The 57,671-nt window shown below is 33.3% G+C and carries 56 protein-coding genes, 4 pseudogenes and 1 other annotated feature (2 of these 61 only partly in view); of the genes and pseudogenes, 27 read left to right on the top strand and 33 right to left on the bottom strand.

The genetic code is table 11. The annotated features are described in order from the left end of the window. The 8 genes from NSS74_RS10890 to NSS74_RS10855 form a co-directional block, all read left to right on the top strand. On the top strand, window positions 1-2,209 hold the 3' portion of the coding sequence (locus NSS74_RS10890; protein WP_061690171.1) for an ABC transporter ATP-binding protein. 38 nt of this gene lie to the left of the window's left edge; only the last 2,209 of its 2,247 coding nucleotides appear in the window; its start codon lies off the left edge, out of view; it ends in the stop codon at window positions 2,207-2,209. Continuing rightward, window positions 2,206-4,080 carry an ABC transporter ATP-binding protein gene (locus NSS74_RS10885; RefSeq protein WP_149190553.1) on the top strand — a complete coding sequence of 625 codons (1,875 nt, stop codon included), beginning with the start codon at window positions 2,206-2,208 and terminating at the stop codon, window positions 4,078-4,080. The genes NSS74_RS10890 and NSS74_RS10885 overlap by 4 nt, the downstream gene beginning before the upstream one ends. A 489-nt stretch (window positions 4,081-4,569) precedes the next feature. Then, a complete protein-coding gene (locus NSS74_RS10880) occupies window positions 4,570-4,764 on the top strand; it encodes a hypothetical protein (RefSeq protein WP_002099904.1) in 195 nt (64 codons plus the stop codon). A 744-nt stretch (window positions 4,765-5,508) separates the two neighbouring features. Continuing rightward, window positions 5,509-7,227 (top strand): alpha-keto acid decarboxylase family protein, encoded by a 1,719-nt coding sequence (locus tag NSS74_RS10875; RefSeq protein ID WP_149190554.1) that lies wholly within the window; start codon window positions 5,509-5,511, stop codon window positions 7,225-7,227. A gap of 91 nt (window positions 7,228-7,318) precedes the next feature. Further along, window positions 7,319-8,749 carry a PQQ-dependent sugar dehydrogenase gene (locus NSS74_RS10870; protein WP_149190555.1) on the top strand — a complete coding sequence of 477 codons (1,431 nt, stop codon included), beginning with the start codon at window positions 7,319-7,321 and terminating at the stop codon, window positions 8,747-8,749. A 197-nt stretch (window positions 8,750-8,946) separates the two neighbouring features. Continuing rightward, window positions 8,947-9,519 carry a hypothetical protein gene (locus NSS74_RS10865; RefSeq protein ID WP_149190556.1) on the top strand — a complete coding sequence of 191 codons (573 nt, stop codon included), beginning with the start codon at window positions 8,947-8,949 and terminating at the stop codon, window positions 9,517-9,519. Window positions 9,520-9,587: 68 nt separating this feature from the next. Then, window positions 9,588-10,151, top strand: coding sequence for a GNAT family N-acetyltransferase (locus NSS74_RS10860; protein ID WP_149190557.1), 564 nt, complete (start codon window positions 9,588-9,590; stop codon window positions 10,149-10,151). A 77-nt stretch (window positions 10,152-10,228) separates the two neighbouring features. Beyond that, complete coding sequence (locus NSS74_RS10855; protein WP_002013261.1) at window positions 10,229-10,609, top strand: nucleotide excision repair endonuclease; 381 nt, start codon at window positions 10,229-10,231, stop codon at window positions 10,607-10,609. Window positions 10,610-10,656: 47 nt separating this feature from the next. Here NSS74_RS10855 and NSS74_RS10850 read toward each other — a convergent pair whose 3' ends face one another. After that, window positions 10,657-10,863 carry a hypothetical protein gene (locus NSS74_RS10850; RefSeq protein ID WP_002141925.1) on the bottom strand — a complete coding sequence of 69 codons (207 nt, stop codon included), beginning with the start codon at window positions 10,861-10,863 and terminating at the stop codon, window positions 10,657-10,659. Between the two features lie 132 nt (window positions 10,864-10,995). Here NSS74_RS10850 and NSS74_RS10845 point away from each other — a divergent pair, with 132 nt between their 5' ends. From NSS74_RS10845 to NSS74_RS10825, 5 genes are all read left to right on the top strand, one after another. Next, window positions 10,996-11,775 carry an undecaprenyl-diphosphate phosphatase gene (locus NSS74_RS10845; protein WP_002085334.1) on the top strand — a complete coding sequence of 260 codons (780 nt, stop codon included), beginning with the start codon at window positions 10,996-10,998 and terminating at the stop codon, window positions 11,773-11,775. A gap of 71 nt (window positions 11,776-11,846) precedes the next feature. Next, entirely contained in the window at window positions 11,847-13,169 is a 1,323-nt protein-coding gene (locus NSS74_RS10840; RefSeq protein WP_061690164.1) for a hypothetical protein, read from the top strand. Window positions 13,170-13,232: 63 nt separating this feature from the next. After that, on the top strand, window positions 13,233-13,754 hold the full coding sequence (locus tag NSS74_RS10835; protein WP_061690163.1) for a GNAT family N-acetyltransferase: 522 nt from the start codon (window positions 13,233-13,235) through the stop codon (window positions 13,752-13,754). A 23-nt stretch (window positions 13,755-13,777) separates the two neighbouring features. Then, window positions 13,778-14,299 carry a YfiT family bacillithiol transferase gene (locus NSS74_RS10830; protein ID WP_002085329.1) on the top strand — a complete coding sequence of 174 codons (522 nt, stop codon included), beginning with the start codon at window positions 13,778-13,780 and terminating at the stop codon, window positions 14,297-14,299. Next, window positions 14,239-14,763: a GNAT family N-acetyltransferase gene (locus tag NSS74_RS10825; protein WP_149190558.1), complete on the top strand. Its 525-nt coding sequence runs from the start codon at window positions 14,239-14,241 to the stop codon at window positions 14,761-14,763. The genes NSS74_RS10830 and NSS74_RS10825 overlap by 61 nt, the downstream gene beginning before the upstream one ends. A 121-nt stretch (window positions 14,764-14,884) precedes the next feature. Here NSS74_RS10825 and NSS74_RS10820 read toward each other — a convergent pair whose 3' ends face one another. Next, on the bottom strand, window positions 14,885-15,262 hold the full coding sequence (locus NSS74_RS10820; RefSeq protein ID WP_002032364.1) for a PH domain-containing protein: 378 nt from the start codon (window positions 15,260-15,262) through the stop codon (window positions 14,885-14,887). A gap of 179 nt (window positions 15,263-15,441) precedes the next feature. On the opposite strand from NSS74_RS10820, the gene NSS74_RS10815 reads away from it, so the two are divergent. The 6 genes from NSS74_RS10815 (at window position 15,442) to NSS74_RS10790 (ending at window position 19,917) form a co-directional block, all read left to right on the top strand. After that, complete coding sequence (locus NSS74_RS10815) at window positions 15,442-16,293, top strand: patatin-like phospholipase family protein (RefSeq protein WP_002013252.1); 852 nt, start codon at window positions 15,442-15,444, stop codon at window positions 16,291-16,293. 12 nt (window positions 16,294-16,305) lie between these two features. Beyond that, a complete protein-coding gene (locus NSS74_RS10810; RefSeq protein ID WP_002127599.1) occupies window positions 16,306-16,677 on the top strand; it encodes a YxiJ-like family protein in 372 nt (123 codons plus the stop codon). Between the two features lie 270 nt (window positions 16,678-16,947). Continuing rightward, complete coding sequence (locus NSS74_RS10805) at window positions 16,948-17,310, top strand: hypothetical protein (protein ID WP_002127600.1); 363 nt, start codon at window positions 16,948-16,950, stop codon at window positions 17,308-17,310. Window positions 17,311-17,397: 87 nt separating this feature from the next. Next, on the top strand, window positions 17,398-18,594 hold the full coding sequence (locus tag NSS74_RS10800) for an alpha/beta hydrolase-fold protein (RefSeq protein WP_078214374.1): 1,197 nt from the start codon (window positions 17,398-17,400) through the stop codon (window positions 18,592-18,594). 21 nt (window positions 18,595-18,615) lie between these two features. Continuing rightward, entirely contained in the window at window positions 18,616-19,023 is a 408-nt protein-coding gene (locus NSS74_RS10795) for a DnaJ family domain-containing protein (RefSeq protein WP_149190559.1), read from the top strand. 78 nt (window positions 19,024-19,101) lie between these two features. After that, window positions 19,102-19,917: a YwqG family protein gene (locus NSS74_RS10790; RefSeq protein ID WP_002032372.1), complete on the top strand. Its 816-nt coding sequence runs from the start codon at window positions 19,102-19,104 to the stop codon at window positions 19,915-19,917. Between the two features lie 710 nt (window positions 19,918-20,627). On the opposite strand, the gene NSS74_RS10785 is transcribed toward NSS74_RS10790, so the two are convergent. Beyond that, entirely contained in the window at window positions 20,628-21,023 is a 396-nt protein-coding gene (locus NSS74_RS10785) for a RidA family protein (RefSeq protein ID WP_002013241.1), read from the bottom strand. 140 nt (window positions 21,024-21,163) lie between these two features. Next, window positions 21,164-22,036 carry a hypothetical protein gene (locus tag NSS74_RS10780; RefSeq protein WP_002013239.1) on the bottom strand — a complete coding sequence of 291 codons (873 nt, stop codon included), beginning with the start codon at window positions 22,034-22,036 and terminating at the stop codon, window positions 21,164-21,166. Between the two features lie 501 nt (window positions 22,037-22,537). Here NSS74_RS10780 and NSS74_RS10775 point away from each other — a divergent pair. After that, window positions 22,538-23,412: pseudogene (locus NSS74_RS10775) on the top strand (MBL fold metallo-hydrolase). 59 nt (window positions 23,413-23,471) lie between these two features. Here NSS74_RS10775 and NSS74_RS10770 read toward each other — a convergent pair. The 14 genes and pseudogenes from NSS74_RS10770 to NSS74_RS10705 all read right to left on the bottom strand — a co-directional run bounded on the left by NSS74_RS10770 (window position 23,472) and on the right by NSS74_RS10705 (window position 34,242). Beyond that, complete coding sequence (locus NSS74_RS10770; protein WP_002141949.1) at window positions 23,472-23,717, bottom strand: hypothetical protein; 246 nt, start codon at window positions 23,715-23,717, stop codon at window positions 23,472-23,474. A gap of 39 nt (window positions 23,718-23,756) precedes the next feature. Then, a pseudogene (locus NSS74_RS10765) lies at window positions 23,757-24,254 on the bottom strand (NUDIX hydrolase). A gap of 22 nt (window positions 24,255-24,276) precedes the next feature. Continuing rightward, window positions 24,277-25,407, bottom strand: coding sequence for a DNA polymerase III subunit beta (gene dnaN / locus NSS74_RS10760; RefSeq protein WP_340813533.1), 1,131 nt, complete (start codon window positions 25,405-25,407; stop codon window positions 24,277-24,279). A 30-nt stretch (window positions 25,408-25,437) separates the two neighbouring features. Further along, window positions 25,438-25,881 carry an NUDIX hydrolase gene (locus NSS74_RS10755; RefSeq protein ID WP_159146723.1) on the bottom strand — a complete coding sequence of 148 codons (444 nt, stop codon included), beginning with the start codon at window positions 25,879-25,881 and terminating at the stop codon, window positions 25,438-25,440. A gap of 184 nt (window positions 25,882-26,065) precedes the next feature. Continuing rightward, a complete protein-coding gene (locus NSS74_RS10750) occupies window positions 26,066-26,467 on the bottom strand; it encodes a GNAT family N-acetyltransferase (protein ID WP_159146724.1) in 402 nt (133 codons plus the stop codon). A gap of 179 nt (window positions 26,468-26,646) precedes the next feature. Continuing rightward, window positions 26,647-27,855, bottom strand: coding sequence for an L-lactate MFS transporter (locus NSS74_RS10745; protein WP_002013226.1), 1,209 nt, complete (start codon window positions 27,853-27,855; stop codon window positions 26,647-26,649). A 278-nt stretch (window positions 27,856-28,133) separates the two neighbouring features. Continuing rightward, the gene (locus tag NSS74_RS10740) at window positions 28,134-28,277 is read right to left on the bottom strand and encodes a hypothetical protein (protein ID WP_002013225.1); all 144 of its coding nucleotides are present in this window, start codon (window positions 28,275-28,277) and stop codon (window positions 28,134-28,136) included. Window positions 28,278-28,308: 31 nt separating this feature from the next. Further along, window positions 28,309-29,337: a serine hydrolase domain-containing protein gene (locus NSS74_RS10735; protein ID WP_340813532.1), complete on the bottom strand. Its 1,029-nt coding sequence runs from the start codon at window positions 29,335-29,337 to the stop codon at window positions 28,309-28,311. Between the two features lie 113 nt (window positions 29,338-29,450). Continuing rightward, the gene (locus tag NSS74_RS10730) at window positions 29,451-29,732 is read right to left on the bottom strand and encodes a heterocycloanthracin/sonorensin family bacteriocin (protein WP_002065695.1); all 282 of its coding nucleotides are present in this window, start codon (window positions 29,730-29,732) and stop codon (window positions 29,451-29,453) included. A gap of 199 nt (window positions 29,733-29,931) precedes the next feature. After that, window positions 29,932-30,378: an NUDIX domain-containing protein gene (locus NSS74_RS10725; protein WP_002013219.1), complete on the bottom strand. Its 447-nt coding sequence runs from the start codon at window positions 30,376-30,378 to the stop codon at window positions 29,932-29,934. 372 nt (window positions 30,379-30,750) lie between these two features. Continuing rightward, entirely contained in the window at window positions 30,751-31,320 is a 570-nt protein-coding gene (locus NSS74_RS10720) for a DUF4256 domain-containing protein (RefSeq protein ID WP_002013217.1), read from the bottom strand. Between the two features lie 261 nt (window positions 31,321-31,581). Beyond that, on the bottom strand, window positions 31,582-32,046 hold the full coding sequence (locus NSS74_RS10715) for a GNAT family N-acetyltransferase (RefSeq protein ID WP_002141956.1): 465 nt from the start codon (window positions 32,044-32,046) through the stop codon (window positions 31,582-31,584). A 77-nt stretch (window positions 32,047-32,123) separates the two neighbouring features. Further along, on the bottom strand, window positions 32,124-33,047 hold the full coding sequence (locus NSS74_RS10710; RefSeq protein WP_002141957.1) for a nucleoside hydrolase: 924 nt from the start codon (window positions 33,045-33,047) through the stop codon (window positions 32,124-32,126). A 283-nt stretch (window positions 33,048-33,330) separates the two neighbouring features. Beyond that, window positions 33,331-34,242 (bottom strand): DMT family transporter, encoded by a 912-nt coding sequence (locus tag NSS74_RS10705; RefSeq protein WP_340813528.1) that lies wholly within the window; start codon window positions 34,240-34,242, stop codon window positions 33,331-33,333. A gap of 152 nt (window positions 34,243-34,394) precedes the next feature. Here NSS74_RS10705 and pdxR point away from each other — a divergent pair, with 152 nt between their 5' ends. Next, window positions 34,395-35,828 (top strand): MocR-like pyridoxine biosynthesis transcription factor PdxR, encoded by a 1,434-nt coding sequence (gene pdxR / locus NSS74_RS10700; protein ID WP_340813527.1) that lies wholly within the window; start codon window positions 34,395-34,397, stop codon window positions 35,826-35,828. A 45-nt stretch (window positions 35,829-35,873) separates the two neighbouring features. Here pdxR and NSS74_RS10695 read toward each other — a convergent pair whose 3' ends face one another. After that, a complete protein-coding gene (locus NSS74_RS10695; protein WP_340813526.1) occupies window positions 35,874-36,404 on the bottom strand; it encodes a DUF4269 domain-containing protein in 531 nt (176 codons plus the stop codon). A gap of 175 nt (window positions 36,405-36,579) precedes the next feature. Here NSS74_RS10695 and NSS74_RS10690 point away from each other — a divergent pair, with 175 nt between their 5' ends. Further along, window positions 36,580-37,035 carry a DUF2306 domain-containing protein gene (locus NSS74_RS10690; protein ID WP_340813525.1) on the top strand — a complete coding sequence of 152 codons (456 nt, stop codon included), beginning with the start codon at window positions 36,580-36,582 and terminating at the stop codon, window positions 37,033-37,035. Window positions 37,036-37,191: 156 nt separating this feature from the next. Further along, window positions 37,192-37,605, top strand: coding sequence for a DUF4870 domain-containing protein (locus NSS74_RS10685; protein ID WP_088291851.1), 414 nt, complete (start codon window positions 37,192-37,194; stop codon window positions 37,603-37,605). Window positions 37,606-37,738: 133 nt separating this feature from the next. On the opposite strand, the gene NSS74_RS10680 is transcribed toward NSS74_RS10685, so the two are convergent. Both NSS74_RS10680 and NSS74_RS10675 read right to left on the bottom strand, forming a co-directional pair. Beyond that, a complete protein-coding gene (locus NSS74_RS10680) occupies window positions 37,739-38,614 on the bottom strand; it encodes a glycerophosphodiester phosphodiesterase (protein WP_340813524.1) in 876 nt (291 codons plus the stop codon). 46 nt (window positions 38,615-38,660) lie between these two features. Next, window positions 38,661-39,461, bottom strand: coding sequence for a GNAT family N-acetyltransferase (locus tag NSS74_RS10675; protein ID WP_340813523.1), 801 nt, complete (start codon window positions 39,459-39,461; stop codon window positions 38,661-38,663). A gap of 506 nt (window positions 39,462-39,967) precedes the next feature. On the opposite strand from NSS74_RS10675, the gene NSS74_RS10670 reads away from it, so the two are divergent. Then, window positions 39,968-40,666, top strand: a complete 699-nt coding sequence (locus tag NSS74_RS10670) for a hypothetical protein (protein ID WP_012261012.1) — start codon at window positions 39,968-39,970, stop codon at window positions 40,664-40,666. Between the two features lie 91 nt (window positions 40,667-40,757). On the opposite strand, the gene NSS74_RS10665 is transcribed toward NSS74_RS10670, so the two are convergent. After that, window positions 40,758-41,141: a winged helix-turn-helix transcriptional regulator gene (locus tag NSS74_RS10665; protein WP_149190565.1), complete on the bottom strand. Its 384-nt coding sequence runs from the start codon at window positions 41,139-41,141 to the stop codon at window positions 40,758-40,760. 143 nt (window positions 41,142-41,284) lie between these two features. On the opposite strand from NSS74_RS10665, the gene NSS74_RS10660 reads away from it, so the two are divergent. Next, window positions 41,285-42,154 (top strand): NmrA family NAD(P)-binding protein, encoded by an 870-nt coding sequence (locus NSS74_RS10660; protein ID WP_061690144.1) that lies wholly within the window; start codon window positions 41,285-41,287, stop codon window positions 42,152-42,154. Window positions 42,155-42,304: 150 nt separating this feature from the next. On the opposite strand, the gene NSS74_RS10655 is transcribed toward NSS74_RS10660, so the two are convergent. Further along, window positions 42,305-43,609, bottom strand: a complete 1,305-nt coding sequence (locus NSS74_RS10655; protein WP_061690143.1) for an MFS transporter — start codon at window positions 43,607-43,609, stop codon at window positions 42,305-42,307. A 113-nt stretch (window positions 43,610-43,722) separates the two neighbouring features. Then, complete coding sequence (locus tag NSS74_RS10650) at window positions 43,723-44,946, bottom strand: MerR family transcriptional regulator (RefSeq protein ID WP_061690142.1); 1,224 nt, start codon at window positions 44,944-44,946, stop codon at window positions 43,723-43,725. 702 nt (window positions 44,947-45,648) lie between these two features. Between NSS74_RS10650 and NSS74_RS10645 the strand changes: the two genes are divergently transcribed. Next, entirely contained in the window at window positions 45,649-47,451 is a 1,803-nt protein-coding gene (locus NSS74_RS10645) for an ABC transporter ATP-binding protein (RefSeq protein ID WP_061690141.1), read from the top strand. Continuing rightward, on the top strand, window positions 47,444-49,192 hold the full coding sequence (locus NSS74_RS10640; protein ID WP_340813521.1) for an ABC transporter ATP-binding protein: 1,749 nt from the start codon (window positions 47,444-47,446) through the stop codon (window positions 49,190-49,192). The genes NSS74_RS10645 and NSS74_RS10640 overlap by 8 nt, the downstream gene beginning before the upstream one ends. A 247-nt stretch (window positions 49,193-49,439) precedes the next feature. Here the strand turns inward: NSS74_RS10640 and NSS74_RS10635 are convergent, their stop codons facing one another. The 9 genes and pseudogenes from NSS74_RS10635 to NSS74_RS10595 all read right to left on the bottom strand — a co-directional run. Continuing rightward, the gene (locus NSS74_RS10635; protein WP_002013192.1) at window positions 49,440-50,246 is read right to left on the bottom strand and encodes a DegV family protein; all 807 of its coding nucleotides are present in this window, start codon (window positions 50,244-50,246) and stop codon (window positions 49,440-49,442) included. A gap of 192 nt (window positions 50,247-50,438) precedes the next feature. Continuing rightward, window positions 50,439-50,945: a DUF3189 family protein gene (locus NSS74_RS10630; protein WP_002141972.1), complete on the bottom strand. Its 507-nt coding sequence runs from the start codon at window positions 50,943-50,945 to the stop codon at window positions 50,439-50,441. 79 nt (window positions 50,946-51,024) lie between these two features. Beyond that, window positions 51,025-51,492, bottom strand: coding sequence for a DUF1453 family protein (locus tag NSS74_RS10625; RefSeq protein ID WP_002032414.1), 468 nt, complete (start codon window positions 51,490-51,492; stop codon window positions 51,025-51,027). A gap of 169 nt (window positions 51,493-51,661) precedes the next feature. Continuing rightward, window positions 51,662-51,742 (bottom strand): annotated as a pseudogene (locus NSS74_RS10620) (GNAT family acetyltransferase); the annotation flags it as partial. A gap of 2 nt (window positions 51,743-51,744) precedes the next feature. Next, window positions 51,745-51,924, bottom strand: a pseudogene (locus NSS74_RS10615) (penicillin-binding protein); the annotation flags it as partial. Between the two features lie 113 nt (window positions 51,925-52,037). Continuing rightward, on the bottom strand, window positions 52,038-53,276 hold the full coding sequence (locus NSS74_RS10610) for an MFS transporter (RefSeq protein WP_149190567.1): 1,239 nt from the start codon (window positions 53,274-53,276) through the stop codon (window positions 52,038-52,040). Window positions 53,277-53,341: 65 nt separating this feature from the next. Next, window positions 53,342-53,599 (bottom strand) — a binding site (T-box leader). Between the two features lie 175 nt (window positions 53,600-53,774). Next, window positions 53,775-55,913, bottom strand: a complete 2,139-nt coding sequence (locus tag NSS74_RS10605; protein ID WP_340813519.1) for a penicillin-binding protein — start codon at window positions 55,911-55,913, stop codon at window positions 53,775-53,777. 239 nt (window positions 55,914-56,152) lie between these two features. Next, complete coding sequence (locus NSS74_RS10600; RefSeq protein WP_149190569.1) at window positions 56,153-56,752, bottom strand: undecaprenyl-diphosphatase; 600 nt, start codon at window positions 56,750-56,752, stop codon at window positions 56,153-56,155. 273 nt (window positions 56,753-57,025) lie between these two features. Then, window positions 57,026-57,671, bottom strand: partial view of a zinc-binding dehydrogenase gene (locus NSS74_RS10595; RefSeq protein WP_098636598.1) — the 3' portion only. Its footprint extends 344 nt past the window's final position; the window shows 646 of its 990 coding nt (coding positions 345-990); its start codon lies beyond the right edge, outside the window — the gene reads right to left on this strand; its stop codon occupies window positions 57,026-57,028.

The raw sequence follows: 57,671 nt of genomic DNA, 5'->3' as shown, positions 1-57,671 counted from the left end.
TTCCATCATTGCAGTTGTATGTCTTTTAACTGTACAGGCAGTATGCGATCTATCACTGCCAGACTACATGTCTAACATTGTCAATGTAGGGATTCAACAAAAAGGTGTAGAAAATGCAGTACCTGAGGTTATTCGTAAAAGTGAAATGGATAAACTTACGCTCTTTATGAATGAAAATGAGAAGAAAAAAGTTGCTGACAACTATGTGCTTTTAGATAAGAACAACCTCTCTCAAAGTGAACTGAAAAATGACTTAAACGATTATCCGCAGCTTGATAAAGAGCCACTTTATAAGTTACATACAGAAGATAAAAAAATAATTAACGAACTTAACGATATCTTTGGGAAACCAATGTTAATTACACAAGGAATTGAAAAAGGTGGCTCATCTGCTTTCTCTCCTGCTGCGACAGGTGACAACAACACACCAGCGAAACTTCCGCCAAATACAGATCCTTTTGCAGTCATTGCGAAACTTCCTCAAGATCAAATCAATGCAATGAAAGAAAAGGCAGATGAAAAGTTTAAGAATATGCCAGGCAGCATGGTAACACAATCAGCTGTTTCATACATTGAGAATGAGTATAAGAAAATCGGTATCAATACTGATAAACTTCAATCTAATTTTATCCTTACTTCCGGCGGGAAAATGCTGCTTTTATCCTTAGTAAGTATGGCAGCTACCGTTATCGTGAGTTTACTTGCTGCAAAAGTAGCTGCAGGACTCGGCAGAGACCTTAGAAAGAAAGTATTCCGGAAAGTTACAAACTTCTCGAATGCGGAGTTTGATAAGTTTTCCACTGCATCTCTAATCACAAGAAGTACAAATGATATCCAACAAGTTCAAACACTTATGGTTATGATGCTTCGCATTGTATTCTATGCACCAATTTTAGGTATCGGCGGCATTATTAAAGTACTTACTACAGACCTTTCAATGGGATGGATTATCGCAGTTGCGGTAATTGCGATTTTAAGCCTAGTCATTGGTTTATTTAGCATCGCGATTCCTAAGTTTAAGCGTATCCAAAAGTTAGTAGATAAAATTAACTTAATCACTCGTGAATCTTTAACCGGTATGCTCGTTATTCGTGCTTTTAATACTCAAAAACATGAAGAAAAGAAATTTGAAAAAGGAAATCAAGATTTAACAAAAACAAATTTATTTGTAAGCCGTTTAATGTCATTTATGATGCCAATGATGATGTTTATCATGAATGCCGTTACTGTACTTATTATTTGGGTTGGATCACACCAAGTGGATATGGGACATATGCAAGTTGGTGATTTGATGGCATTTATGCAATATACAATGCAAATCATCATGGCCTTCTTAATGATTTCAATGGTATCTATTATGGTTCCACGTGCTTCAGTTTCCGCACAACGTATCGCAGAAGTTTTAGATACTGACATTACCATTAGTGATGTAAAAGAGCCGAAAACATTTGCTTCAGACAAGAAAGGTTACGTTGAATTTAAAAATGTTGGCTTTAGATACCCAGGTGCAGAAGAAGATGTGCTTTCCAATATCACCTTTACTGCAAAACCTGGTGAAACGACAGCTTTCATCGGAAGTACAGGTAGTGGTAAATCAACATTAATCAACTTAATTCCACGCTTTTACGATGTCACAAGCGGCCAAATATTAATAGATGGCACGGATATTAGAGAAGTATCTCAGAAGGAATTAAGAGAGAAAATTGGTTATGTACCGCAAAAAGGAGTTCTCTTCTCAGGTACAATCGAGAGTAATTTGAAATACGGTAAAAAAGAAGCAACTGAAGAAGAACTCGAAAAAGCGGCGGAAATCGCGCAAGCTATGGAGTTTATTAACGCGAAACCTGAAAGCTTCCGCACAGAAATATCACAAGGTGGTACGAACGTTTCCGGTGGTCAAAAACAAAGACTTTCTATTGCGCGTGCTCTTACGAAAAAATCGGAAATCTTCATATTCGATGATAGTTTCTCAGCTCTTGACTTTAAGACAGACGCAGCATTGCGCAGAGCTTTAAACAATGAGATTACAGGAATTACTATTTTACTTATTGCCCAAAGAATCAGTACAATCATGAATGCCGATAAGATTATTGTACTTGACGAAGGAAAAATAATTGGAACTGGTACTCATGAAGAGCTTATGGAAAACTGTGAAGTTTATAAGCAAATTGCTTTATCACAACTTTCAAGAGAGGAGTTGTCATCATGAGTGATAGAAAAATAGAAAATAGAAAACAAAGCGGCCCTGGTCCTGGCGGTGGCGGTCCTATGGGCGGCGGCATGAGAAAGATTGAGAAAGCAAAAAACTTCAAAGGAACGATGAATAAACTCCTTCAATACTTGAAGCCCTATAAATTATCAATCTTAGTCGTTATCCTTTTCGCAATCGGTAGTGCAGCCTTTACAATCGTTGGTCCAAAAATTTTAGGAAACGCGACAACAAAACTTTTCGAAGGACTCGTAAGCAAAGTATCAGGAGCACCCGGTGCGGCCATTGACTTTACCTATATCAGAAACATTGTCATTTTACTCCTTGGATTATATATACTGAGCACTGTGTTTGGTATTATCCAGGGGTACATTATTTCTGGAGTAGCTCAAAAAGTATCTTATAACTTCAGAAAAGAAATCGATGAAAAAATTAACCGTATGCCGCTGAAATACTTTGATAAAACAACGCACGGCGAAGTATTATCGAGAATTACAAATGACGTAGATACGGTGAGCCAAACTTTAAACCAAAGTATGTCGCAAATCATCACATCCGTTATTACAATCATCGGTGTACTTATCATGATGTTATCAATCAGCTGGCAAATGACATTAGTGGCGCTTTTAATATTGCCAGTATCGATGATTCTCATCATGGCAGTCGTAAAACGATCACAAAAATACTTCAAATCCCAGCAAGAATATTTAGGACACGTAAACGGTCAGGTCGAAGAAATTTATAGTGGTCACAATATCGTAAAAGCCTTCAACAAAGAAGAAGAAGAAGTAAAAAAATTCGAAAAGGTAAATGATACCCTTTACCATTCCGCATGGAAATCTCAATTTTTATCTGGAATGATGATGCCGATTATGACATTTATCGGTAATATCGGTTACGTCGCTGTATCTATTTTAGGTGGATGGCTTGCGGTAAAGAGAACCATCGCAGTTGGAGACATTTTAGCCTTTGTGCAATATGTTAGAAGCTTTACGCAACCAATCGCTCAAGTAGCGCAAATCGCGAACGTACTTCAATCCACTGCAGCTGCTGCAGAAAGAGTCTTCGAATTTTTAGAAGAAGAAGAGGAAGTGCCAGAAGCAGAAAATCCAGTGAAGCTGCAAAAAGTTCAAGGAGAAGTTACCTTCCAAGATGTTCAATTTGGATACAATCCAGATAAGATCATCATCAATAATTTCTCATCTAACATTAAACCTGGACAAAAGGTAGCAATCGTCGGACCAACCGGAGCTGGTAAAACAACGATTGTAAAACTGCTAATGCGTTTCTATGACATAAACAGCGGTGCAATATGTATCGACGGTCACGATATAAAAGACTTCACGCGAGAAGACCTGCGCAACATGTTTGGTATGGTACTTCAAGACACTTGGCTATTTAACGGCTCCATCATGGAAAATATACGTTACGGTAGACTCGATGCTACAGACGAAGAAGTAATTGAAGCAGCGAAAGCAGCTCACGTTCACAACTTCGTAAAAACATTACCAAATAAATATCAAATGGAACTAAACGAAGAAGCAAGCAACGTATCCCAAGGACAAAAGCAACTACTAACAATTGCACGTGCCCTTATAGCGGATCCGAAAATATTAATACTCGATGAAGCAACAAGCTCCATTGACACTCGTACAGAAGTACTGATTCAAAAAGCGATGGAAAACCTTATGGAAGGTAGAACAAGCTTCATTATCGCTCATAGATTATCAACAATACGTGATGCAGATTTAATCCTTGTCATGAAAGACGGAGATATTGTAGAACAAGGTAATCATGAAGAGTTATTGAAAGCTGATGGTTTCTATGCTTCGCTTTATAATAGTCAGTTTGAAGGTGCGGATGCTTCTTGAGTTAGGTGAAAGTCCATTTAAATAACTAAACCCACGAAGAAAATGCATTTTCTTCGTGGGTTTTTATTATTTTTAAGGTTCTGTTACAAAGTTTTTAAAAGTAAGCTAGACTTTTGCAAAACAGAGTGAGGAGCATGATATTTGCAAGCTTTTCAAGAAGAGAAAAGGCTGAAGAAAAAGGCTAAGCAAAAGAATGAGAAATATAGCGTTCCTAGTAATACAGCTGACTTCATGAATGAGCTATGGAAGTAAAGGAATAAGTAAATGCGAGGATAAATGATTTTTGATTAAATTTATATTTACTGTTTTAGGCGCTGCCGTGATCGGTTTAGAGTCTTGTTTGTTGTTAAGGGATGAAATAGATTTGAAACTTAAAGATTAGAAATAGTATTACTTTAAAATGCAGAAAGCAGGCTAGTAAACAAGCTATTTTTGTTTTTTAGCATAGAATATGATGAATCCTAAAGTTAAGAGGAGGTAATTATATTTATGGGATGTAATGGTAATTTCAGACGTTTCCGAGATTGTGATAGATTTTGGGATGATTTAATGTTTTGCAGACGCAGACATAGAGATTGTGATAACCGTCGTTGTAGACGTGACCGCGACTGTGATTGTGATGAATGTCGTCGTAGACGTAATCATGATCGTGACTGTGATTGCGATAATCGTCGAGATTGGTAAATTTCTTTCAATGAGTGCGTTTCTTCACAGCACTCGTTTTTTTTATTTATGGGTTTTCTGAACTCTTTATTGATAATATATAAAATACGAAGAATGTAGTTGTAATATATGGTTGTACAAAAATCTTCACCGTAAAACAAAGTGGGCTAAAAGTGATCGAGAAGAGTTGAAGAAAGCATTAGAGTATTAATTAATACATTCTTTTGACCAGAGGTGATTTCACCGATGTAAGGAATCTTGTCCAGTTTGACACTCCCACCCCTAAAGGGCCAGCTGACTAACGTCAGTGGGATTCTTGCTACCAAAGGCCAAAGGCGAAGCCCATTTCTGGTATCGTTGACGTGCAAGATTGCGGTATGCCATCACCACTCCCACAACAGACCATATAGGTTCGTGGGCTACGGTACTGTGACCATACCGTACAGATTGTAGGTTCTCAAATGTTTTTACGTCTTTTGCATGACTATGAATAAAGTATACCATGTTTTGCTATGTAAAAACGATGCTTTCATCCCACGTCTAAAGACGGACTAAAGTCCTGCGTGGGCTTTCCCGTATCGTAAATTCTGTAATGTTTTAGTATTTCTTCTCCTTCTCCTGTTTTATGACTTTCTCCAGAGATAATGATTATTTCTTCTCCATTAATTGTTGTACAACGGATAACCGGTTTAATTAAAGGGAATTATCAAAAAGGGTACTATAAAATAGAACAAGCCCAAGAAATAGATAAGGAGTGAGCAAGCGATGGACAACATGATTAATACGGGCAGCTTTGGTTTACAAAGGGGCCCTGCTCAAAAAACGGTTGGCCAGTATTTGTTCGATTGCCTGAAATTCGAGGGCATAACCGAAATTTTTGGTGTCGCAGGGGACTATAATTTTACACTTCTTGATACTTTGGAGTGTTATAACGGCATCCGTTTTATAGAAGGACGAAATGAACTAAACTCGGGCTACGCTGCAGATGGCTATGCAAGAATCAAAGGAATATCGGCTCTTATTACGACATTTGGGGTCGGGGAGCTCAGCGCATGCAATGCGATAGCGGGAGCCAACAGCGAGCATGTGCCAATAATACACATTGTGGGTGCCCCTCCTGAGAAGGATCAAAAAGAGCATAAGCTGATGCACCACACCTTAATGGATGGAAATTTTGACATCTTTCGCAAGGTGTATGAGCAGATAACGGCTTATACTGCCGTGCTTACACCAGAAAATGCCAAGATTGAGATTCAGACTGCGATTCGCATTGCTAAGGAAAAGAAAAAGCCGGTATACCTGGTTGTGGCTAATGATTTAGTGACCAAGCCGATTAAAGTCTGGACAGAACCGGCACCACCACGTCCAACATCCAACCCGAATACCCTTCAGGCTGCAGTGAATCATGTCCGTCTGCTTTTGGAACGTTCCCACCGACCAGTTATCTTGGTGGATGTGAAAACGATGCGATTCGGCCTTCAGACAGCGACTCGGCAGCTAGCCGATGCAATGAATGTGCCTGTTGTAACGATGATGTACGGGAAGGGCGGATTCGACGAGAACCATCCAAATTATATCGGAATGTATTTAGGCTCTTTCGGGAGGACTGAAGTCCAAAGTACAGTGGAGAATGCAGATTGTATCATTGCGATTGGTATGGTATGGGCGGATACAAACACCGCAAATTTTACCGCAAAGCTGAACCCACTGATAACTGTCAATATTCAACCAGATATAGTTAAAATCGCTGAGGCGGAATATCCGAATGTTCTTGCAGCCGACATGCTACTTGCTGTGCAGAAGTTGAGTTATACAGGCAAAGGTTTGACAAAAAAATTGTCATTCCCTTATGAGCAATTCACAACTATTGCCGACGGACCTCTAATGGCGGACGGCTATTATCCACGTTTTCAGCGCATGCTGAAAGAGGAGGATATTGTAATCGCCGAGACCGGAACGCTTTATTACGGAATGGGAGAGATAAGACTGCCGGGCAATGTAACATATATTGGACAAGGTGGATGGCAGTCCATCGGTTACGCAATCCCTTCGGCGTTTGGTGCTATTATGGCCGCGCCGGAACGCCGAGTATTGGTGTTTACAGGTGACGGTGCCCTGCAGCTAACGGTACAGGAAATCAGTTCTATGCTCTATTACGGCTGCAAGCCTATAATCTTTGTTTTGAACAACGATGGTTATACAATCGAGAGATATTTAAATGTCAAAACAGAGGATCAAAAGTACAACGAAATCCCTCAATGGTCTTACACCAAGCTGGTCGAAGCTTTTGGAGGTAACGCGTTTACCGTTACGGTCCGGACCTATGGAGAGCTTGATCAGGCTATAATCCATGCTGAAAAGGAAAGCGCCAAAAGACTCTGTATTATTGAAATGATCGCAGGGAATCGAATGGACGCACCTGAATATATGCGACGGATGCGTAGTTATATGGAGAAGCAGGAAAAGCAGCGCAGTCAGAACTAGTATCCAATTCCCTAGTCCCTAATTGGATACTAATTGAACAGTTCTAATCATATTCTTTTAATAAAACGCAATTAAAGGGGTGTAAAGTAAGTTGACAAAAGTTAAGGTTAGTTTACGACCCATTGCAAGTAAGTTCAATTTACCTACTGTTTTGAAAACAACTATACTACCAGGTGACTCAATTGAAAGGTTATTTATTGCAACCCAGGTAGGAGAAATCTTTTACATAGGAGACGGAGTTATAAGGACTTTTTTAGATATTCGCCCGCGAATTATCAAATTAGGCACGTTTGAAGAAGGTGTCTCTAGTAGCGGTTATGATGAACGCGGATTGCTAGGACTAGCGTTTCATCCACAATTTTATCAAAACGGTTTATTTTACCTTCATTATTCAGTAGCTGGCACTCAAGGTCCGGGTGCCCTTTCTGAACCTTTTAAACCTAATCCGTGTGATCCGAAAACTTTAAACTTAAAGTGGGTAAATAGAGATACTCAATATGATCATATTGATACGGTTGAGGAATGGATTTTACAATCACATAGTCAACCTCAAAAACGACGGACATTACTTAACATAAGAAGGCCCTTTTTTAATCATAACGGAGTCAATAGTTTAAACTTTTCACCTGAGAGTGGAAAACTTGTTTTTACAAATGGAGATGGTGGATCGGGTTATGATCCATTTAATTTAAGCCAGGATGATTTAGAAATAGCGGGCAAAATAATTGAAATTGATGTAAGTAAAAATACATTCATAAATAACCCTCCAGTAGTTACACGCTTTAATGAGTTTCCTTTATCTATACAAGAAACACTTACAGTAATTGCGAAAGGAGTTCGGAATATAACAGGTATTTCATTTCAAAGGTTTTATAATCAATATATCAAATATGCTGGAAATGTCGGGCAGGATATTGTAGAGTCTATTTTTTCGTTTGTTCATTATAAACCCATACCGGTTACCGAACTTGTTCAAACGCATTTAATGAGATCCACTCCCAATCAAGATGGATTTATTAATTTTGGTTGGCGAGGATGGGAAGGAGAATTTCCTACTTCTTTTATAAGGCACTGTTCTGAGAATCCTACTTTGGATGAGAGAACAATGGCTTATTATAATGAAACAATAGAAACATCAGTGAGGCGCATACAGCCCCTAATTAGTTATTTTCATAAAGATTCCAGAGCAGATAAGTTTGGAGGAACCTCACTTACAGGAGTACAACCATATATGGGAACTACAATTCCTAGTTTAACTGGTAGTATCGTGTTTACTGATCTTGCTAAGAAAGAAGAATTTCAATCTCCAGTAAAGGGAGTGTTAGCTTTTACTAGAGCAGCTCTAGACGGGAAACGTAATGATTTTCATGTTATTGAAACCACTTATGATTTTGGGACTCAAGCAGCTTATTATGTTAGTTTAGGAACAAACTTAGATCAAACTAGATTATATTTAGGAGTTTATGGTTCTATGAAAGTAACTGAATTTAACAAAGGTACTATTTTTGAAATTGTTCCATGATACGGTATAAACTCTTAGTCTAAAAATATATGGAATTCATACTTTTTCAAACGCACGACTTAGCGCCTCTTAAAAAAACTTCTATGGATAAACATCTATTGTATAGTGATTCCTAACAAGCAGAAAGTAAAACATAACCAATAAGTATTTGAATAAAAATAGAAAGTGGTGAATTAAGTCTCTTTAGGGGGAATTTTATGAATCGCTTTAGAAGCTATTGGTATCAATGGATGATAGAGCAGGATGCGAATTTTGTTCATAAAAGAAAGGTGACGCCTGCAAGTAGGTTAGTCATTACAGCATTACTCGGTTCATTTGCTGCTATTTTTCAATCTGCGGGGAACTTAATCCCTGGAATAGGGTTATTTATTAGTCCTTTCGCGACGTTACCGATTTTTCTAGCTATTTGTTATTCTATTCGTGAGGGAGTACTCTCTTATATTCTTACTATTTTCCTATTATTCATTATTGAGCCAAGTGAACTAATTGTCTTTCCCTTTACTACAGGATTATTAGGTATAGCGTTAGGAGTATCCTTTTTACAATTCAAGAGGAGGATTTGGGTAATTTCCTTTTCAGCGATATGTCTACTTATAGGAATTATGATCATTCTCGATATCTTCCGTTTTCCTGTACTTGGTCCTACTATTCATACGACTATGGATATAAAAGTTATTACATTAATATTTATACTGAGTTTTCTATACTGCTGGATCTATGCAGAGCTGTGTAGAATAATAATGAATAGATTATATAAAGTATGGTCTTAACAATTGTATAAAATCTTTTTGAACGAATACACTTTCTCATATATTTTCAAAGATTGGAGATGTAAGCCATGTATAACGTTGAAATTAGAAGGCCGAATTCGGATGATATAGATGAACTATACTTGTTTTTCCGTATAGTTATTACGAATACATATAAAAATGAGGGGTTATCCCAATTATTAGATGACATAGAAAATGAAATTAACACGAAAAAGCAATATTTGAAAAATGATTTTGATAGTAATGGAGAAAGTCGTTACTTTTTATTAGCAATAGATACAAGTAACGATAAAATCATTGGAACGATTGAAATCGGTCCAGCAAGTACATTGATTAATAGTTGTACAGACGGTGTACTTAAGGATTTGTATGAAATAGGAACTGTATTTATACTTTCGGAGTATCAAAGAAAAGGTATAGGGAGTTTACTACTAAATACAATGTATCTTACATTACTTAGCAGAGGAATAACCGAATGCTGTTTAGATAGTGGATACAAAAAAGCACAAAGTATATGGACAAAAAAGTTTGGAAAACCTAGTTATATGCTGAAGGATTATTGGGGCGAATCAAACGATCATATGATTTGGAGAAAAAGTTTACATGATATACCTATAATATTTGAATTATAAAATGAAATATCTCTCTTAACATAGCTTTTCTTACATACTTATGCTATTATTTATCTTTATAATAAAAGAGGACGTGAATGAACTTGATTAAAATTAATATTCCTGAAGCTGATGTTTCAATTACTGAACGTAACCAAGTTATTAAAGGAGACGAGCCATTAATTACTCCAATTAACGGTTTTATCGATTTCCACTTGTTCCCTAGAGATAAAGGCGGCATTTTTATGTTTTACAATATTAATGACGAACTTCTTTTCGTAGGTAAAGCTCGTAAAATTAGACAACGTATTAAAAAGCATTTTGAAGATAATGTTTCACCAATCAAAAATAATCGTGATGAAGTATACCGTATCGATGCATGTATCGTAGAAGATCCAACTGAAAGAGAAATTTACGAAACATACATCATTAATAAGTACAAAGCGAAATATAACGTTGATAAAGTGTTTTATAAATAAGTAAAAAAACAATCCTAGCACATATACTAGGATTGTTTTTTTGTGTTTCATTCTTCATTTCTTTCTCCTTTTTTAAAATGATTAGCAGCAATTAAACAGAAAAGCCCTATAAATAAAGTTATTATTCCAAGCGTTTTATGTTTCCCTTCAAAAAAAGGAATATCCGAAATAACATTTGTCATACATAACCCAATAAACACAAGGATAGGTCCTGCCCAAAGTAATATATTGCCGAATTTTGTATGTTGCCACATAGTAACCCTCCTCACTCCTTTTTACATATATATCCATAAAATGAAAGTAAATTCATAGAGAAAAATAGTTTTTTTCATATCGAAAATTGAACCTTCATATATTGGTACAAGCAAACGAGAAAGGGGACCATCATGAATTGGTTAGAAGCTTTTATATTAGGGATAATACAAGGTTTAACAGAGTTTTTGCCGATTAGTAGTACAGGACATCTTTATTTAGGAAGGCATTTGTTTCAATTAGATGAAGCTGGATTGTTTTTAGATACGATGCTGCATATCGGGACTTTGCTTGCAGTGTTTATTTATTACAAAAAAGAATTTATATACTTAATTAAAAATCCATTTTCAAAACTAATGTTATTGCTTATTGTTGGGACGATACCTGCAGTTGTAATCGGATTGTTATTTAAAGACTTCTTTGAAGATATTTCAAAAACAGGTATTACGATTGGATGGGAGTTTTTAGTGACAGGTTTCTTTCTCTACATGGCCGATAAACAAAAAAACGGTCGTAAAAAAATGGATGACATTACATATAAAGATGCATTTATCATCGGTTCATTTCAAGCGGCTGCTATTTTCCCAGCAATTTCTCGCTCTGGTATGACAATCGTCGCTGCTTTATGGAGAAAACTAGACCGTGAAACAGCAGCATACTTTTCGTTTTTATTATCTACGCCAGCAATAGTCGGAGCAATCATCTTGCAATTTGCAGATGTTTATCAAGGGAAAGCAGAATCTATTTCTAGTACATCTTTAATTGTCGGCACGTTATCAGCAGCGTTTTTTGGTTACATAGCTGTTTCATGGATGATTCAATATTTAAAACGTCACTCCTTAAAAGTATTCGCGTATTACGTATGGGGATTAGGTATTTTAATTTTAACGTTGCAATTTACTCATGTGTTTTAATTTAGTAATTCTTCGTTTAGATCCTGTTTCATTCATACAAGGCAGGATCTTTTTTCATTAAGGGGGTAAATATGTTTAATAAGGCTATCGTTATTGGCGGAAGTATAGCAGGAAAACTCGCAGCAAAAGCATTATCAACTTTTTTTAAAGAAGTAATCATTATAGAAGTCGGCGAAAGATGGGATGGAAAAGCTTTGAGAAAAAGAGTTTCACAAAGTAATCATCCTCATGTGTTATTAAAAGGTGGAGAAAATGCAATCGAGGAATTGTTTCCTACTATTACTAATGAATTAATAGAAGCAGGCAGCATCGTAAATAACTTTACTCGTGATATAAAATGGCATCAATTTGGTTTATGGAAACAACCATTCATAGGAGAAGTGCATATGATTCAACAAAGTAGGCTTTTGCTTGAATGGCATATCCAAAAAAGAATGGATCAAATTTCAAATGTAATCATTAAATTTGGAACATTGGTTGAAGGGTTATTAGTAGATGGAAAGCTTAACAAAGTATGTGGAGTAAAAGCTAAATGTTTAGAGACTGGCACGCAAGAAGAAATTCAAGCAGATATTGTTGTTGATGCGAGTGGATTCGGTTCAAAAAGTATAGCGTGGTTACGTGAATACAATATCGAAGTGCAAGAAGAGAAAGTGCGTATCGATTTATTCTACGCAACTAAAATGTTTAAACTCAAAGAAAATGAGAAATTAGACTGCTGTAATATGCTAATGTCTCCAAGTTTCCCGGACAATCCGTATGGTGTACTTATTCAAACGATTGAGGATAATCGTTATTTTGTTACTTTCAGCGGATACGCAAATGAGAAAGCACCACAAACAGATGATGAGTTTTATGATTTCGCTGAAAATCTATCAATCCCTAACGTGACAGATTTTCTAAACAAAGCGGAGGCAATTTCAGATATCAAAACGTACAAAATTCCTTATCAAGTACGTCGGCGATTTGATTTAGTTAATCATTTACCAGAAGGCTTGTTAGTAGTCGGAGATGCACAATGTCGTTTTGATCCCGTTTTCGGGCAAGGAGTTTCAGTTGCGGCTATGGAAGCTCACCAATTGCAGTTGCTTTTACAACGGAGACAAAGGCTTGATAAAGCATTTACACAGCAGTTTTATAAAGAAACTGCTAATATCATACAAACTCCTTGGGAAATGACTACAACGGAAATATCACGTCATCCTCAGCTAAAAAGAAAATTAACGATAAAGCAAAAATTTCAGCTATGGTATACGAAACAAATATATCAACTATCTGCAAGTGACTCTGACGTTTATATTCGATTAGTAAGAGTGATGAATTTAATTCGTAGTCCATTTCACCTATTTCATCCGAAAGTGCTACTCGCTGTATTACTGATGCGAAAGAAATAGCAGGAAAATTATCGGTTAAAAAAGAATGTATAACAGTTAGTAAATCAAGAAGGGGTAAACTGGATGAAAATATACATAGAACAATTAAAGAATCAAGACGCTGAAGATTTATTTAACTTTGAACTAACGAACAAATCATTTTTTGAAACAATGGTACCAAGTCGTGGCTCTAATTATTACGTGTATGAATACTTTCAAAAGCAACTTGACGAACTATTAAAAGAACAAACTGAGGGGATTTCTTATTTTCATCTCATACGTAATACAGAAAAAGAAATTGTAGGACGTATCAATTTAGTTGATGTAGATAAGGAAAAACGAATTGGGTCGTTAGGCTACCGAGTTGGAGAGAAGTTTACTAAAAAAGGAGTTGCAGCAGCATCTGTAAAATTGATTTTGGCTCAAGCAAGAGTCTATGAAATTAATGAAATACATGCTATGACAACAACAAATAACATAGCTTCACAAATTGTATTAGAAAAGAACGGATTTTCTCGTGAAAAGGAAGCGGAGACAACTACTGTAGATTTAAACGGGGAAAACGTAAATTTCGTACATTATATTTGGAGGACTACTAAGGGTTAAAAATAATAGGGAGGGACATGTACATGAAGGATTTACGTTATCCAATAGGTCAATTTACTTACGTAGGAACTATTACAGAAGAAATAATTGATAAATGGATTCAAGAAATAGAGGATTTACCTAATGAACTAGCAAGAGCGATAAAAGATTTAGATCAGAAGCAGTTAGATACACCGTATCGCGTCGGTGGATGGACTGTTCGCCAAGTTGTTCATCATGTTGTTGATAGTCATATGAATAGCTACATACGCTTTAAATTAGCAATGACAGAAAAGAATCCAACTATTAAACCGTACAAAGAAGAAAAATGGGCAGAGCTACCTGACTCGAAATTACCAGTAGATGTTTCACTTGTAATGCTAGATTCATTACATAAAAGATGGGTTAACTTATTATATTCTTTAGAACCGGCAGATTTAGAAAAGACATTTAATCATCCTGAATCAGGAGAAACAAAACTTGCTGCTGCAATTGGACTATATGCATGGCACGGTCGTCATCATACAGCTCATATTACTTCTTTAAGAGAGCGTTTAAATTGGTAACATTAGAGAAGGCGACAGAAATTGATGCAGAGATTATATTTCAAATGCAAGTAGAATCATTTAGTTCATTATTAGAAAAGTATAAGGACTATGAAACAAGTCCGGCAAATGAACGTATTGAAAGAACGATTTCAAGAATAAATAATCTGGACGGTGGATTTTATAAAATTTTCGTAAATACGAATCTTGTCGGCGCGATATGTATATCACGTAAAGAAGAGGCATCTAAATTTTGGATAAGCCCGATGTTTATTATTCCAAACTATCAAGGGAACGGAATTGCTCAAAAAGTATTAATTTTAATCGAGGAGATGTTTCCGGAAATAACGACTTGGGAGCTTGCTACAATTTTAGAGGAAGAACGAAATTGTTTTCTATACGAAAAGATGGGATATATAAGAGCGGAATTTAAAAAGAAATTAAATGATAAAGCAACTTTAATTTATTATACAAAAGAAAGGTAAAGCACATTTTAAATGCTTTACCTTTTTATATTATTTTAGATTAAATATACAAAAATAATGCATATTCTTCCAAAATACTCGGGTTAGTAATTTCGATAATGAATAAACATACGGAAAGGCGTTATTTCGTCGTATATGTTACTAACGCTTTTTGAATGCTTAAAACACTATCGTCACCTTTAAATTCTTTCGTAATTGGTGTACTCAAACTAGATACCCATATTTTAAGTTCTGCATCTAAATCAAAATGCCCAGCTGTTTCAATGCTAAATTGTGTAATGCTTTTATAAGGAATAGAATGATACTCTGTTTTTTTACCTGATATCCCTTGTTTATCAACTAAAATAAGACGACGATTTGTAAATACGATTAAATCACGAATTAATTTATAAGCATGCTCAACTTTTTCATCATCTAGCATAATCTTTTCTAAATCACGTTCAACGCTTTCTGTACTCGCACTTGATGCATTTCCTAAAATACCACTAAATAAACCCATATGAAATTCCTCCTTTATAATATGTGGAATGAGTTTCTTATATTGTACCATGCGAATGACTAATAGATTATGACATTGCTTCAATAGTTTTTTGTTATTATTGCAACTAATTTATATAACCTCATCCTAAAATCTTGTGCTAACATATAATTAAGAAAAAAGAAGTAGAGGGATATAGCATGAAAAATATCGGTTTAGTATTAGAAGGCGGCGGAATGAAAGGATTATATACTGCAGGAGTACTCGAATATTTTATGGAAAGGGACTTATTCTTTCCGTATGTAGTCGGTGTATCCGCCGGAGCGTGTATGGGAGCAACATATTTGTCACGTCAAAAAGGAAGAAATAAAAAAGTGAATACAGAGCTAGTAGCAGATCACAGGTATATATCTTATCGAAACTTAATTCAAAAACGTGAATTATTTGGAATGGATTTTTTATTTGATGAAGTACCAAACAAAATTGTACCGTTTGATTTTCAAACATTCCTAAATTCAAATGAACAGTTTGTAATCGGAACGACTGATTGTGAATCAGGACAGGCAGTTTATTATAATAAAACAGAACATGGAAATGATATTTTAAAAATTATTCGTGCATCAAGCTCTGTGCCGTTTATAGCACCTGCTGTAGAATATGATAATCGAAAATTGTTAGATGGAGGGATTATAGATCCTATTCCAGTTTTTAAAGCGCAAAATGATGGTTATTTAAAAAACGTTGTTATAATGACAAAGCCAGAAGGATACGAGAAGCAGCGTAATAAATTTTCTGGACTAGCTAAAATTTTATATAGAAGATATCCAAAAATCGCAGAGCATTTAGTAGAACATTATCGTTTTTATAATGAAACTGTATCTTATATGAATCACAACGAACAAAAAGATAATTTTTATGTAATTCAGCCAAGCGCACAGCTTCCTATAAGCGGAATAGAAAGAAATAAAGAGAAACTTGTTAACCTATATAATCTCGGCTATACAGATGCTCAATATCATTATGAAAAATTATTAAATTGGATAGAGAAATAAAGGGGTGGAAAGTTGCTATTAGGTAAAAAGGTTATTTTTAATGAATTGCAGAAAATGCATAGTCCGCTGCTTAAACCGTTTCCGAATTGTGACCTTCGAAAAATACGAAAAGATTTTAATAATATGTTTACAGAAGATGATTGCATAAGCGCTGATTTAAATTATTATTGGATGCATACAGCAGGTACTTTAAGTTACATACTTAATAACAACGAAAAGGAGATTGTGTTTGATCAAATAAAGTGGCTAAAGAAATCGTTTTTTGAATGGTTTCCGCAATATCGTTTTATAGAAACAGAAATTGTGAAGTACCCCATTTTGTATAGAGATTTCATGAATTATGAGAAGGCCCGGAAACTATTACTGTATTATCTTACTGAATAAAAATAAAAACGTACAAGTTATGCTGCTTGTGCGTTTTTTTGTTCATAAAAAATACAATTTTAATACCTTGTTTATATAGGGATTCTAATACGAAGAAAGAAGTACATATAGAATGATGTAAAGGAGGGAGAGGCGTTTAGATACCGTTTTCCTTTAATCCATTATCCAATTCGAATATAGTTAGTTATTTATGATAAAATATTTCGAGTGAAATCAAGTACTTATTATATCCAGTATTAAATAAGTTAAGCCAGGAGGAACAATAGTAACATGGAAAACGTGTCAAATATAGATAAATTGGAATCAATAAAATCTTTACAATCGACAATTCGTAAACTTGAAAATGCTTTTTCACAGATGACTCAAAAGGGAGCAAATACTACCTTAGTGAAAAAAAGGCTTAAAGCCGTTTGTATAGGGCTAGCAGTGTTAGAGAACGTGTGGAATCAAGAAAGTCATCGGTATAGCCAAGAAGAGTTAGCAGAAGCTCGTAATATCCTTGCTGGTTTGCTTCCATCAATTGAGAGAGCCTATGATAAGTCTAAGGCTGGTAGTCCTCAAAGAACACTTTTAGAAAGAAGAATAAAAGCGTTGGAACTTTCTATTCAGGCAATTGATAAACCTTCTAAATAAATAACTCATCTAAATACATAACATACTAATCCTAAATTTTATAAAAGCAATCTAGTGAAAAGAAAGAAATACAAAGGAGGCAGATGGGTGACTTCAATAATTAGTCCTAAGTTAGAGGAGCTTAATAATCAATTAAAAAAAGGAAACGAGAAAGCAATTTATACTTTTTTGCATGAAATAAAGTCAAATAATACGCCACTAATAGAACAATGTCCTGTAGAAAATCAGTATAAGCTTATAACGTATATATGGTTAGGGGATCAAAAAACTGAAAACGTTTATGTATTCGGTAGTTTTCCTGGTTGGGATCTGTCTGTAAATCAACTACAACGGTTGTTACAGACAGATATTTGGTATGTAACGTTTAGGACGGATGAGAGTTTTATTTCAACGTACTATTTTTCAGTAAACGATTTTTTCGAAAATGATTGGATAAAGCGCAGTGAAAAGTACCAACTAGATCGATTTAATAAAAATACATTTGGAGAAGATGCCAATAAAGCGTCTGTGTTAAACATAGGAATGGAAGTACAGTATAGCAGTCGTTTTCCTTCAGATCATTATCCATCTGGAAAAATTGAAACATATTCTTTTCATAGTACGATTTTAAATGACACACGTAAAATTTATATTTATACGCCTCATGACTATTCTCACACTTCACATCTTCAAGAACTTCTCATTGTGTTTGATGGGAATTCATTCATTAATAACCTTTCAATCGCAAGAACACTCAATTATTTAATATACGAAAAAGAAATCCCATCTTGTATTGCTGTTGCAATAGAACCCGTTGATCGACTAGAAGAGCTAACTTATAACGATAAAATGAATACATTTTTAACGGAGGAACTACTTCCATGGATTCAAGCTAGGTATCACGTATATCAAGAAAAGAATCATACAACAATTGCTGGTTTCAGTCTTGGTGGCTTAGCAGCTTTTTATGCAGCGCTTCAAAATCCACATGTTTTCGGAAACGTGTTGTCAATGTCTGGATCCGTGCATTGGAAAAAGGATGGTTATGAAAATCAAATTCCTTGGATTGAAAATCAAATTTCATCTATAGATTCTAATACGAGTCAACCTCATTTTTACATAGCAGCAGGAGAACTTGAAAACAAACCTCTTTTAACGGCTAATAGACGCCTGTATAAAGCTTTAAAAGAAAAAGGATACCAAATTACTTATGAAGAGTTTCAAGGCGGTCATGACGGTGTTTGGTGGCGAGAAAAGTTATTTGATGGGTTGAAAGCATTAAAATATACAAAAACCACACTATAAAATAAAAAGGAGAGAGAATCTATGAATCAAGATGAGCTAGATAAAAAACTTAAAAAACAAGAAATTTTAGTTAAAGATGAAAAAGTTTGGTCGTTCACGTATGAAGATCATATTAGCTCTATCGTTAAACAGGCAGAAAAGACAGGAGCGTTTAATGATTTACCTGGGAAAGGGAAACCTCTTAATCTTGATAAAGATCTTTCGTATAATCCTGACAAGCAACTTTATAGAACTTTGAAAAATAATCATGTTTTGCCTAGGTGGATTGAACTTTCAAAGGAAATTGATGATTTAAAAGAAAGGCTAAAAGAAACTACAAATACTGCAGAAGCAGCGGATTTAATTCGAACTATTAATAAAAAGGTTTTAGAACATAATTTACTTTGTCCACCAAGTGCGCAAAAAACTAGGGTGAAAACGGATATTTAACGATTTTCAATGAAGTTATCTTTTGCTATATAATTAAGTAAGGCATTTTCAATTCATTATTAAGGGGAGGCAAATGTAATGAAGAATACGTATCAACTTCAAATTCCGAAAGAACTAGAGCAGTATCGTAGTATTTTAGAAGAAAGTGTGAAACCGTATATTAAAGTGTCTGGAACGCAAGCAGAAACAACTCTTTTTGAAAGTAAGTTTGGTGGCTATCCGTATGTACCTATAGATCAAGAGCATCCTAAAGATTCAAATGGACAACCTATGATGTTACTTGCGCAGCTAAACTTTGAAGAAATGCCGCATGTTGAATATATGCCTCAAAAGGGTATGCTACAGTTTTTCGTAAGTGCTGAAGATGAGCTTTACGGAGCAGATTTTGATCATCCAACAATCCAAAAAGACTTTCGAATTATTTATCATTCTACAATTATAGAAGATTTAAATAAGGTTATTACTGATTTTAGTTATTTAAACACTTCAGAATTAGAGGACTTTATCATACCTGAAGCAGCGAAATTAAAGTTTGAATTGGGTTATCAACCCGTAACATCAAGGGATTATCGATTTGAAAAGATGTTTAGTGAGGAAATTGATTGGGAAGAAATTGTTGATGAAGAAAATAATACAGAATTAGGCGAACTGTATGACGATTTATGTAAAGATCAAGGGCATAAAATTGGTGGTTATCCATTTTTCACACAGACAGATCCAAGGGAATGGGAAGAAAAATACCAGCAACATGATATATTATTGCTGCAAATCGATACAGATGATTCATTAAATATTATGTGGGGAGATTCTGGTGTTGCTAATTTCTTTATAAAGAAAGATGATTTATTAAATCTAGATTTTTCCAATGTTATTTACAATTGGGATTGTTACTAAAAATAGATAAATGGATTACTAGCTAGCAAAAGAAATCTTCCTGAAGGTGAGGAGGATTTTTTTACGTTAAAAATAAACGTTATGTTAACTAGAATGAAGAATACAATGAAAGTCAAGCGTAAATAAAAGAAATAACAACAAAAATATAAAATAATAAAACATATGTAATTAGCAATAAATCTATAAAGCAAAACATAAAATGAAATTTATCATTTGTATAGAAAAATTTATTTCGCATAAAAAAATTCCGTGCTAATCAAAATTATTTTTGACTCGTTAAACGATAATTAATCGATTAAGATTTGCTGTGATTAATTTATAGCAAAATAAACGATAAAAACTGTAGAAATTCATTTAGATAAGATTTTATGTGAATCTCATTAAAAATCCCTGTTTCGTCTCATTAAGTATAGTTTACTTGGTTTTTGATACAGATAAACACTTACTCTATACAACTTCGTATAATATATATTATGTTAACTAGTAAAAAGTAATAAACTTATTATATGTTAGCTATCGTTGTTAGGCTCCCCTTTTTAATTGGGTTCATAATGTGTTGTAGATTGTTTGGTTATTTGTTTTTTAAGTTATTTATGTTGTGTTATTGATAAGAATGTCTCCGTGTATAATTTATATTTTAGTTAATAAAAAACGCAATTCGTTTAAAGTGAACTAATTGCGTTGATATGTTTAAGAATAAGTTTTTAAAATTAGTTTGCTACAGCAATTGCTTCGATTTCAATTAATAAGTTATCGTTAATTAACTTTCTAACTTCTACAGCTGAACTTGCTGGTGGATTCTTAGTATCAATGTATTGATCTCGAACATCTCTAACAATGGCCATTTGAGAAATATCTGTTAAGAAAAATGTTAATTTTACTACATTATTAAAATTTAATTCTGAAGCTTCTAATGCTACTTTAATATTTTCAAATACTTGGCGTGTTTGTGTACCTAAATCTTCATTCCCGACTATATGACCATCAGCATTAATCGCTACTTGTCCAGATATGTAAATTGTTCGTTTAGCGTTACTAACTTCAACTACATGTGAGTATCCAAAAGTTGCTGGCATAGTTTCCGGATTGATAAATTTCTTTTGCATGGCTCTTCTCTCCTTTTAATATCTTATTTTCTTTATATTAGGTTTTGATTTCGGATTATCCTCTATTTACTAATTATTGTCTATACATCATTCAGCTGCTACATATGCAAAAGTATATTAGTCACTTTAATTTAAAGTTTTTAATAGATTATGTACGTTTGATTTTTTTGAGCGCTTGTTATAATTACGCCTTTTTGTATTAATTCTTCAGTTACTTTTGTATAGAAAAAGTGATACCACCAAATAAAAAATTCTTCGTAAGTTATTTCTTTTGAGTATCTGCTGCTTGCAAAGTATTCTTTTAAAGGCTTTTCATTTTCTTTACATAATAAAATCAAATCTTCACTGATCGTGTTCGCGATTTCGTTAAGTATAGATAAATCTACGGCTGTAAACACTGGGATAATTTGAACTTCTCCTAAATCTAAATACGTATTACCATACATTCCAAAGGACTCTTTGTCTGTTTGTTCTTGTTCTAGAATTGCATAATAATATCTTTTATTGTTTCTCAAAGGCCGTTCTGTTTCTAAATAGTTTTCTTCAATGTTAATTATTTGTCCAAAATCTAATAACACACCACTATATAGTAAAAGACAATACGATTCTTTAGATAAATGATTAAATGTCTCGATTCTTTTGGACATAGCATCAATTTGATTAGAATACTTTTCAATTATGTTAAGTGCAGTTTTAATTAGAGGCTCACATAGGTTATACAGTTTTTCTCCTTCATTAGCTGTTATAACCATACATGTTGGATAGTAACTCCCTTCTGTCTCATTCAATAAACCTTCTAGTTCTAATGCGTGCATTTGTTTTTCGAATTCCTCGTTAGTCCAATTTAGCTTCGTTTTTATAGTATTTGATTCTATGCCCAGATGGAGCATTACAAGTAAATATTGAAGGTTTGTTCCGCTTATTTTTAGAGTTGGATAATTGTCACCTGATGAAATCATTTTTGTCTCATAAGTTGTTTTAAGTATTTTCTCCGGAGAATAATTAGCAAGCATTTTAAACTCCCTTCTTTTTTAGTAATTTAATTGTAAAATCTATGTATTTACTATGTTCTATAAATAAAAATAAGTATCCTTTAATGATTTTAAATAAAAAACCTTAGTATAGCTATGTTGATACCTATACTAAGGTTATCTAGAATTCTATATTTAGTTATTGCTATTTGATAGTTTACATTTTGACTTCTTTTTTCTTTCCTCAAGCATTTATAGACTCTCCTTCCTTTGGATAATTAGTTACCTACCTGCTTCTATAACATATAACGAAACGTACGTTCTTTGTTGTTTATGAGAAAGAATTTACTTAAACAAAACAATTTACAAATACATAATATTAGTTTTAGCTGCTGCTAAATGAATTCTATTTTATATAATAATAAATTTGAAGAATTTATGAAATATACTGCATTAAAGATGAAAGGTAAAATGATATAGTTTACACTAATAACAGCTAGAATAACAACATACGTATATTGTTAAACGTAAAAAGGAGAACTAATGAAAAAGAAATATATGAATCAAATTCCGACTGATGTAAGTTTTAATCCGAAAGATATTATCGGTTTAATGACTGATTACTTTAAAATGAAAACAAAGCTACGTCCTATAAAAGACTTACCTATCGTTTTACCGAATAAAGATAATGGGTCTTTAGAGAGTGTTACATGGTTTGGTCACTCTGCTTCTCTTTTGGAAATAGAAGGTAAAAAGCTGTTGTTAGATCCTATGTTTGGCGATGCCTCTTCCCCGTTCCCTGTTTTTAATAGTAAACGCTATAGTGGTGCTTTTTCTTTAGAACGTGAAGATTTCAAGGAAATTGATGCGATTATCATTTCTCATAATCACTATGACCATTTAATTCACCTAGTAAAATTAGTGAGCATAATTGGTGGGATGAAATTACGTTTGATAATATTAAGTTAGTTTGTGCACCTGCAAGGCATTTCTCTGGACGAAGTATGACAGATAGAGATTGTTCGTTATGGTGTTCATGGCTTATTCTTGGTCAAGAAACTAAAGTCTTCTTTAGTGGTGATAGCGGTTATGCTCCTCACTTTAAAGAAATTGGTGAGAAATATGGTCCATTCGATCTTACTTTAATGGAATGCGGGCAGTACGATACGAGATGGTCTGCAATTCATATGTTGCCAGAAGAAACAGTACAAGCTCATATTGACGTTAAAGGAGAATTGCTCGTTCCTATTCATTGGGGTGCTTTTACGTTAGCATTACATGAATGGAGTGATCCTATTGAACGTGTTACGAAAGAAGCAAATCGTTTAGGGGTTAATATTGCAACGCCACAAATCGGTGAAGTTATTGCGTTACAATCTAAAGATTATCCTACGGCTGCTTGGTGGCGAGAAGTGTAAGTATAATAAAAAAGCGAACCAATTTAATATTGATGGTTCGCTTTTTATTCATTTATGACTCATCTATTAAAATTCTTTGTTTTATCTACTGGAATTGCATTTTTCATCTTTTCTGTTGTCCAATATCCTGTGGGGTCTTCTATATCGTTTGAATCTTGAATAGCAGATGGGATACCGGGGGCTTTTTTCACTTGAGTAAGAGTATCTTTTTCGCTAGAGGTTGCCAATGCTAAGTAAATAATTAAGGGTATTATAATAGTAACACTAGTTATATATATCCAAAATAAGTGATTTCCTTTTTTCATGAGCTCCTCCTTCTATTACATACTAATCTCCCCTAATTACTACTTTACTATGCTGGTCTGTTTAGCTAATTCTTTATTCTCATACTCTACTAATTTATGATTTGATAAAACGCAAGAGTGCTCTAATATTAATTCATTATAAAGTACTTCAGTTAAAAATTTTGGTATCATCTCTCCTACGCCGTAATTATAGTCACTTAGAATCCAAGATACCTCTTTCCAATCTAGAATTCCTTCTGAGACTTTTTTTGGAGTGTGATATGTAAATTCATTAAGTAGCTTTACTAAATAGACATACATGCCAGCAGAATATGAGGAATCCTCCCATTTAATAATGCCTTTAAATTGAATTTGATTTTGTTCAACATCTATATTTGTTTCTTCTTTTATTTCACGAATTGCATTTTCTAACGGTGTTTCTCCTTTTTATATCTTCCCTCCTACACCGTTCCATAATCCTTTTACAGGATCATATTCTCTATTTAGCATAAGTATTTCTTCATTTCTTTTTATAAAACATAAAGTGTGCTTGTATATAATTTAATTCCTTCCTTTGTTCTCAATAAGTTCTAACAGGTGATATTAAATATACTGCTGCAGATTGTTCACCTGCTTCAATTAATATCGGTCTCATGGAACCGCCAAAACTTAAAGTAACTCTATCTTCTTTTATTGCTTTTAAAGTATCGACCATATATCGTCCATCGAAAGATATATTTAATTGCTTTTCGCCGTGAATAGCATCTATTTGTTGTGTCTCGGATATTTTACCAATCTGAGAAGCGTTAGAAGAGATTTGTATTGTGAATTCGTCGATGATTTCTAAGTTAACGTTGTTGTTTGCCCATTCACTAGCCAATAAACTTGACCGATCTACACCTTGTAAAATCTTTTTTCTATCTATATTAATAACCGTTTGGGATTCATTTGGAATTAGGCCGGATATATTAGGATATTTTCCTTCAATAAGCCTTGAATACAACGTAATTGTACTGAATTTAAAAGTAATGTGACTCTCTGAAAGATATATGTATACTAAATTTGAATTACTGTTCATTAATTTTAGTAGTTCACTAATAGTGGAACTTGGTACAATGCAATTTAATTTCGCATGTGAAGAAATGGGTATTTCACGTAAAGCCAGTCTGTGCGAATCAGTAGCAGCACAAATTAATTTGTTATGATCAATAACGAAATGTACGCCAGTAAGAACTGGTCTAGATTCATTTTTAGCAGTTGCAAAGACAGTTTGTTTGAATACCTCAATCAGCTGTTCCGTTTCTACTTGTATTTCTGTATGTGCGTCTAAAAATGGTACATTAGGAAATTCATTTGCCGAGAGTCCATTTAAGTTTAAAGTAATTTCATCTGATTGAATTGTAATCAACTGCTCATTCATACTTTTTATTAAAATCTCACTTGGCATTTTCTTAATAATTTCAATGAAATACTTTGCTGGTACAACAATACTTCCTGCTTTTAAAATAGTTGTAATTTGTTCGTCTTCAATTGAAATAGGTATAAATTTTTCAATGAAAATATTCGAATTACTTGCGATTAAAGTAATTCCAGATTGATCTGCTGTTATCTTTATTCCGGATAATATAGGAATTAAAGTTTTTGTTGAGATAGCTTTACTTACTTCTGAAAGAGCTTGTGTAAATTGTTTGTGATTAACGATAAACTCCATTTTTCCCCCGCCTTAAATTAAATACTATCTTTATGAAGATTGATGAATAATAGTTCCATTAAAAATATAAGGAACTGTTTCTTTCTTTTGTAAAAGGCTTTTTAAGTGTTCTGGTATACGTAAATAAGGTTCTGCTGAATTTAATTCCATCCAGGTAATCTCCTCAATCTCTTTTGGCCGTGATATACAGATTTCCCCTCCGGTTATTTCTCCTAAAAAATTAAAGAAGATTGCATGATGTCCTCTCTCCTCAAAAAAGGCTTCACTAATGGAACAAACCCCTTTTACGGATATGTCTAGCCCTGTTTCTTCTTTCACTTCACGAATTACTGCCTCTTCTAACGTTTCCCCGAATTTAACTGCTCCACCTGGTAAAGTGTAATAAGAACCATTTTCCCCTTTGTTTTTAACCATTAATAGCTTTTCATGAGTTTCATCATATAGAAGTGCGTATGTAACATTTACTTTTTTCATATGTAACCCCCTTGAATGGTGAAAATTTTCTGTCTTTATTTCATTCTATCATTAAATTGTTTTGATTCATAAAAAGTAATTTGAGTAAATAACTAATACGAAACGATATCGTGTTAATAGACACACAAAAGAAAAGAGCATATTTTGAAAAAGATTAATCATAATACACTCTTTAATGATTCATTTATAACCTTTTTTCTAAATAGTAATGATTATGCCCTTTAGGATAATCTTCACTTACCCCTATCACTTTATATCCATGCTTCTTATAAAAATTGGGGGCTTGGAAACTAAAAGTATTTAAGTTGATTAGCCTACATTCTTTTTTAATTGTAAATTCTTCTTTGTTACCGTATCCTTCGTATCTATATTCTTCAGAAACCCATAGGAAGTCAACATATACATGATGCCAGAATGTTATTGCTGTTATCCCTCCTACTATTTCTTCTTTTGCATTTTTTACTATAAAACTAATCTTTTCTGAAGGTGTTTTTTCTTCATTTGAAAGTTGTTTTTGGTTATATTCAATTACTTTTTCTCTTATGTAATCACTATCTTCTTGTACCCATTGCTTTACTATTTGCATTTTAACTATCACGCCCCTTTACATTATTTATTCAATTTAATAATCGGAATTTCCTATCTTCTTTAATGTTAGTTATGTAGTAAGTACAGGGACAAAATTAGATTTTTTGAATGGCATCCATTGTTTATACATTATGCTGTAATGAAAAAGAGCCCTAGCATAAGGACTCTTTCTTAGCATTAAGCTATTTTTCGATTTAACTGTTTTATTTCCTTCTTCTTTTCTGCATTTGGAGGGCGGATTACTATAGAGATAACGAAAGATATAACACATAGAACACCGATTGTAATGAAGGTTGGTTGAAATCCGCCAAGTAGTGCTCCAATGAATGATCCCGCAAGTGCACCAAATCCGAAACCTTGGTAAACAATCCCGTAGTTTGTACTATGGTTTTTTAATCCGAAGAAGTCTCCGACAATTGCTGGGAAGATAGTGATGTTACCACCAAAGCAAAAGGCAACACTTGCTACACAAGCAAAATAAATTCCGTAATTTAGTGGAATAAAACTTAAAGTGAAGACGGACAATCCAATAATAATAAATGTAGCAGAGACGATTTTTAATCGACCTATTTTATCTGATAACGTTCCAAGAATAATTCTACCTATTGTATTAAAGATTGCGATCATTGCGACGGCATTTGCGGCAGTCGCTGCACTAAGACCAACGAGCTGCACCCCGATGTCTTTTACCATACCGATTAAATACAGTCCGCCCATACATGATGTGAATAACATGAAAAATAAGAGATATACTTGTTTCGTTTTCATCATTTCACGCGGCGTATAATCATTGTGTAATGTTTCAGTTGCAGTGTTACTTACAATTGCTTCACGTAAGAAGAATGATCCTATCAACACTAATAGTAAGACGATAATACCCCAATATAAAAATGCTTGTGATACTCCAAGACTGTTGATAAGATTTCCGTTTATATATCTAAAGATTAAGCTTCCCATTCCATATGCCGAAACAGATATACCAGAAATAAGTCCTTTACGGTTTGGAAACCATTTAATTAAATTAGATAGTGATGTAATATACGCTGTTCCATCAGCGTATCCAACGACAACACCGGCTAATAAATAAAGTAATGGTAATGAGGAAACTTGTGAACTAAGTATTAAACCAAGACCTAAAACAATTCCTGCAGTAGCGATAAGTTTACGAAGTCCAAATTTTTGTTGTAGCTTTCCTGCAAATAGAGTTGAGAATGATAAAGAAAAACTCGTAATTGAGAACGTGATCGCGACTGAATTGAGGTTCCATCCAAACTTACTTACAAGGGGTTGATTAAATAAACTCCATGTGTAAATTGTTCCTAGGCCAATTTGAACAATGATTGTACCTAGAACAATTAGCAATGGATTTATAGATGTTTGTTTCATGCTAACTGTCCCCTTCTTTTATCATGACATGAATTTTCACAGTTAGTATATCCATGATAAATTGCAAGATACTGTACGGAAAATGGAAATTGAGTTAGCTTACACAAAAAGACACTTCATCAAGAAGTGCCTTTTTGTAGGTTATATACAGCATTTAAAGAAAGCTTTGTTAAGATAAGACATTTTCGAATGCTTATGTATATATGTTATCAAATAATTTGCTGAAAGTGATGAGACTTAAGACGTATTTTTCTTTCATAAATAAGTCGGAGAGAAAATTAATATTCAATTTCCTCAAAGTCTTTCGGCTGCGGTACAGTTTGCATATTAGCTGCATCTTTCGGATCGCTATAAATCGCGTTTTGTTCTGTATTTACATCCTTTATATTTTGCTTTTTATTTTTATTCACTTCATTTTTCATTAAAGTTCACTCCTTTTTATTATAGGAGTAGTTATACCCTAACCATATTATTTTTACTGCTACTAAATGTATCAGCGACTAAATTGCTAAATTCACGTAAATAATATAAATAATTATCCCCACCATAGTTGTATCTTTTATTGTACATTTTAGCAACGACGACATTATATTCTGGAATGACTAATATCGTTGGTCCTGTAATTCCTAATATTTGATAGGAACCTTTAGGAACTCGCTCACCAAGTTCGCTAAATAAAGCAGGTTCATTTTGAACGAACCAAAACAACCCGTTTTGAGGTAGTTCTTTATTTGTATACTCTGGACTTTGTAAGCTCGTAGCAAGTGCTATAACTTCTTTTGGCACAATTTGTTTACCATTTAAAAACCCTTTATTTAAATGCAGGTTCCCCCAGTAGGCAAATTCTCTCGCGGAGACAAAAAGATTTTTCTCGGAGCCGTCATCTACTGCACCAACACTACTTATTGCATCTTCATCTGGGTTTACAACAACCTTAACTAAATTATCATCTTGTTTTATTCTCCATCCAGTTTCTTTGAAATCAGCAGGTATGAATACACGCTCCTTTAATAGTTTAGGAAAACTCTTATTATACAGTTGATAAATAAGCTGCGTCACCATTCTTACATTAATATCTCTGTACGCCCAAGCTTGTCCCGGCTCAAATTCACGAAAAGCTGTCCCATCATCGGTTTCATTTAAACCGTGTGAATGAGTTACTAAATGTCTTATCGTTGTCTTTCCAAGTAATGAAGGATCATATTCTTTAAAATAATTTACAGCCTCGTCATCAAGAGATTTTATTTCCCCCTCATAAACTGCATAAGCTACCATTAATCCTAAATAGCTTTTTCTTGCGGAAGCGACATTGAATTGTGAAGATATAGTTACTTTTTTACTAGTAGGAGTATTTGAATGCGTTCCACTATAATGCTCTAGCACAATCTTATTATCTTTCATAATACAAAGTGCCGCCGTAGAACTTTGATTTGTCTCTTTAATGTTTTCTACCCATGAAATTAATTTTTCATATTTGTACAAATAAATATCCCCCTAAAACATATAAAAATAACAGCATGAAAGAAAAGTTTCAATACATTATAACTTTGCATCTGCACTTTTCTTTCATGTGAAATATTATTGATCTATAGTACTTAAATAATCCACCAGTTCCAGCAATTAGAACAGCTGAAACAACCAACACAGCCTACACAACCTACGCAACCGCCGCAACGTCCGCCGCCACAACCACCACAGCGACCACCACAACCGCCACCGCCACAACGTCCGCCGCCACCGCATCCGCCACAACGTCGTGCATCGTCTTGAATGTAGTAATATGGATATTGATTTTGTTGCTGATCCCAATACACAACATTACCAGGTTGATAAGCATTAAGGTTTAACGCTTGTAGTTCTTGTTGAAACTCATTCATTATGAAACCCTCCATTTACAAATGTAAATTCCGTCCAAATTTTCGAGTTTATTTACTTTTAAAAATAAAGTAGAAATAAGGCTATAGACTAAATGCGTACATCAACAAAATATGACTTTACACTAGGTGATGTACCTTGTTTATGAGCCTATTTTCTTTATATTCTTTTAGTGGACGGAATTAATATAAATAGAGACAATTAAAAGTTACTAATCCAGCAAGTTAATAGTTCATCACTTAATTTTCTTTCTAGTAATTCTTTTACTGAAGGTGTCGGCATTATTGTATAGGAATTTATATTTTCTTTATTAAAATCAATCCAGTGAAATGCTAAATGGGACTCTTTAGATATTGGAGTGAAATCGGATTTTAACTCATTTGAATCTATTTCAAAAATGTGGTTAATTTCATGGTGGAGGGTTTCTTTGGCTTGCCATTGATTTTCTATGACGCCTAAAAATTGTTTTATACTGCAAGTTACTCCAAGTTCTTCTCGTAACTCTCTTATTAGTGCATTCTCTGCTGATTCCCCAATTTCAACATGACCACCGGGTAAAAAATAGTGATGGCCTATGTATTCAGCAACTAGTAGTTTTTCATCTTGTATCATGATAGCTCGTACAATATGATGGAATTTACTTTTCATTTTGTATTCCTCCTAATCATTCACTTTATACTTGCTCGAAAATTTTCATTTAAAAGCGGGATAATATAAATCATAGGTGTTTCATATGGGTGAATTTCATTGATAATTGCAAGAGTACCTTTTACAAGTTCTCGTTTATACGTTAATTAAAACTAATAATTTTGATAAATGATTCTAAAAAAGAGTATGTTTATGAAGAAAATTATCAAAACATACTCTTAATATTTTTAGTTGATTCATTCTTTTACAATAAGGTTTGATTAGCCCTATTCTTTGCGGCCTCAAAATCGAAGCCTTAGCTAAAGTATGCAATCACTACTATTCCCTAAGCAAATCTATTCTCTACTTCAAATTTACCTGCCTGTACAAATTTTAGACTCTTAACGAACCACGAAAGCCTCTTGCGGCATAGTAAGATTCTGCCCCATTGTGATACACAAAGACGTGTCCAAAGCGATAATCGCAAAAAAGGGCACCGCCAAGTTCTCTAATATCAGAAGGTGTTTGCACCCAACTCGACGTCTTCATATCGAAATTTTCAAGATTATGTAATGTACGATATTCTTCTTCCGTTAATAGTTCAATACCCATGGCAGTTGCCATATCAATAGCGTTATTTTCTGGTTTATGTTTCTTTCTTGATTCTAGCGCTTCAAGATCGTAACAAACACTTCTACGACCTTTAGGACTTTCTGCTGAACAATCATAAAAAATATATTCGCCTTTTTCTTTATCAAAATCAACAACATCAGGTTCGCCACCAGTTCGTTCCATTTCGTTGAGCGACCACAACTTTTCAGTATTAGCATCCAGCCTTTCTTGAACATTAGCCCATTCTAGACCTTTATGACGGTTCATATTATTCTCAAAACGATCTTTCAATGTTTGTAGTAATTCTTCACGTTGCTCTAGTGACAACTCTTTTTTATTGCTTTCTTTCATATTAGTTCCTCCATTGATGTTTTTATTAATGATAGTTTAAGTATATATAAATACTGTTTTATAATAAAATGTTTAAATAATTGCGTGAATTGAGTTTGCGATAATTTATATGAATTAGTACAACCAATTCTCCGCAATATGACCCTTTAACGGAACAACTTATTGTTTCAAAACAGTTTCTTAATCGATCTTTCAATTCTAGATGTTCTTTTCCTTTTCACTATAAATACACGATATAACTTTATTCAAAACAGTACATCTTTATTTCAACAACAATAAGCGATATACTTCCTCACCGTCATATACATTTCCTAATGGTTTAAAATCATAACATTCATATAGTTTCTTTGCAGAAATATTATCTTTATGGACAGTTAATCTAATTTCCTCACACTCTTTAAAGTTATTTTTTATTAAGTTAATGATTTCCTGTAATGCTGCTTTTCCATATCCTTTTCCTTGCTTTTTTTCATCAATGATAAATCCGTTAATCCAATACATATCTGTTGACTCTCGTACAAAAGCATGCATAATAAAACCAACTATAAGGTCACCATCATATATAGCGAATGGAATATATTCGACATTTTCACCATCTGGTTTTATGTATACTTTAGCAAGTGATACTGCCACTGCCGGAACAAAGTGTATTTGGTTTTCTTTAACTTGTAACTTTAATGCGTCTTCCCAATTTTCTCTCGTAACAATTTTTAATTGGACGTTCACTATTTTAAGCTCCTTTAAAAAGAGAATTTATCTTTTATATTCAACGGAGTGAAATGATTCCCTTTTTCGACATCAACTTATAACATGATTTTCATAAAATCATGAATAAATTTTTCCTCATCTAATTGTAACGCTATACGCGCCCCATCAGATTTAGAGTGTGGGCGAAAATCAGCAAAAGTTTGTCCCTTCGTTTCGCCACATATGTCTACAGTCACTTTTCGAGATGTATAATTTAAAAATGTAGGATTCACTAAACCGCTTATAGCAAGTACATCGTGTAATAATGGCCCTTCAATAGATGGATTGAGTTTTTGGTATGCTGATAAATAATAATCGTACATGGGTTTCATAATCGGCTTAAATGGATTTTGTGTATTAACTAAAATATAAGTAAATACACTTGGGGTTAAAACCGTTTTATTTGTTACATTTAAAGGGAATAACGTTATATTTTTCGCTTGCTGAAATACAATTTGACTTGCTATAGGATCTCCGTACACGTTTGCCTCTGCTAATGGAGTAACATTCCCTGCTTCTAAAAAGACACCACCCATAAAATAAATTCCTTTTATATTTAACATCAAGTCGTTCCATAAATTAAAAGCAATCGCTAACGAGGTAGATCTTCCTACATCGACAATTGTTAAATCTTCTCCATACTTTACAAGAATCGCAGCAATACTACCAAAATTGTATATAGGAATAGATAACACACTTTCCGGTACATGGATGGGCCCTAATCCTTCTGGTCCATGGATTTCAGGGTAATACGTTGTAATCTCATTTGTAAGTGGGCCTGTTGCACCGCTAATTACAGGAATATCTTGTCTGTTTGCTAACTGTAAAATATATGCGGCATTATGAGCGGCATGTATATGTTCAACATTTCCATATCCAGTTACGATACCAACAATTTCAATTTCAGGATGCAGTAAGCCATACATAATTGCAAACGAATCATCAATACCTGGGTCTCCAAAAAATAAAACCTTCTCCAAGAAATGCACTCCTTTCATAGGTAAGATAATTATGTATATGTGGAAATAATTTAAATCTCTACAGTTCTAAGCAAATATTAATGGTGAGTAATGTATTGATAAAAAAGAACTAGCATTATGCTAGTTCTTTTGCAGATAAATAATCTACCAGTTTAATTAAATCTCGTACAAATATTGGACTAACTGATTTTAATATAGATTTTTCCCACTATATTTATAGAATTGAAAGCCTGTTATTAATCCGAAATTTTGCATTCAAATTGCAAATACTCGCAGGGATGTCTTACCATACTTTTTCACTCTCAATTTGCTTATAATCATCTTTATTAAATGTTAAATGAGCAATCACAACTCCAAGTATAGTAATTCCCCCTCCAATTATCGAAACAAAGGTTGGCACCTCACCTAACCATATCCAAGCGATAATACATGCAGTTACTGGTGTTAAATATAGAGAACTTGTTGCCTCAGAAGCACTGGCATGGGATGTAATATATGCTAATGCAATATACGGCAGTACTGTCGGGAACACACCTAAATATATAACACTCAAAGTAATTTCTATAGGAGCTGTTACGATCTCTTGATAAATCCCAGGCAAAAAAATAAGCATACATACAGTACCAGACCAAATTGTATATATTGTAAATGGTAAGAAACCGTACTTCTTTAAATACGACTTTTGGAAAACGAAAAATAGACTTTCTGAAAATGCCGCTAATAATATAAGGAATATCCCACTATTCAATTGAATGGAATCACCTTGACTTAATGATAAAAAAGTAATTCCTATTAAACAAATTACACCACCAATCCAACCATTAAATTTCATTTTTTCATTCGGAAAAATAGAAGCAAGAATTGCCGTTAATATAGGTGTTACTGATACAATTAAACTAGCAGGTCCAGCATTCACACTCTTTTCACCGTAGTTCAGTGCAATATGATAAATTGTAAATCCAAGAGCACCAAATATAAAAATTACTGGGATATCTTTCAAATCAGGTAAACGTAATTTGTATATAAGTGAAAACAGAAAAAGAATCAAAGAAGCCATTAATAATCGTAGCAAAGTAAGGTGTTCAGGGGTGTAAGCTTCAAGCCCCATTCGAATTCCTGGAAAAGCTGTTCCCCATATAAGAATCGTAAAAGCGTGAGCACATACAATACGAAAATCCCATTTTTTATTATGCATATTTTCTCTCCCTCTCCAATAAACCAGCCATTTTCTAATTACCAATTATTTCTTTTCATCATATTTAATAGTTGATACAATGTCTTCAACCAGTTAATCCTCGAAAACACCAACCACTTTGCATTTTTAAAATGAATGAGGGAGTTTTTAATATGTCTACTGATAAAAAACTGCCTAAATATCGGCAGATAATAGACTATATGAAAGAAAAAATTGAATACGGAGAATGGCCGATTGGAAGTAAGGTTCCTAGCCAGCGGCAGTTAGCGAAATTATTTCATGTAAATCGTAGTACTGTAATAACCGCACTAGAAGAACTTATGGCAGATGGCTTAATTCAAGGGCAAATCGGGTCAGGAACAATTGTAACGAATAATACATGGTCATTATTAGCCACCAATCCCCCGCCCGATTGGAGTGAATATGTAAAGGCTGGTATTCATAAACCAAGCAAGTTAATGGTACGAGAAATAAATGAAGCAGAAGCAAATAAAAAATTGATTCATCTTAGTAAAGGAGAACTTACACCTCATCTTTTCCCGTTAGAAACTATGCAATTCATTATGCGTAACGTATGTGAGGAACTAGATTATTTCGGATATGAAGAACAAAAAGGATATCTCCCTTTACGTGAAGCAATAAGTAATTATGTAAAATCATTTGGAATAAATACATCACCAAGCTCTATATTAATAGTCTCTGGTGCATTACAGGCATTACAATTAATATCAATCGGTCTTTTACATAGAGAGTCAACTGTTTTACTTGAACGACCTTCTTACTTATATTCTCTTCACGTATTTCAATCGGCTAATATTCACCTTTCTGGAATACAGATGGATCAACATGGAATTATCCCTAATGATTTGTTAAGAAGAATTAATTATAGTCAAAAGAAAAATATTTTATATTCGATTCCTTGTTTTCAAAATCCGACGGGTGTATTAATGTCCAAGGATCGACGAAAAGAAATACTAAGAATATGCGAAAAAGAACAATTGCCTATCGTTGAAGATGATATTTACCGTGAGTTATGGATGGATGAACTACCGCCCCCTCCTTTAAAGTCGATGGATAAATATGGACATGTTTTATATATCGGTAGTCTATCTAAAACACTTAGCCCAGGACTTAGGATTGGTTGGATTATCGGACCAGAGCCTGTTATTGAGAGATTATCAGACATAAAAATGCAAACTGACTATGGGTCAAGTTCTTTATCTCAAAGAGTTGCGACGGAATGGTTAAGTAAAGCTTTTTATGAGGAGCACGTAGCGAATGTAAGGATTCACCTAAAAGAGCGGAGACGAATAATGATACAAGCACTAAATACGTACTGCGCTGACATTACTACATGGGATATTCCTAGTGGTGGATTTTTTATATGGCTAAGGGTAGTGCCTAACATTTCGATGAAAAAACTATTTTCAGAGGCTCAATCAAAGGGAGTTCTTATTAACCCGGGACGTATTTATGAGGAAGAATCAGATCAGTTTATACGTTTATCTTATGGGTATTCTTCCCCTGAACAAATTACTCAAGGTATTATTATATTAAGTAATTTGATTCGTAAGTTAATGGCATAATAAAAAAACCCTCTTTTTATAAAGAGGATTTTTTGTGTGCCTTTTTTACCATAATCTCATTTCCTGTCCTAATAAAATAAGTTCTTTATAGGGATCACCGTCAATCTTTAATACTTGAGCAAAAGCCGGTTCTGTTTTTAACCCTTGTTCTTTTAAGCGAATAATTTCTTCCCTTATATGCGGATGCTGCATTAATAGCATGTGCTCTACAATCATATGTCTATATGCATTTTGGTTACGCACTGGCTTAGGCTGAGCGAATAATTCAAATTCAAAACCTTCAAATTTAAAATTCACCTTTATCGATTCAGTACCTTTAATTTTTTTCTTTTTTATTTTGAATCCTTCATATGAACCATACAAAGATCTAATTTCCTGTTCAAAAACATCATAATCATGTACTTCCATTACAATATCCAAGTCAGAGTGAAGGGTATCAATTCTAATAGGGATTGTCCCGCAAAGTACAGGACTATACAAAGCTAAATCCGCCATTATGTTTAGTTTATTCATAACTTCGTAAACTTTTTGTTGTTTATCGTTCCCAGATTGTAAGTATGTGATAGATGTAAACATAGAAGTCTCTCCTTCATTTAACGTAATACTCATCTCACTAAATTTGAGAAAAAATTTAATCATTTCATTTTGTTCTAGGAGTACCTTTATTTCAATATATTAAGGCGAACTAACTATATTTTTCAACTTTTCTCCTATACTGCAATACTATAAAAATAAAAAAGGAGGAACTTTTATGAGCATTTTCAACATTCTTTTGACCATACACATATTATTTGGAACCATATGTTTAATTACTGGTATTGTAGCGATGGTTGCTCAAAAAAAGAAAGGAAAACATACGGAATGGGGCGAAATATATCATGCATCTTATGTTGTCATAACCCTGACGGCAATTATATTGGCCATTATAAAGTGGGATGAAATCGCATATTTATTTTATGTAGCAATTTTCTCTTATTCATTTGCGATTTATGGCTACCTTGCAAGAAAAAAGCGTTGGAAAAATTGGATTCGCCACCATATTAGAGGTATGTTAGGCTCCTATATCGGTGCCGTAACCGCACTTTTAGTAAACGTCGGAATTCATATTCCAATTATTAATTTACTGCCGCCTATATGGTTTTGGTTTTTACCTACCTTAATTGGCATTCCTCTCGTAGCCAGTGTATCAAAAAAATATAAAAAATAGAGGAAAAATTAGTTGCATTTTGATTAATTTCTGAGTAATCTTATGAAAAATTATGCTTAATACAGCAAATAGTATGATTATTTCGATTCAATATAACCTATGATATAATAGGTTATATTGTTTTTTACCATCTAAATTAAATATAGGAGGATTTTAATGATACTATCACAAGATAAAAACATTAAACTAGTGATACATGCAATTACTTTATTATCTTTCTTGGCCTTTTTCCTCTTTGGTAATACACTTTTCTTTATACCGCTCATACTTTATTTCGTTTTCAAATCACAAAGTATAAAAGAGATGAATCTAGAATCAGCCCTTTTCCAATTTGGAGTATGGCTCGCTGTATTTCTTTGGAACTTTGTAATAATCCGTACGATCATGCTTTCCTTATTACACATTGACTTGAGTACAAATTCCTTATTTGTTATTTTTGGAACAATTCCACTATATACAATACTTTTAGCCGCCGTAATTTTAGGACCACTTAAAGGGATTTTATATGAATTACAAAATAAAGAATTTCATTATCCTATTGTTTCACGATGGGTGCATAGAACTAAATAAAAAGAATCCAATATTTTTATTGGATTCTTTTTATTTTCTTTTTTGCATAGTTATTTAAACTTCGGCTCAATGTATTCAATTATGTTACCATCAGGAAAACAGCCGTACATCATTTCCTATCAGGTAATTCTTTTTATTTATGATTTTTCAAATCCAATATTGAATGTAAACGATCCGGATAATTAGTAAACATGCCGTCTACACCCCATACTAGTAACTTTTTCATATCTTTTTCATTATCTACTGTAAATGGATGAACTTCTAATCCATAATTCTTTATTTTTTTTACGTAGGCTGCATCAATATATTTGTAATTCATACCAAGACCTATGCAGTATGTTTTATACTTTTCTATTTCTGATTCTGTTAATTGAACTGCTTTTTTATATGATAATAATTGTACTAGCGGTATATTAGCATTTAAACTATGAATCTTTCGCAGACTTTCTTCACTGAATGATTGAATAATAACTTTATCGTTTATTTGGTAGTGATTAATAAATGATAATAGTTTTTCTTCCATTCCAGGATATTCATCTGGTGATTTTGTTTCGATATAATAGTTAGGATTATGTCCAAACGTTTCAATAATTTCTTCTAGTGTTGGAACTGTAGCATCTTCAAATTCTTTCTTTGCTAAATTGGAATGCTTTTTATTGAAAAAAGATCCTGCATTTAGTTTCTTTATTTCTTCTAATGTATGTTCTTTAACTAATCCCACACCGTTTGTTGTACGGTTTAATGTTTCATCATGCATAGCTATTAAATGCCCATCTTTTGTCATTTGGAGATCTATTTCTATATAGTCACCTTTTAATTGTTGTCCTAATGTATAAGCCACTATTGTATGTTCTGGTGCATATGCAGAAGCACCTCTATGCGCAATGTTTTTTATATGATTTGATTGATTAGTAGCTTTTATATAATTATGTTCATTTACTTGTTGAAAAACAAAGATGCTTATTACTATGAAGAAACAAATGATTGTAATTATAGCTGTTTTTTTCATAACGGTATGTTAACTCCTATATTTAAAACAATTTGACTTGGATGATTTACTCAAATAAATGCCGATTTTCAAAAACAGTCATTTGTCCTACAACTTGAAAGCCGGATTTTTTATAAATATTTATTCCATCAGGTGAAGCTTGTAATACACAATACGTATTTTTTAGTTGTTTAGCTTCTTGCAGCAAGTAATTAAACATAGTAGAGCCGAATCCTTGTCCTCTCATTTCTTCCTTAGTCGCTATATCATAAATACCGACACTATCTTTCGTACATACTAAAGAGCCAACAGATACTACCTCACCTTTATAAAGACCTAAGTATAGTTTCATGTTATCGCTATTCCATAAATTTAAAGAAGAAATTTGATTATAGTATGCTTGTACATTTTTACCTTCCTCTGATGTACCAAATAGATTAGCTAACGTTTCTCCAAACTTTTTGATTTGTCCTGAAGAAGATGCTTTTTGTATCGTAAAACCTACTGGCATGTTTATTCTTGGATGAATTGTTTTTAATTCTGCTACCATCGCGATATTCTTTTCAGCTTCTTTTAAACCAAGTTTGATTAATTCGCTTTTTATAGTCTGCTCTTGCTTATCATCCCAAAACCAAACACTCATTGGAAATTTCTTTTGATTATAGTATTCTACCTCCTTATATAATTTCTCGATTCCTTCCGTTACATTACTATTTAGTAGTGTGATAATATTAAATGTATCTGCAGGTAATCCGCAGTCGACAGTAATGTAATCCTTCGTTTCTTTTACATCCATTCCATTTACCTGCCGCGCAATATATGAGGTTTTATATGTAAAATTGTCTATTAGTAACTGTTTATAATTCATTCATTTTGCTCCTTTCATAAAAATTCGTATTCGAATCCTTCAGTATTAAATATATCATATAAGAAATGTACCTATTTCTATAAAAATATCTCTATAAATCACTCTTTGCGCCCTAAAAGAATTAAAAATGATATAACGTTGTCGGAATGAAAAAAGTGGTATATAATAAATATTAACATTACTAGTAATTATTTTAGGTATTCCTAGAATAAAGGAGCGATACATATGAAAATTACTATTTATTTCGGAAGTCATGAAGATCAAGATGTTCGTACTATGGACTGTCATTTAGATGTAGAAGATACAGAAGAGATTGTATCTGTATCTTAATATAAATAATGGGATGAAACCTCTTCCCTGCAACGTTTAAGGCACCTTTTATAGGTGTCTTTTTTATTGTTTTTTCGTCAAAAACCCTTTACTTTAGTGCGTTTTAATAGTAAAATATAAATATACGAACAAACGTTCTTTTTAATTTATTTGTACATGAAGGGATGATTTCAACAATGACTCAAGCAAAGCGCAGAGGAAGAAAAAAGCAAACACCTATTATTTCAAATACAGGCTTTATCGGCTCTGTCTTTATTGATACATTGGAGTTACAAAAGAAATCCTATTATTTCGCTCGTAAAAAACTTCAAATTGTGCATCACGTACTAGATGGTCTATCTGGAGCAACGAGTGCATTATTTAAAGAACATAATACCGCTGCATACATGTCATGTGTGTATTTACATAAACAAAAGAAAATCGGCTTCGTTCTTTCAACAAAACCTTTTGAACAAAGTGATGGTGTTTCTTATTTTATAAATTATTTAATTGAAAAGAATTTTTACGGTAACGAAGAAGTAGAATATCAAGAAGTATTTAATACAGGTTTTATTGGTGTAGTATTCGCGGATTTATCTAGTATAGATCGCTTTAATTTTGAGTTTGAAATGGGTATGTTAACGAAATTAATGAAAGATATGATTATTCCGGTTAAAGAGCTCTTTTTACGCCACAATGTACCGGCTTACATCTCCACTTCTCATTTAGAGGAGCAAAATAAATTAGGTTTCGTTCTTTCTGTAAAGCCATACGATGAACGTGCAGAAGCAGATTTATACTTCGAAACATATTTAAAAGAACGTGGATTATTTATTGGTGATGAAGAGGATGATATTGATAAGATTGTTATTAGAAAGACGGCTGAATTACGATAGTTTTCCAGTACAACTCACATTAATAAATTGTTCAGTATTTAATTTAAACTTAATACCTTCCTATTGCCAATAGGAAGGTATTAATAATTTATTAGCCCTTATGCTTTTCATACATCTCTATTTTTTTATTTAGTAAATCTTTACCCCAGATTTGCATTGCTTCTAATACAGGTATAAACTTTTCCCCCTGCTCTGTTAAAGAATATTCTACCTTTGGTGGAACAACTTTATAAACTTCTCTGTGTACTAGCTCGTCCTCTTCAAGCTCTCTTAATTGTCTAGTTAAGATTCCTTTTGAGATGCCAGGTAACATCCTCAATAATTCATTAAACCTAATAATTTCATTTTTGCTTAAATGCCACAAAATCACGATTTTCCATCTTCCTGCAATTGCATTTTTGGTAACTGTTAATGGACAAATTTCTTGCTGTGTTTCTTCAGAAACCGATTCATCTTGATAACTAAAACGTGCCATAATAAAATCTCCTTTTTCGCTAAGTACTATTTTTATGACTATGTTATTAAATTGTGCCTACTTACATAAATCCTTCTTAAGAAATAGCATATGTAATGTATACAAAAATCAAAAATAACGCTGTATGTAACGGAGGAGATTGTATGAAAGTTTTAGTAACAGGTGCAAGCGGAAATTTAGGTTCTAAAATTGTTGAGTATTTACTTACCAGATTATCAATTGAAGAAATAATTGTTGGTGTACGTGATGACAAGTCTGAAAAAGCACTTAGTTATAAGGAACAAGGCTTAGAAGTACGTGTAACGGATTTTGAAAATCAAAAAACCTCGTTTTCAGCATTCAAAGATGTTGATCGTTTATTCATCATGTCAACATTTGGTGACTTTGATACAGTTATACGTCAGCATACAAATGCAGTAGAAGCTGCCAAAGCAACAGGTGCAAAACAAATTATTTATCCAAGTGTTACAAGAGCAGAAGGAAATGACTTTTTCCTAGCGGGCATGCATAGAGCACGTGAAGTAGCAATTATTGAATCAGGTATTCCTTATGTGATTCTGCGTAACAACTGGTATGTAGAAAATGAACTTGGTACAATTCAAAGCTGTATGGCTGGTGCCCCTTGGGTGACTTCTGCAGGAGAAGGGAAAATCGGTTGGGTATATCGTCCGGATTTAGCTGAAGCAACAGCGAATGTTTTGGTATCTGATCGTCACAAAAATAAGATTTATGAACTTTCTGGTGAAAATTTAAAACAACAGCAATTTGTTGATACATTAAGTGAAGTATTAGGAAAAGAAATTCCTTTATTAGAAGTAGATGACTCTTCTTATGAAGAAATGTTAAAAGGTGCTGGAGTACCTGAAGCCTACCTGCCAATGTTAGTAATGACTCAAAAAGGGATTCGTGAAGGAGGATTAGAATCAACACATACCCATTTGAATTTCTTATTAGAACGTCAGGCTACACCATTAAAGCAAGCATTAACACATTTATTAGTAAATACAAAATAGATAAATCAAATAATAAATTTTGTATTTAAAAAAGTGCCTTTATTTCGACCATCTATCACTTTAGTTAAAGAAGGATTTTTAAACAACATTATTATTTTTCAAAGGACTTTATTGCAAAATAAACATCTTTTTGTTACTTAACAAATTTACTTAGCTACGCAAAACACTATAATCTTTTGAATGAATTTCTAAATTTAACTTATTTGAGTAAGCCTTATTCAAAATAAGAAATACTATCCCTCCTGTAATTGGAAGCGTGTAAGCAGGGATATAATTTAATAATAATCCTGATAATGCCAATGCTATTGGCTGCATCATTTTACCTATACTTAATCCAATACTGAGTACCCTCCCCCTATATTCATCAGGAATCTCTTTTTGCATGAAATAAATTAAAGGAATATCAATTAACGCTATTATTAGCCCTAAAAAGAACATAACGACACAATACGTAATAACGTATACAAAATCATTTACTTCAAAACTTTTGAATAGAACTGGAATTCCTGAAATAATCATAAAAACTGCCAACATTGAACTTAGCTTTTTCAAAAGATAAGAGTAAGAAAAACGATTAGTTATCTTTTTTACTAAAATTGCACCAATTATCATCCCTACTGGAAAAGTCCCTTGAATGATACCAAATTGCTTAGAACTAAGATTGAGAACTGTGTTAATAATGTATGGCAATGGAACAGTTACAGCAAACCCTAAGAAGAAATTAAGTGAAATTAAAATTCGAAACGTATTCTTTAAGCTTTCCTTTTCAATTAAGTATGAAAACCCCTCTTTTATATCTTTAATAAAATTAATTCTCCTTTTTGGGTATTCCTCATTTATGTTGAACTCGAACAGTTTAAAATGAATAAATAATATGGATATACCCGAAAGAATAAATGAAATACCGTTGATAATTATAAAAATTTTAATATCAAAGACTGCAAAAACGATGCCACCTAACATAGGACCGAGAATTAAAGATACAGAATCGATAATTTTACTTATAGAGTTAATACTCATAAGCCGCTCTTTAGAGACGATATTTGGTTTTGCGGCTTCTAATCCTATTCCAAAAAATGTTGTAAATACCGTCATAAGAAAGGTAGTAGTATAAACAATGAATAAGTTTAATCCATAATAGCTGCTTAATATATAAACAGTTATTAATAAGCATCCACTTAGTAAATCCATACAAATAACCAGTTTCTTTTTATCAACCTTATCAGCAATTACACCGGCAAATGGATTCATAACAATCATTGGAATCGTTCCTAAAATGAGCGTAATCGCAAAATTTAACGCAGATCCGGTTATTTGTAAAACATATAATCCTAATGCGAAACTATATATAGAGCTACCGAATATTGATACTGTTTTTGCAATTGAATATAAACAAATATTTCTTAGTTCTTGGTTTCTTTTTTTATTTTCTATATGTAATCGTAAACTTCCCATAACATTTCCCTCCCGCTGAACTTTGTATTACGTACAGTGTAAGTTCTCGGGTCAACCCAATATCAATATGCTAGTATTAAAAACTTTTAAAAGAAAAATTAAAAAAGATGGGGTTAACCCCATCTTTTCCCGAAAAATGAATATGTATAAATTTCTTCTCCTTGAACAAAGAAATCCTCGTATTTTCCTCCTCGTTCTATATATTCTGAAGTTCTTTCATCTATGGAATTAAACTGTAGCTTTTGGATTTCTCCCTTGACTTTTGAAGACGTAAAATTATCTCTTAATCTAGTTGTAATTTGGCTATTTATGCTAAAATTTTTAAATACAATAAATGAACTTAATAAATAACAATCAGGTTTGAATAGATAGTTTAATTCGTGCAATAAAAAATTTTCATGCTCAAAACTGTAATTACTTGTACCAGACTGATCAATTACAATATCAACAGAATGATTCTGAATAGGTATACTTAAAAAATCAGCGCAAATAAAAAGAATGTTTCTTTTGGAATTTCTTTTTTCAATTACATCTTTTAAAAATAGAAGTTTATTCAAATCTCGATCAACAGCAATATATAAACAATCTTCTGGTAGTTCTTCATAAATATTTCGTAAAAAGAACCCAAGACCCGATCCTAAATCAAGTAACACCTTATTATTTAAATCTAGCTGCATTAGTTTCTTTTTCGCCCATTCTCCTCCTCTTTGTATATTCTCCAAAAAAGTAGTATCTGTTTCATTGATATAATCTGAAATATACTCCTCAAGTAAAGTCCTTTCATATGCTTCAAATGATTTTCCAGCTGTTAAAATCCCTGAGGTAATCTTGTATTCTTCACCACAATTGCAAATTAGATTTCCCTCAACAATTTGGTTCTTATTGATAATGCCATCTTCCAGAATTAAATTTCCGTTACACTTAAAACATTTAAATAAATTAAGTACTGTTAAATCTATCCCTAAAATTGAATTCGAAATTTTAGTTGCTGTAGATAAATTATTTAACGCTGTCTTTAATTTATCTTTTCTTTCCTCTAATGTTTTTATTTCTTGTTCAACCTTTTCATATTTCAATTTAAATAAAGATTGATAAGAAGTATCTGTTTCGTAATTCATAGATTTCGCTAAATTTTTATAAAGAAAAAGTTCTTTAATTTCATTCAAACTAAATCCTAGCCATTTGTACTCTAATATAAGCTCTACATCTTTTTGACAATATTCATCAAAAAAATAGTGACTTCCCTTTTTTTCAGGAATAACGAGTCCTAGGTCTATATAATGCCTAATCGTATCTACACTTACACTATTTACTTCTGCAAACTTACTGATTTTCATATTATCACTACCATTTATGTATTTGTTTATATATACTTCTTTTTTATTTTTTAAAATCCTTTTATCTCCCTATGCAAGATTATTTATAGTATGAATTAGGATTGCCAATTCTGCATCAGGTTCATAAATAATAACTCAATCTTTAAGATTACCTGTGCCACTAGTGTACGCCACACTTAAAACCTTATTAATATGCATGGGGGCACCAACGTTTTACAGATTTCGTACGTTTAGATGAACCACCCTCTTTTCTCTAACTTTTGCGCTAGAAGTCTTACTCTGCCTGCTAAAGAGAGCTACACAAGGCCTCCCAGCTCCCACTTTCATTGTCTAACCTACATATCGATCTCCTGCCTTGTCAAAGAGTACTATACTTATAATTTCATTCCACATCCATATATTGACATTAATAATCATTCTCGATAAAATACCTAATGTAGAATATTCTAAATATATCAATTGGATTTATATAAGGACCTCAAAACAGAAAGGAGTTTCATTATGGTGACAAAAAATAAATTAACTGTACAAGGTTTTATGAATACTGGGCTTTATACAAGTATTTTACGCATATAAAAAAACAGCTATTTATTATTACTCATGACCCTGAACTGATTGCTCTTTCTTGTGATGAAACACTTGAAATTGCAAACGGACGTATAAAAGAAATTAAAACATTTACACTATAAAGGACGTGAAAATATGGAACATTATACACACCCTGCTCAAAAGAAACATTGGATTCACTCGATTTTACAATTTGCAGCTTCCTTTAGACACTTAATGATTATTTCTACTTTCTTAGCTATTATTAGCGTTATTGGTGGACTCGTTCCTTATGTAGCCATCTATTATATTCTTAAACTATTAATAGACGGTACCCAAACTATAAGTAGCATTAGCTATTGGATTTTCATTGCTACCTGTGGCTATTTCGTACAAACAGTATTTCATGCACTCTCAAGTTATTACTCACATCAAGTTGCTTACAGTATTTTAGAGAATATTCGTTTGCAATTAGCTGAGCGTCTCATGCGTGCGCCACTTGGACACATTATCAATCAACCTGTTGGTAAGATGAAAAATGTCATCGTTGATCGTGTTGAAACATTAGAACTTCCACTTGCCCATATTATCCCTGAAGGGCTATCCAATATTTTATTACCAATTGGTGTTTTTATTTATTTGTTAACAATCGATTATCGAATGGCATTAGCTACACTCATTACCGTACCAATCGCGTTCATGATTTATATGATCATGATGCGCAACTTTAATTCACAATACAAAAATTACATGGAGGCTAGCAACCACGTTAACAGTGTGATTGTTGAGTATGTAGAAGGAATTGAAGTCATTAAAACATTTAATCAAACAAACAAATCTTATAAAAAATTCTCTCATGCTATTACATCATTTAAGGATTACACATTAAATTGGTTCCGTAGCACATGGCCTTTAATGACTCTCGGGAATGCGCTCCTCCCCTCAACGCTTGTTGGAACACTTCCAGTCGGATTGCTTCTTTACCAAAATGGTACTATTGAACCAGCAGAACTTATTATCTCATTAACTTTATCGATGGGATTAATTCATCCGCTCATACAATTGACAACTTTCGTTAATGATTTTAAATCTATCGAATATGCAGTGAATGACACAAAGGACTACTTACATCTAGAAGCATTATCGGTTGCCCCTACTTACAATCTAGTACCAACTCACTTTCAAATAGAGATGAATCATGTTGCATTTGGTTACAACGAAGAACATACAGTTATCCGCGATCTATCGTTAATTATTCCTGAGCGTAACTATACCGCACTTGTAGGTCCGTCTGGTAGTGGTAAATCCACTATCGCTCGGCTCATAACACGCTTTTGGGATGTATCTGATGGAAGTATCAACATTGGTGGCATCAATATTAAAGATATTCATCCAAACGATTTCAGTAAGATGATTAGCTATGTTGCACAAGATAATTTCCTTTTCCGTACAAGTATATTAGAGAATATTCGCATGGGGAATCCCAATGCTTCAGACGATGAAGTTTTCCATGCAGCTCGCCTTGCTCGTTGCGATGAATTTATTAAATCATTACCAAATGGCTATCAAACGGACTCTGGTGAAGCTGGAAAAAAACTATCTGGCGGTGAAAAGCAGCGTCTTGCGATTGCTCGTGCTATTTTAAAGGATGCACCAATTATTATTTTAGATGAAGCAACAGCGTTCACAGATCCTGAAAATGAAGCTGAAATTCAAAAAGCATTTAATGAGTTAGCTTCAAATAAAACACTAATTGTTATTGCTCATCGATTATCAACGATTAAACACGCTGATCAAATTGTCGTCTTACAAAGTGGCAATGTTCATACTATGGGTACCCATGACCAGCTCTTACAAAGTAATAATTTGTATCAAAAACTATGGCGAGCACATATTGGTGCAAGTAAAAAAGACATTCAATCAGACTATGTAACTAAGGAGGGACATTCCAATGTTTAAGATTATAAAACGAATTCTGAATTGGACCGGTCCTTATAAAAAGCGCGTATATCTTGGGTTCGTCTTCTCATTTTTCCAAGCTATTTGTATTGCTTTACCCATTGTCATCTCTGCTAAGGGACTGCAATATATGCTCAATGACTATCATGGTACAAAAGAATTAACCTCACAAACAATTTGGTTACTCCTTTTTTTTATGGTGATAGCAATTTTAGGACGATTCCTCTTTTCTTATTTAAAAGCTGTTTATCAAGAGAGTGTCGGTTATGAACTCGCTGCATCACATCGCATTCAGCTTGGGAACACATTAAAAGGAGTTTCACTCGGCTTTTTCAATAAGTACCGTACAGGTGATATTAATGGTATTGTAACTACCGATTTATCATTTGTGGAAATGATGGCAATGAAAATGATTGATATTGTTGTAAACGGTTATATCATGACATTTACAATGATTTTATTCTTATTGTTCTACAACCCCATTATGGCACTTATTGCAATTGCTGGCGTTATACTATCTATGATCTTTTTACAATTACTACAAAAACATAGCCGGAAAAAGGCACCCGTACATCAACAAAGTCAACATGAACTCGTTAACAATACACTTGAATACTTACGTGGTATGTCGGTTGTAAAAAGTTTCAACCAAGAAGGTATAGCATCACGAAATATTAACAAGGCCTTTAAAAATAGTAAAAATGTTAACATTGAAATTCAAAAGTCATTCGGTATTTATAATGTCGGTCACCGTATGGGGCTGAAACTTGCATCAGTTTTACTTGTTCTCGTTGCTTCGTCACTTGTTTTATCCGGTGATATGGAGTTTTCTGACCTGATCTTAATCACACTATTTTCTTTCGTTATGTTTGATAGTATTGAACCAATTAGTGATGCCACACACGTTCTTGAAACAGTTGACAATATGCTAGATAAGCTGGATGCTATTGAACAAACAGAATTTGTCGATACAAAAGGTAAAGATATACATTTAAAACATTTTGATATCACGTTCGATCATGTTTCATTTAGCTATAGTGATCGCCCAATTATCCAAAATGTATCACTTCATATAAAAGAAGGAACAACAACTGCAATTGTCGGTCCGTCTGGTTCTGGTAAAACGACACTATGTAACTTAATCGCTCGTTTTTATGATGTAGATAAGGGGGCTATTACAATTAATGGTATGAATATTAATGAATTAAGTCTTCATACATTAATGTCATCGATTAGCACGGTATTCCAAAATGTTTATTTATTCAATGATTCTATTTATAACAATATACATTTTGGTAATCCTAAGGCGACGAAAGACCAAGTCATTGAGGCGGCAAAAAAAGCGCAATGTCACGACTTTATCATGTCACTTAAAGATGGGTATAGTTCTGTGCTAACAGATGGTGGATCTTCTCTATCTGGAGGTGAGAAACAACGTATTTCCATCGCCCGTGCTATCTTAAAAAACGCACCAATTATTATTTTAGATGAAGCAACCGCAAGCCTTGATCCTGAAAATGAATCGCTCATTCAATGTGCACTTGATGAGCTGACAAAACGAAAAACCACACTCATTATTGCTCATCGACTTGCAACAATTCAAAACGCCCATCAAATCGTTGTACTTGAAAACGGAAAAATTGTTCAAAAAGGAACACACGAAGAACTAATCCAACGTGAAGGTACATATCGTCGTTTCATTCGTATTCGTCATGAAGCAGAAAACTGGGTTTTAAAATAATTTCTCCTATTTGAAAGAAAAACGAGTATAAACCTAGATTCGGTTATACTTGTTTTTTTTCCTATTAAGCATGCCCTATTGCTTGTAACACAGCTTCATGAATTAATTCTGATAACGCAATAAAATCTCTCATGGCTTGTTTTGGAGAAACATCGATTTCTAAGCTTGATGGAGGTGTGTCGGGACCCCATTTTTGATTTAATTAAATAAAAATAAAAAACCCGCGAATTATTCACGGGTTTTCCTCTTAATAACTAATTGCTATTGTTCCTTCACCTGCATGAACAGCAAATGAAATCGGCAATGGATAAAGCTTGAAATCCATTTCAGGGAATGCTTGTTTAATATCTGAAATCCATTCTTCAGCTCCATTTTTATCGTTAGCATAGAACATATGAAGTACTTTTGGTAATTCTTTTTCAAGCTCATTTTTAATGTATTCTCTACATTTTTGGATTTTACGCACTTTCTTTTCAAGTAAAAGTTCTCCGCCTTTTACTTCTAAGATTAAGTTGACACTTAATAAACTTCCAAGTAAAAATTGAACTCCCTTTACTCGACCACTTGCATATAAACCTTTTAAGCTTTTTGGAAATACATAAAAAGGCCTTCTTTTTTCATCTACTAATGTTTTATGTATATCTTGTAAAGTCATACCATCATTGTATAACGTTTTAGCTTTTCTCAAAAGTTCATCCATTGGATAACTTGTCGTTTCACTATCTAATACAGTTAAAGGGAAACCTGCCATATCAGCAGCTAGCTTCATATTTTGATAGGTCCCACTTACTTTTCCGCTAATAGCAACTGCAAAGCCTTCTTCATATTCTTCTTTGCATTTAGTAAATAATTCTACCATTTCCCCTATGTTAGGTTGCGAAGTAGTAACTGTTCTTCCATCATTTAACGCTTCATAAAGACGTTTATGAACTCCTTCTTCACAATCCTTATAAGACACTCCATCAATAATAACTTCAATTGGGATAACAAAGTTATCACCATCTGTTGTAAAACTCGCAGTTGTACTATCAGTAAACCAAGCAACACGCTTCATGTTGTTCCTCCCTTATTCTGTTCCTCTTTTCTGACTTTTCTATATATTTATCTTACGAAAAGAGAATATCCCCTGTAATAGTAACAGGACTTTATTATTTTGGCTATAGTAGATGTAATAATAAATGTGAATGTTTTTTGTCTATTTATCAAAAAAAAGAAAACCACAACATTTCCCGGCCTTCTTTTAACATTACTTAAATGTTTCGTTATCTAAAATTACAACATAATCATTCGTCAATCGGCCAGCTTCTTTCGTATAATTAACAAGCCTTTGTATGTTATCACAGCTAAGTTTTGCTCCCCATACGAGTAATGGTACGCCGATAAAGTCGATGTGGAACCTTCTAGAAAACAGACCACCGAAAGTCATTGGTAAAGGAACTGTTGGTGATGTATTAGAAAAGATAATCTTTTCATGGCTATGATAATGTTTTTGCAGAATCTCTCCTAAATGCTTCATCGCAGGTACAACGACTTTGGATGCCCCGCACCCAATTGTATATACAGGGTTTTCATATTCATCTTGTCCATGAAAAATAATCTTTCCCATATCCTCTGTTTTCAATTTATTAAAGTAATCTACATTTAATATTTCTTCTTTCGTTAACTTACGATCTGTTGGTAATTTATTTAAATGATAAGCTGCAGCGAGTGCAGTTGAATGCGTTCCACCGAAATCTGTGTAAATGAATATCATATTATCATCCCTTGTTGTAAAAGTTCAATATTATTTAGTATTACCGTTCACAGCGTTGTTAAACAAGGGACGAATGTATTTACGCTTTTTGTGTTAATTCATTATATTTTTTCCAAATATAATAGCGTCTACTAATTACGGTACCTAATGTAATACATAAAAAGGCATTCGTTACAACCATTAATGTGTGGTGAGTACTGCCAGGAAACATACTTTGCTTAATCACGATTTTTGCACCTAAAATAACAAGGAGAATAATTGTACTTAACCAATTTCCTTTTCGTAATACATGACCTGTTTCACTATCTAATCGAAATGTTAAAGCTTTTCCCCTAATAACTCCAAGACCCAATCCAATTCCAAGCATTGCAACGAAGAGAAGTCCTTGCAATATATTTAATTGTCCCATATGAATAATGGACTGGATTGTTACAAAGCACAGCAAAGCCGGAATGAGCCAAATACGATTAATATTCACTTTGTATTCCTTACCTTGAATTAATACAATTATAAGAATGACAAGTAGAATAACAAATAGAATATCCATTTAGAGTCCTCCTATATACTTGTTTACCTTTGAAAATTATATTCGTCTCTGTTCATATCATACTTGAAATACGATAGCTACTTTAATTTGTATAATATGGAATGTGATCTCCCATCAGCCTTAAGCATAATTCATAAAAGTAAAAAGACGTACTTTTTACTCATACGTCTCCTACTACTTGGTCTTCATATATAGCTACTAGTTCAATTGCGGGATTTTCATATTTTTCTTTCGCTCTAAGTACATTGTCATTGAGGCAATTCCAAATCTTGTTTGTAGTGTATTGTTTATACATTCACTTCGGTTAGCATATCCAAATGAATTTTCATAGATAATATCATCATCTTTTTTTATTAAGACTACCCCAGAAAAATCTATATTCTGATGTATTTCTTTTACAATTTTCTCTATTTGATCTTTTGTTTTTATCATAATAACCACCCTTGTTTATTGGTATTGTTCTTTCCCCTTATTATTTTTCCATATATAGGGGAAAGAAACCTCCTATTCACCCACCCTTTAGTTTCAAATAAAAATCAAGGTAACTATTTCGATTTTATTGATTCAGCGGAATATATCTTAGACTGCGATGGTAATAAGGTAAACACGCACAATATGATAGTAATAAGTAGCATTACCAGTACTCCTACAATGACCACAAGTTGCATAGAAGTGAATTGAGTTGCAACGCCGGACAGAATCGTTATAAAAATTGTTAAAACAGCTATAATGAGCCCGTATATACTCCCGATTCGTCCCATCATATGAACCGGAACGTTATTTTGATAAAATGTGTAAAATCCTGTATTTGCATATGCCATAGAGAAAGATAGAATAAAGAATCCGATAGCAGCTATTAAAAACTCACTTGAAAAAGCATAAATCAAATATCCGATTGCAATGAATAATGATCCTATCCCAATTAGAAATGAAGGTGCTAATTTTTTTGATAAAATTGTATTTGTTATGGCTCCTAAAATAAAACCCGCTCCAGCGATACTAACTAGGAAGCCATACTCACTATCTGTTAACAATAAAACTTCTTTCGCAAACGATAGTTCAAGTGAATCTATAGCGGTAGCTAAAACCATCATCCCTTGAAATAAGAAGTAAACACAAACAATATACATAGATTTTTTACTAAAATTTAAAACTATGTTCCAATCTTTCTTTAATACAGTTAGTGAAAATTTATCATTGGATGTATTAGAATCGTCTTTTTTATCAAGATTAGGTAAAAGTAATGTAATGAACCCTGATAACAGAAATGCTATAGCATTCATATATATAGCAAACTCTGGTGTACCAGTTATTAATAATATCCCCGCTACTGCTGGACCAATTAAAAATGCACCAGATCCTATTAAACTACGTAGTGAGTTGAAACGTTGTCTTTGCTCTACTGGAATTAATTTCGTCATATATGTCATAGCAGTTGGTTCATAAATCGCACTGGCCATGCTTATAAAAAATACTAAGAGATAGACAATCCAAAGGGATGGAACCAAGGGTAAAATAGCGATAAATACTACTCGATATATATCGAGGTGAATCATTAACTTTCGTTTATTTAAACGATCTATCATACTTCCTGACCAAGCGTTTGTAAATAAAGTGGCTAATGGTTTTATCACATATAAAGTAGCGACAGCTAAGGCTGAGCCACCCATATTATAGACAAGTACATTCAGTGCGATTAAATAAATCCATGCACCTAAATTCGCAATACCAACTCCGGACAATAGTAATAAAGGATATTTCCAATCTTTAAGTAATTTTTTCACTTTAGGCACCCGCTTTCTAAATTGTTTTAAAACAATAAAAAAATCCCACCCCCAAGACTTAAAGTCTTAGGGACGAGATTTATCATCGCGGTGCCACCCTAGTTTGTTAATATGTCGCCATATTAACCTTATCAGGTACTGCACTATTTTCATGCTTATACCTTAGCTCTATAACGGGAGCTCCCGTCACACCATCCACTTTTAAAAGGTTCCGATGTGCTGCTCAGAGGCTTGATTCAATAAAGAATTTTTGCTCCTTTTCAGCTAAATGGAGCTCTCTGTGAAAAATTCATTTTATCTACTCTTCTCTTCACTGCATTTGGTTTTTCCATATTATCACATAACTATTTAACTGTAAATAATAAATAATCAGATATTTCAAGCTATGCCAATGTTAATAGTCTTATTTATTATTTTTTCTGAAAATTACGGTGCGTGAAATTAGTTGAATCTCTAAAAAAAAGAGCCAATTATATATAGGCCCTTCAAATTTCCAAATTAATTCGTGTTTGCCTCTACTAACGGTTGTAGCGGTGGTTCTAATTCTAGTTCTAAAGTGTCACCCTCTTGTAAATCTTGTCCTTTTTCAATACTTTGACTCGTTACATAGCCCATACCTGAAGTTTTTAAATCTAATTTTAATAGCTTGGAGAAATACATAACATCACGCATTGACCAACCTTTTAGGTTAGGCATTTTCACATTACTTCCTACTAGAAGTATGCGATCTCCTTCACTCATTACTTCGCTAGTCTGTGGATATTGTTTTATTATCTTTCCTTCTCCTAATAATACCGGCTGAAGTTTCTCTTTTTCTGCAATATTTTTTACAGTATCCATTGTTTGATTTACATAATTTTGTACTTTTATTTCAGATTGCTTTGTTGCATCTGCCATTTGCTTTTCTGTATATGGTTTCACTTTTAAATATTCTAGACTATTTTTCATAACTGGTTTAAAAATTTCAGCAAGAGGCTGAGCACCGTATTCATTCCCCTTTAATTTAGGTTGCTTAATGGCTAAATATACGACTAATTGTGGATCATCAATTGGAGCCATTCCTAAGAATGAAAAAATATAATTATCTTTCCCTTCCATATATCGTCCATTTTCAGGATTCGGAATTTGCGCTGTCCCTGTTTTACCACCAATCGGATAGCCATCAATTTTATACATCGTTCCCGTTCCTTTTGATGAAGTAATAACTCGCTCCATTAAGTTCCTTACCTCTTCTGCAGTTTCTTTTTTAATCGGATTCCCTATTTCTTTAGGTTGATTTTCCATAATAACTTGTTTATTTGTTGGATTTACAACCTTATCAACAATATAAGGTTGCATCATTTTCCCGTCATTTGCTATAGCTGTGGCCGCTTGTACGATTTGAATAGGAGTTACAGTTGAGCCTTGGCCGAAAGAAGTAGTAACTTGTTGAATTTGAGTATTTAACAATAATGTATTTTTACTTTCTCCAGGTAAGTCTATCCCTGTTTTTTGATTGAAACCAAATTTATTCATATATTGCTTGAATTTATTTGGTTTCAGTAACTGGTCTTCTAAAATAGAAAAAGCAACGTTCGATGACCGTTCAAACCCTTCATCAAATGTAATTGAGCCCCATCCATAGCCGCCATTATGATCTTTAATCTCTGCTGAACCAACTGCGTATTTTCCTGATTGGAAATATTCTTTCCCGTTATATACACCTTCATTAATTGCAGAAGCTAATGTAAAAACTTTCATTGTAGACCCTGGTTCGAATGCATTCGCAATTGGATCGTTTAAAAAATATTCAATGTCTCCCTTGTTAGGATTATAACTAGGCTTACTAGACATTGCTAAAATCTTACCTGTTTTTGGATCTGCAATAATTCCTACTAACATAGAAGGGTCATAGTGTTGCGCCGCTTTATTCATCGCGTCTTCTAAAAAACTATTAATTTGTTTATCAAGCGTAAGGTATACGTTATTTCCATTTTTAGCAGGTTCTACTTTTCCTATATCATTTGTAAGTGGGATTCCTTTTCTTGAACCTACATATGAAACATTACCATTTGTAGAGCGCAAATATTTATCCAAACTTTCTTCAAGCCCAAACTTCCCCACCGCATTACCTTTATCGTCTGGTCTTGCAAAACCAAGTATATACGAGGCGAAATCTTCATTTGGGTATACTCTGGCTTTTTCTGTTGTGAAAGATACACCTGGTATTTTCAAATTATTAATCTCTTCCTTCGCTTCTCTAGATAAGTTACGTCCAATTTTACCAATTTCAACTTGCGTACGTCCTTCGTGAAAATTTTTCATGATCTCCTCTTTATCAACTTCAAGCGCATCTGCTAAACGTTGTGTGGTATCTTCTTTATCTTTTAATTTATCTTTTCCTTTTAGGTTTACAACGATGCGATATGTCGTTGAGTCTTGGACTAATACTTTACCGTTTTGATCATAAATTGTCCCGCGATTTGCCTCTAAAACTCCATTTTTGTTTTGTTGTTCCTTCGCAAGATCCTTTACATTAACATTATGCACGACTCCTACTGCTTGAATATAAAATATACGTAAAAGCATAGTAAGAAACAAAACAATAAAAGCAATCATCATATATCGAGCGCCTTTATTCGTTTGAAGTTTATGCATACTAATCTCCTTTCCTTTACAATGCATTAATGCGAAGATGCACTACTAAATATGTTCTTTAATATAGTAGATACTATATTTTTCGAAGTTTTTTTACTAATTCCTCTATAACAATAAGAAAACCAGTTCTGTTGCTATTTATTTTTTATTAATTTTGTATTTTTTAATATAAAATACGGTGAGTGAAATTTTTCGAATCTTCAAATAAAAAGAACCTACTTTTTGGTAGGTTCTTAAGTTTACGCTATATGGTTATATTTCGCTAAAAATGGCAACCGTTTTGCTACTAGTGCATACATTTTGAAAATAAAACTTGCTAACGGTTCAAATATACGTGCGCTTTGCATCACTAATCCACTTGTAATAAATGTTAAGAACGCAGCACCCAGTATATCTAGAGGATAATGAACGCCTACGTACATGCGTGATACACCGACTAATATTGCCCATATTAACGCGATATATTTAAGTTTTTCTCCTCTTAGAATAAATACGAAAGCAATCGAAAATACGAGTACAGAATGATCACTTACAAATGATGAATCTGCTGCATGCGGTACTAATTGATTTACATGATGTGTTATAAAAGGACGCGGATGGTAATATACCGCATGTATAAGAACATTTACTAATAATGCAATACTAACTGAAAGTGTCGTATATAACACTGTATATTGTTTTCTAATTGCATTCTCTTTCTTTCCATTATTGAACCATAGGATAAGCATAAATAGAATAGCTACATATGCAGCACTATTTGTAATAGCGATCATTAGCGTATCTAATAGCTTGGATGATTCAGCAAAGTTATTAATCCATTGAAATACTGTGTAATTCATATTACTCTCTCCTTATTATTACTCATTGTACTTTAAATAAAGATACAAGTGTTCTTGATTTACACAGTATACAACATCAATATGAAAATGGGCTTAAACTTTTCTCATCTAATTCTCATTTTATTACTATTCATTTGACAATCGTGTAACTATTTACAAGAGCTAAGTATGTATAAAGCTTGTAAAACATTTTAAATAGTATGGTAAACACTTTATGCATGAATATAATACTTAACATGTTCATTTAAATATAATTTCTCTAAAATCATATTTTCATTCCATACGAAGGGCAATATTACCGAATTGTTCTCCTTGCTGCATTCGATTTAAAGCTTGAATTGCTTCTTCTAATGGATATACTTTATCAATGATTGGTTTAATATTATGTTCCTCTATAAAATGAATCATCGCATTAAACTCTTCACTGCTCCCCATTGATGTTCCCATAATATCGATTTGATTATAAAATAATGCTCGTAACGGTAATTCGATTTTATCTCCTGAACTTGCACCAAAGTTAACGATTCTTCCATTTGGTTTTAATATATCAAAATATTTTAAGAAAGTCGCCGGACCTATACTATCTATAATTAAATCCACTTTTTCTCCATGTAGGCACTCGTCCCAATTACCCGAACTATTAAAAGAAAAGTCTGCTCCATATTTTTCAGCAGCCTTTCTTTTGTCCTCTATCCTTGAAGTAACACTCACCTTTGCTCCAATTGCTTTAGCAAATAACATAGCATAAGTAGCTACACCACCGCCGATTCCCGGAATTAGGACATGTTCTTCAGGTTTTAATCTACCTTTTGTAAAAAGCGCTCTATATGCAGTTAATGCCGATAAAGATAAAACGCCAGATTCTTCCCACGTAAGATATGATGGCTTTTCCACTACATTTTCTGCTGGTACAATAACA

The organism is Bacillus sp. FSL E2-8868 (assembly GCF_038005505.1).
Lineage (GTDB): Bacteria > Bacillota > Bacilli > Bacillales > Bacillaceae_G > Bacillus_A > Bacillus_A mycoides.
This window is presented reverse-complemented; position numbering and strand designations above follow the sequence as displayed.

Bases quoted from the DNA above. Each gene is read 5' to 3' on its own strand.
- NSS74_RS10885 (WP_149190553.1), top strand. From the start codon at position 2,206: ATGAGTGATAGAAAAATAGAAAATAGAAAACAAAGCGGCCCTGGTCCT.
- NSS74_RS10880 (WP_002099904.1), top strand. From the start codon at position 4,570: ATGGGATGTAATGGTAATTTCAGACGTTTCCGAGATTGTGATAGATTT.
- NSS74_RS10875 (WP_149190554.1), top strand. From the start codon at position 5,509: ATGGACAACATGATTAATACGGGCAGCTTTGGTTTACAAAGGGGCCCT.
- NSS74_RS10865 (WP_149190556.1), top strand. From the start codon at position 8,947: ATGAATCGCTTTAGAAGCTATTGGTATCAATGGATGATAGAGCAGGAT.
- NSS74_RS10860 (WP_149190557.1), top strand. From the start codon at position 9,588: ATGTATAACGTTGAAATTAGAAGGCCGAATTCGGATGATATAGATGAA.
- NSS74_RS10855 (WP_002013261.1), top strand. From the start codon at position 10,229: ATGAACTTGATTAAAATTAATATTCCTGAAGCTGATGTTTCAATTACT.
- NSS74_RS10850 (WP_002141925.1), bottom strand. From the start codon at position 10,863: ATGTGGCAACATACAAAATTCGGCAATATATTACTTTGGGCAGGACCT.
- NSS74_RS10845 (WP_002085334.1), top strand. From the start codon at position 10,996: ATGAATTGGTTAGAAGCTTTTATATTAGGGATAATACAAGGTTTAACA.
- NSS74_RS10840 (WP_061690164.1), top strand. From the start codon at position 11,847: ATGTTTAATAAGGCTATCGTTATTGGCGGAAGTATAGCAGGAAAACTC.
- NSS74_RS10835 (WP_061690163.1), top strand. From the start codon at position 13,233: ATGAAAATATACATAGAACAATTAAAGAATCAAGACGCTGAAGATTTA.
- NSS74_RS10830 (WP_002085329.1), top strand. From the start codon at position 13,778: ATGAAGGATTTACGTTATCCAATAGGTCAATTTACTTACGTAGGAACT.
- NSS74_RS10825 (WP_149190558.1), top strand. From the start codon at position 14,239: ATGGCACGGTCGTCATCATACAGCTCATATTACTTCTTTAAGAGAGCG.
- NSS74_RS10820 (WP_002032364.1), bottom strand. From the start codon at position 15,262: ATGGGTTTATTTAGTGGTATTTTAGGAAATGCATCAAGTGCGAGTACA.
- NSS74_RS10815 (WP_002013252.1), top strand. From the start codon at position 15,442: ATGAAAAATATCGGTTTAGTATTAGAAGGCGGCGGAATGAAAGGATTA.
- NSS74_RS10805 (WP_002127600.1), top strand. From the start codon at position 16,948: ATGGAAAACGTGTCAAATATAGATAAATTGGAATCAATAAAATCTTTA.
- NSS74_RS10795 (WP_149190559.1), top strand. From the start codon at position 18,616: ATGAATCAAGATGAGCTAGATAAAAAACTTAAAAAACAAGAAATTTTA.
- NSS74_RS10790 (WP_002032372.1), top strand. From the start codon at position 19,102: ATGAAGAATACGTATCAACTTCAAATTCCGAAAGAACTAGAGCAGTAT.
- NSS74_RS10785 (WP_002013241.1), bottom strand. From the start codon at position 21,023: ATGCAAAAGAAATTTATCAATCCGGAAACTATGCCAGCAACTTTTGGA.
- NSS74_RS10780 (WP_002013239.1), bottom strand. From the start codon at position 22,036: ATGCTTGCTAATTATTCTCCGGAGAAAATACTTAAAACAACTTATGAG.
- NSS74_RS10770 (WP_002141949.1), bottom strand. From the start codon at position 23,717: ATGAAAAAAGGAAATCACTTATTTTGGATATATATAACTAGTGTTACT.
- dnaN (WP_340813533.1), bottom strand. From the start codon at position 25,407: ATGGAGTTTATCGTTAATCACAAACAATTTACACAAGCTCTTTCAGAA.
- NSS74_RS10755 (WP_159146723.1), bottom strand. From the start codon at position 25,881: ATGAAAAAAGTAAATGTTACATACGCACTTCTATATGATGAAACTCAT.
- NSS74_RS10750 (WP_159146724.1), bottom strand. From the start codon at position 26,467: ATGCAAATAGTAAAGCAATGGGTACAAGAAGATAGTGATTACATAAGA.
- NSS74_RS10745 (WP_002013226.1), bottom strand. From the start codon at position 27,855: ATGAAACAAACATCTATAAATCCATTGCTAATTGTTCTAGGTACAATC.
- NSS74_RS10740 (WP_002013225.1), bottom strand. From the start codon at position 28,277: ATGAAAAATGAAGTGAATAAAAATAAAAAGCAAAATATAAAGGATGTA.
- NSS74_RS10730 (WP_002065695.1), bottom strand. From the start codon at position 29,732: ATGAATGAGTTTCAACAAGAACTACAAGCGTTAAACCTTAATGCTTAT.
- NSS74_RS10725 (WP_002013219.1), bottom strand. From the start codon at position 30,378: ATGAAAAGTAAATTCCATCATATTGTACGAGCTATCATGATACAAGAT.
- NSS74_RS10720 (WP_002013217.1), bottom strand. From the start codon at position 31,320: ATGAAAGAAAGCAATAAAAAAGAGTTGTCACTAGAGCAACGTGAAGAA.
- NSS74_RS10705 (WP_340813528.1), bottom strand. From the start codon at position 34,242: ATGCATAATAAAAAATGGGATTTTCGTATTGTATGTGCTCACGCTTTT.
- pdxR (WP_340813527.1), top strand. From the start codon at position 34,395: ATGTCTACTGATAAAAAACTGCCTAAATATCGGCAGATAATAGACTAT.
- NSS74_RS10695 (WP_340813526.1), bottom strand. From the start codon at position 36,404: ATGTTTACATCTATCACATACTTACAATCTGGGAACGATAAACAACAA.
- NSS74_RS10690 (WP_340813525.1), top strand. From the start codon at position 36,580: ATGAGCATTTTCAACATTCTTTTGACCATACACATATTATTTGGAACC.
- NSS74_RS10685 (WP_088291851.1), top strand. From the start codon at position 37,192: ATGATACTATCACAAGATAAAAACATTAAACTAGTGATACATGCAATT.
- NSS74_RS10680 (WP_340813524.1), bottom strand. From the start codon at position 38,614: ATGAAAAAAACAGCTATAATTACAATCATTTGTTTCTTCATAGTAATA.
- NSS74_RS10675 (WP_340813523.1), bottom strand. From the start codon at position 39,461: ATGAATTATAAACAGTTACTAATAGACAATTTTACATATAAAACCTCA.
- NSS74_RS10670 (WP_012261012.1), top strand. From the start codon at position 39,968: ATGACTCAAGCAAAGCGCAGAGGAAGAAAAAAGCAAACACCTATTATT.
- NSS74_RS10665 (WP_149190565.1), bottom strand. From the start codon at position 41,141: ATGGCACGTTTTAGTTATCAAGATGAATCGGTTTCTGAAGAAACACAG.
- NSS74_RS10660 (WP_061690144.1), top strand. From the start codon at position 41,285: ATGAAAGTTTTAGTAACAGGTGCAAGCGGAAATTTAGGTTCTAAAATT.
- NSS74_RS10655 (WP_061690143.1), bottom strand. From the start codon at position 43,609: ATGGGAAGTTTACGATTACATATAGAAAATAAAAAAAGAAACCAAGAA.
- NSS74_RS10650 (WP_061690142.1), bottom strand. From the start codon at position 44,946: ATGAAAATCAGTAAGTTTGCAGAAGTAAATAGTGTAAGTGTAGATACG.
- NSS74_RS10645 (WP_061690141.1), top strand. From the start codon at position 45,649: ATGGAACATTATACACACCCTGCTCAAAAGAAACATTGGATTCACTCG.
- NSS74_RS10640 (WP_340813521.1), top strand. From the start codon at position 47,444: ATGTTTAAGATTATAAAACGAATTCTGAATTGGACCGGTCCTTATAAA.
- NSS74_RS10635 (WP_002013192.1), bottom strand. From the start codon at position 50,246: ATGAAGCGTGTTGCTTGGTTTACTGATAGTACAACTGCGAGTTTTACA.
- NSS74_RS10630 (WP_002141972.1), bottom strand. From the start codon at position 50,945: ATGATATTCATTTACACAGATTTCGGTGGAACGCATTCAACTGCACTC.
- NSS74_RS10625 (WP_002032414.1), bottom strand. From the start codon at position 51,492: ATGGATATTCTATTTGTTATTCTACTTGTCATTCTTATAATTGTATTA.
- NSS74_RS10605 (WP_340813519.1), bottom strand. From the start codon at position 55,913: ATGCATAAACTTCAAACGAATAAAGGCGCTCGATATATGATGATTGCT.
- NSS74_RS10600 (WP_149190569.1), bottom strand. From the start codon at position 56,752: ATGAATTACACAGTATTTCAATGGATTAATAACTTTGCTGAATCATCC.